The 57,671-nt window shown below is 39.6% G+C and carries 57 protein-coding genes and 1 other RNA gene (2 of these 58 cut by a window edge); 13 read left to right on the forward strand and 45 right to left on the reverse strand.

The genetic code is table 11. The annotated features are described in order from the left end of the window. Positions 1–130, forward strand: the end of a protein-coding gene (locus OC25_RS01345; protein ID WP_039470950.1) for a GIY-YIG nuclease family protein. Its footprint begins 221 nt before the window's first position; 130 of the gene's 351 nt are visible here — the last part of the coding sequence; its start codon lies off the left edge, out of view; it ends in the stop codon at positions 128–130. A gap of 74 nt (positions 131–204) precedes the next feature. Here OC25_RS01345 and OC25_RS01350 read toward each other — a convergent pair whose 3' ends face one another. Together OC25_RS01350 and OC25_RS01355 are read right to left on the reverse strand one after the other, a co-directional pair. Further along, positions 205–3,357, reverse strand: coding sequence for a peptidase MA family metallohydrolase (locus tag OC25_RS01350; RefSeq protein WP_039470954.1), 3,153 nt, complete (start codon positions 3,355–3,357; stop codon positions 205–207). A 172-nt stretch (positions 3,358–3,529) separates the two neighbouring features. After that, positions 3,530–5,983, reverse strand: a complete 2,454-nt coding sequence (locus OC25_RS01355) for a transglycosylase domain-containing protein (protein WP_039470956.1) — start codon at positions 5,981–5,983, stop codon at positions 3,530–3,532. A gap of 143 nt (positions 5,984–6,126) precedes the next feature. Here OC25_RS01355 and OC25_RS01360 point away from each other — a divergent pair, with 143 nt between their 5' ends. Further along, positions 6,127–7,005, forward strand: coding sequence for a polyphosphate kinase 2 family protein (locus tag OC25_RS01360; protein WP_039470958.1), 879 nt, complete (start codon positions 6,127–6,129; stop codon positions 7,003–7,005). Positions 7,006–7,009: 4 nt separating this feature from the next. On the opposite strand, the gene rnpB is transcribed toward OC25_RS01360, so the two are convergent. The 13 genes from rnpB to OC25_RS01420 all read right to left on the reverse strand — a co-directional run bounded on the left by rnpB (position 7,010) and on the right by OC25_RS01420 (position 15,954). Further along, positions 7,010–7,389, reverse strand: an RNA gene (gene rnpB, locus OC25_RS26665) — RNase P RNA component class A. 108 nt (positions 7,390–7,497) lie between these two features. After that, the gene (locus OC25_RS01365; protein ID WP_039470960.1) at positions 7,498–7,956 is read right to left on the reverse strand and encodes a PIN domain-containing protein; all 459 of its coding nucleotides are present in this window, start codon (positions 7,954–7,956) and stop codon (positions 7,498–7,500) included. Further along, positions 7,940–8,167 carry a UPF0175 family protein gene (locus tag OC25_RS01370; protein ID WP_039470962.1) on the reverse strand — a complete coding sequence of 76 codons (228 nt, stop codon included), beginning with the start codon at positions 8,165–8,167 and terminating at the stop codon, positions 7,940–7,942. The genes OC25_RS01365 and OC25_RS01370 overlap by 17 nt, the downstream gene beginning before the upstream one ends. Positions 8,168–8,190: 23 nt before the next feature. Further along, complete coding sequence (locus tag OC25_RS01375) at positions 8,191–8,613, reverse strand: c-type cytochrome (RefSeq protein ID WP_039470963.1); 423 nt, start codon at positions 8,611–8,613, stop codon at positions 8,191–8,193. A 157-nt stretch (positions 8,614–8,770) separates the two neighbouring features. Next, complete coding sequence (locus tag OC25_RS01380) at positions 8,771–9,421, reverse strand: SCO family protein (RefSeq protein WP_039470964.1); 651 nt, start codon at positions 9,419–9,421, stop codon at positions 8,771–8,773. Positions 9,422–9,550: 129 nt separating this feature from the next. Continuing rightward, positions 9,551–9,811 carry a YHS domain-containing protein gene (locus OC25_RS01385; protein WP_039470966.1) on the reverse strand — a complete coding sequence of 87 codons (261 nt, stop codon included), beginning with the start codon at positions 9,809–9,811 and terminating at the stop codon, positions 9,551–9,553. A gap of 107 nt (positions 9,812–9,918) precedes the next feature. Then, complete coding sequence (locus OC25_RS01390) at positions 9,919–10,350, reverse strand: hypothetical protein (RefSeq protein ID WP_039470968.1); 432 nt, start codon at positions 10,348–10,350, stop codon at positions 9,919–9,921. 4 nt (positions 10,351–10,354) lie between these two features. Further along, the gene (locus tag OC25_RS01395) at positions 10,355–11,332 is read right to left on the reverse strand and encodes a transporter (RefSeq protein ID WP_039470971.1); all 978 of its coding nucleotides are present in this window, start codon (positions 11,330–11,332) and stop codon (positions 10,355–10,357) included. Next, positions 11,295–12,332 (reverse strand): cytochrome-c peroxidase, encoded by a 1,038-nt coding sequence (locus OC25_RS01400; RefSeq protein ID WP_039470972.1) that lies wholly within the window; start codon positions 12,330–12,332, stop codon positions 11,295–11,297. Before OC25_RS01400 ends, OC25_RS01395 begins: the two co-directional genes overlap by 38 nt. After that, positions 12,333–13,103: an MbnP family protein gene (locus OC25_RS01405; protein WP_039470975.1), complete on the reverse strand. Its 771-nt coding sequence runs from the start codon at positions 13,101–13,103 to the stop codon at positions 12,333–12,335. A gap of 157 nt (positions 13,104–13,260) precedes the next feature. Next, positions 13,261–13,575, reverse strand: a complete 315-nt coding sequence (locus tag OC25_RS26645; RefSeq protein WP_052265871.1) for a hypothetical protein — start codon at positions 13,573–13,575, stop codon at positions 13,261–13,263. Positions 13,576–13,737: 162 nt separating this feature from the next. Then, positions 13,738–13,947 carry a hypothetical protein gene (locus OC25_RS01415; RefSeq protein WP_039470977.1) on the reverse strand — a complete coding sequence of 70 codons (210 nt, stop codon included), beginning with the start codon at positions 13,945–13,947 and terminating at the stop codon, positions 13,738–13,740. A gap of 270 nt (positions 13,948–14,217) precedes the next feature. After that, on the reverse strand, positions 14,218–15,954 hold the full coding sequence (locus OC25_RS01420; protein ID WP_039471593.1) for a phospho-sugar mutase: 1,737 nt from the start codon (positions 15,952–15,954) through the stop codon (positions 14,218–14,220). A gap of 263 nt (positions 15,955–16,217) precedes the next feature. On the opposite strand from OC25_RS01420, the gene OC25_RS01425 reads away from it, so the two are divergent. Both OC25_RS01425 and lysA read left to right on the forward strand, forming a co-directional pair. Next, positions 16,218–17,531 (forward strand): aspartate kinase, encoded by a 1,314-nt coding sequence (locus OC25_RS01425; RefSeq protein WP_039470980.1) that lies wholly within the window; start codon positions 16,218–16,220, stop codon positions 17,529–17,531. Positions 17,532–17,849: 318 nt separating this feature from the next. Continuing rightward, positions 17,850–19,016 carry a diaminopimelate decarboxylase gene (gene lysA, locus OC25_RS01430; protein WP_039470983.1) on the forward strand — a complete coding sequence of 389 codons (1,167 nt, stop codon included), beginning with the start codon at positions 17,850–17,852 and terminating at the stop codon, positions 19,014–19,016. Positions 19,017–19,110: 94 nt separating this feature from the next. Here lysA and OC25_RS01435 read toward each other — a convergent pair whose 3' ends face one another. The 10 genes from OC25_RS01435 to OC25_RS01480 all read right to left on the reverse strand — a co-directional run bounded on the left by OC25_RS01435 (position 19,111) and on the right by OC25_RS01480 (position 30,995). Then, positions 19,111–20,469 carry a DUF3526 domain-containing protein gene (locus OC25_RS01435; RefSeq protein ID WP_052265872.1) on the reverse strand — a complete coding sequence of 453 codons (1,359 nt, stop codon included), beginning with the start codon at positions 20,467–20,469 and terminating at the stop codon, positions 19,111–19,113. Positions 20,470–20,482: 13 nt separating this feature from the next. After that, the gene (locus OC25_RS01440; RefSeq protein WP_039470986.1) at positions 20,483–21,940 is read right to left on the reverse strand and encodes an ABC transporter permease; all 1,458 of its coding nucleotides are present in this window, start codon (positions 21,938–21,940) and stop codon (positions 20,483–20,485) included. Then, complete coding sequence (locus OC25_RS01445) at positions 21,940–24,360, reverse strand: TonB-dependent siderophore receptor (RefSeq protein WP_209435551.1); 2,421 nt, start codon at positions 24,358–24,360, stop codon at positions 21,940–21,942. Before OC25_RS01445 ends, OC25_RS01440 begins: the two co-directional genes overlap by 1 nt. 81 nt (positions 24,361–24,441) lie before the next feature. Continuing rightward, positions 24,442–25,137 carry an ABC transporter ATP-binding protein gene (locus OC25_RS01450; protein WP_039471597.1) on the reverse strand — a complete coding sequence of 232 codons (696 nt, stop codon included), beginning with the start codon at positions 25,135–25,137 and terminating at the stop codon, positions 24,442–24,444. An 85-nt stretch (positions 25,138–25,222) separates the two neighbouring features. Continuing rightward, complete coding sequence (locus OC25_RS27770) at positions 25,223–25,579, reverse strand: hypothetical protein (protein WP_156131361.1); 357 nt, start codon at positions 25,577–25,579, stop codon at positions 25,223–25,225. Between the two features lie 93 nt (positions 25,580–25,672). Next, positions 25,673–25,885, reverse strand: a complete 213-nt coding sequence (locus tag OC25_RS01460; protein WP_039470992.1) for a hypothetical protein — start codon at positions 25,883–25,885, stop codon at positions 25,673–25,675. A gap of 40 nt (positions 25,886–25,925) precedes the next feature. Further along, positions 25,926–26,735, reverse strand: a complete 810-nt coding sequence (locus tag OC25_RS01465; protein ID WP_156131362.1) for a hypothetical protein — start codon at positions 26,733–26,735, stop codon at positions 25,926–25,928. A gap of 14 nt (positions 26,736–26,749) precedes the next feature. Then, positions 26,750–27,130 carry an SRPBCC domain-containing protein gene (locus tag OC25_RS01470; protein WP_039470997.1) on the reverse strand — a complete coding sequence of 127 codons (381 nt, stop codon included), beginning with the start codon at positions 27,128–27,130 and terminating at the stop codon, positions 26,750–26,752. Then, positions 27,117–29,789, reverse strand: coding sequence for a DUF3857 domain-containing protein (locus tag OC25_RS01475; RefSeq protein ID WP_039471000.1), 2,673 nt, complete (start codon positions 29,787–29,789; stop codon positions 27,117–27,119). Before OC25_RS01475 ends, OC25_RS01470 begins: the two co-directional genes overlap by 14 nt. A gap of 15 nt (positions 29,790–29,804) precedes the next feature. Further along, complete coding sequence (locus OC25_RS01480) at positions 29,805–30,995, reverse strand: acyl-CoA dehydrogenase family protein (RefSeq protein ID WP_039471002.1); 1,191 nt, start codon at positions 30,993–30,995, stop codon at positions 29,805–29,807. Between the two features lie 112 nt (positions 30,996–31,107). Here OC25_RS01480 and folB point away from each other — a divergent pair, with 112 nt between their 5' ends. Then, positions 31,108–31,476: a dihydroneopterin aldolase gene (gene folB, locus OC25_RS01485; RefSeq protein WP_039471005.1), complete on the forward strand. Its 369-nt coding sequence runs from the start codon at positions 31,108–31,110 to the stop codon at positions 31,474–31,476. A 1-nt stretch (position 31,477) separates the two neighbouring features. Further along, positions 31,478–32,902, forward strand: a complete 1,425-nt coding sequence (locus OC25_RS01490; protein WP_039471007.1) for an FAD-binding oxidoreductase — start codon at positions 31,478–31,480, stop codon at positions 32,900–32,902. 29 nt (positions 32,903–32,931) lie between these two features. Here the strand turns inward: OC25_RS01490 and OC25_RS01495 are convergent, their stop codons facing one another. Next, positions 32,932–33,420 carry an acyl-CoA thioesterase gene (locus tag OC25_RS01495; protein ID WP_039471008.1) on the reverse strand — a complete coding sequence of 163 codons (489 nt, stop codon included), beginning with the start codon at positions 33,418–33,420 and terminating at the stop codon, positions 32,932–32,934. A gap of 69 nt (positions 33,421–33,489) precedes the next feature. Here OC25_RS01495 and OC25_RS01500 point away from each other — a divergent pair, with 69 nt between their 5' ends. Together OC25_RS01500 and OC25_RS01505 are read left to right on the forward strand one after the other, a co-directional pair. After that, positions 33,490–33,924 carry an Hsp20/alpha crystallin family protein gene (locus OC25_RS01500; RefSeq protein WP_039471011.1) on the forward strand — a complete coding sequence of 145 codons (435 nt, stop codon included), beginning with the start codon at positions 33,490–33,492 and terminating at the stop codon, positions 33,922–33,924. Positions 33,925–34,117: 193 nt separating this feature from the next. Continuing rightward, positions 34,118–35,434: a hypothetical protein gene (locus tag OC25_RS01505; protein ID WP_039471013.1), complete on the forward strand. Its 1,317-nt coding sequence runs from the start codon at positions 34,118–34,120 to the stop codon at positions 35,432–35,434. A gap of 169 nt (positions 35,435–35,603) precedes the next feature. Here OC25_RS01505 and OC25_RS01510 read toward each other — a convergent pair whose 3' ends face one another. From OC25_RS01510 to OC25_RS27775, 10 genes are all read right to left on the reverse strand, one after another. Next, positions 35,604–35,801 (reverse strand): type II toxin-antitoxin system YoeB family toxin, encoded by a 198-nt coding sequence (locus tag OC25_RS01510; RefSeq protein WP_245221846.1) that lies wholly within the window; start codon positions 35,799–35,801, stop codon positions 35,604–35,606. Further along, positions 35,783–35,992: a DUF2683 family protein gene (locus tag OC25_RS01515; RefSeq protein ID WP_039471015.1), complete on the reverse strand. Its 210-nt coding sequence runs from the start codon at positions 35,990–35,992 to the stop codon at positions 35,783–35,785. Before OC25_RS01515 ends, OC25_RS01510 begins: the two co-directional genes overlap by 19 nt. Before the next feature lie 119 nt (positions 35,993–36,111). Beyond that, positions 36,112–36,810 carry a LytR/AlgR family response regulator transcription factor gene (locus OC25_RS01520; RefSeq protein WP_039471017.1) on the reverse strand — a complete coding sequence of 233 codons (699 nt, stop codon included), beginning with the start codon at positions 36,808–36,810 and terminating at the stop codon, positions 36,112–36,114. Next, a complete protein-coding gene (locus tag OC25_RS01525; RefSeq protein WP_039471599.1) occupies positions 36,807–37,850 on the reverse strand; it encodes a sensor histidine kinase in 1,044 nt (347 codons plus the stop codon). Before OC25_RS01525 ends, OC25_RS01520 begins: the two co-directional genes overlap by 4 nt. A gap of 130 nt (positions 37,851–37,980) precedes the next feature. Further along, positions 37,981–39,204: an ABC transporter permease gene (locus OC25_RS01530; protein WP_039471019.1), complete on the reverse strand. Its 1,224-nt coding sequence runs from the start codon at positions 39,202–39,204 to the stop codon at positions 37,981–37,983. 11 nt (positions 39,205–39,215) lie between these two features. Beyond that, complete coding sequence (locus OC25_RS01535; RefSeq protein WP_039471021.1) at positions 39,216–39,962, reverse strand: ABC transporter ATP-binding protein; 747 nt, start codon at positions 39,960–39,962, stop codon at positions 39,216–39,218. Continuing rightward, positions 39,962–41,161, reverse strand: a complete 1,200-nt coding sequence (locus OC25_RS01540; RefSeq protein WP_039471023.1) for an efflux RND transporter periplasmic adaptor subunit — start codon at positions 41,159–41,161, stop codon at positions 39,962–39,964. The genes OC25_RS01535 and OC25_RS01540 overlap by 1 nt, the downstream gene beginning before the upstream one ends. 44 nt (positions 41,162–41,205) lie before the next feature. Beyond that, positions 41,206–42,501 (reverse strand): TolC family protein, encoded by a 1,296-nt coding sequence (locus tag OC25_RS01545; protein ID WP_039471025.1) that lies wholly within the window; start codon positions 42,499–42,501, stop codon positions 41,206–41,208. 191 nt (positions 42,502–42,692) lie between these two features. Further along, complete coding sequence (locus tag OC25_RS01550) at positions 42,693–43,715, reverse strand: S66 peptidase family protein (RefSeq protein ID WP_039471028.1); 1,023 nt, start codon at positions 43,713–43,715, stop codon at positions 42,693–42,695. Between the two features lie 581 nt (positions 43,716–44,296). After that, positions 44,297–44,458: a hypothetical protein gene (locus OC25_RS27775; RefSeq protein ID WP_156131363.1), complete on the reverse strand. Its 162-nt coding sequence runs from the start codon at positions 44,456–44,458 to the stop codon at positions 44,297–44,299. 327 nt (positions 44,459–44,785) lie between these two features. On the opposite strand from OC25_RS27775, the gene OC25_RS01555 reads away from it, so the two are divergent. Further along, positions 44,786–46,084: a DEAD/DEAH box helicase gene (locus OC25_RS01555; RefSeq protein ID WP_039471030.1), complete on the forward strand. Its 1,299-nt coding sequence runs from the start codon at positions 44,786–44,788 to the stop codon at positions 46,082–46,084. A gap of 161 nt (positions 46,085–46,245) precedes the next feature. On the opposite strand, the gene OC25_RS01560 is transcribed toward OC25_RS01555, so the two are convergent. From OC25_RS01560 to OC25_RS01575, 4 genes are all read right to left on the reverse strand, one after another. Then, positions 46,246–47,562 carry an OmpA family protein gene (locus OC25_RS01560; protein WP_039471032.1) on the reverse strand — a complete coding sequence of 439 codons (1,317 nt, stop codon included), beginning with the start codon at positions 47,560–47,562 and terminating at the stop codon, positions 46,246–46,248. Positions 47,563–47,799: 237 nt separating this feature from the next. Continuing rightward, positions 47,800–48,462, reverse strand: coding sequence for a YdeI/OmpD-associated family protein (locus OC25_RS01565; protein WP_039471034.1), 663 nt, complete (start codon positions 48,460–48,462; stop codon positions 47,800–47,802). A 108-nt stretch (positions 48,463–48,570) separates the two neighbouring features. Continuing rightward, entirely contained in the window at positions 48,571–49,101 is a 531-nt protein-coding gene (locus tag OC25_RS01570) for an RNA methyltransferase (RefSeq protein ID WP_039471036.1), read from the reverse strand. A gap of 60 nt (positions 49,102–49,161) precedes the next feature. Then, positions 49,162–50,310 carry a galactokinase gene (locus OC25_RS01575; protein WP_039471038.1) on the reverse strand — a complete coding sequence of 383 codons (1,149 nt, stop codon included), beginning with the start codon at positions 50,308–50,310 and terminating at the stop codon, positions 49,162–49,164. 76 nt (positions 50,311–50,386) lie between these two features. Here OC25_RS01575 and OC25_RS01580 point away from each other — a divergent pair, with 76 nt between their 5' ends. Continuing rightward, complete coding sequence (locus tag OC25_RS01580) at positions 50,387–51,436, forward strand: aldose epimerase family protein (protein WP_039471040.1); 1,050 nt, start codon at positions 50,387–50,389, stop codon at positions 51,434–51,436. A 3-nt stretch (positions 51,437–51,439) separates the two neighbouring features. Continuing rightward, positions 51,440–51,835: a DUF1398 domain-containing protein gene (locus OC25_RS01585; RefSeq protein WP_039471042.1), complete on the forward strand. Its 396-nt coding sequence runs from the start codon at positions 51,440–51,442 to the stop codon at positions 51,833–51,835. 67 nt (positions 51,836–51,902) lie between these two features. Here OC25_RS01585 and OC25_RS01590 read toward each other — a convergent pair whose 3' ends face one another. The 4 genes from OC25_RS01590 to ribD all read right to left on the reverse strand — a co-directional run bounded on the left by OC25_RS01590 (position 51,903) and on the right by ribD (position 55,447). After that, positions 51,903–52,763 carry a nucleoside phosphorylase gene (locus OC25_RS01590; RefSeq protein ID WP_039471045.1) on the reverse strand — a complete coding sequence of 287 codons (861 nt, stop codon included), beginning with the start codon at positions 52,761–52,763 and terminating at the stop codon, positions 51,903–51,905. Between the two features lie 164 nt (positions 52,764–52,927). Further along, positions 52,928–53,542 (reverse strand): IMPACT family protein, encoded by a 615-nt coding sequence (locus tag OC25_RS01600; protein ID WP_039471049.1) that lies wholly within the window; start codon positions 53,540–53,542, stop codon positions 52,928–52,930. After that, positions 53,529–54,395 carry a DMT family transporter gene (locus tag OC25_RS01605; RefSeq protein WP_039471050.1) on the reverse strand — a complete coding sequence of 289 codons (867 nt, stop codon included), beginning with the start codon at positions 54,393–54,395 and terminating at the stop codon, positions 53,529–53,531. Before OC25_RS01605 ends, OC25_RS01600 begins: the two co-directional genes overlap by 14 nt. Next, complete coding sequence (gene ribD, locus OC25_RS01610) at positions 54,392–55,447, reverse strand: bifunctional diaminohydroxyphosphoribosylaminopyrimidine deaminase/5-amino-6-(5-phosphoribosylamino)uracil reductase RibD (protein ID WP_039471051.1); 1,056 nt, start codon at positions 55,445–55,447, stop codon at positions 54,392–54,394. Before ribD ends, OC25_RS01605 begins: the two co-directional genes overlap by 4 nt. A 148-nt stretch (positions 55,448–55,595) precedes the next feature. On the opposite strand from ribD, the gene prmC reads away from it, so the two are divergent. Next, positions 55,596–56,453: a peptide chain release factor N(5)-glutamine methyltransferase gene (gene prmC / locus OC25_RS01615; protein ID WP_039471052.1), complete on the forward strand. Its 858-nt coding sequence runs from the start codon at positions 55,596–55,598 to the stop codon at positions 56,451–56,453. On the opposite strand, the gene xerD is transcribed toward prmC, so the two are convergent. Continuing rightward, positions 56,450–57,349, reverse strand: coding sequence for a site-specific tyrosine recombinase XerD (gene xerD, locus OC25_RS01620; protein ID WP_039471053.1), 900 nt, complete (start codon positions 57,347–57,349; stop codon positions 56,450–56,452). The genes prmC and xerD overlap by 4 nt on opposite strands. 61 nt (positions 57,350–57,410) lie before the next feature. On the opposite strand from xerD, the gene aroQ reads away from it, so the two are divergent. Next, positions 57,411–57,671, forward strand: partial view of a type II 3-dehydroquinate dehydratase gene (gene aroQ / locus OC25_RS01625; RefSeq protein ID WP_039471601.1) — the 5' portion only. 156 nt of this gene lie beyond the right edge of the window; 261 of the gene's 417 nt are visible here — the first part of the coding sequence; it begins with the start codon at positions 57,411–57,413; its stop codon lies off the right edge, out of view.

Genomic DNA, 57,671 nt, shown 5'->3' on the forward strand with positions numbered 1-57,671 from the left:
AAAGGAACGTTTGGTGCGCTCATGTAATCCTGATTGGATTGATTTAACCATCGGGCTTGATTTTGAAAACATCCTTTTACACCGCAACATCACCAACCAGGTGAAGTTATCATTCAATAGCTTATCTTAACAAAAACATACCCTACAAAAAAAAGCGATCAGTTACCCGATCGCTTTTTTTATGCCAATGATTTTTGACTATGATTACCAGCCTGGTGCAAAGGTTAAACCAAATACACCAGCTTTAACATCTTTACGCTGAAAAGGAATGGCGTAATAAGGTTCTAATACAAAATAACCAAAAACGTTTACCCGTAACGATACACCAACACTTAATGCAGGCACACGCTCATTGGTGGTTTGGTATGAACCAATAACAGCTCCGCTATCATCTTTTACAGGAACATCGGTATAAGTGGGCTCACTTTTAAAAACCACTTTAGTATCGTTTGTCCAGGCTACGCCGGCATCAAAGAAAAGGTTTAAATCAGAGAATAAAAATTTAGAAGGAACCGCTGCCAGTTTTTTAGGTCCGGTAAAAGGTAAACGTACTTCGAAGTTAACTACAGCGATTTTACTTCCGCTTAGCTGGTTAATATCAAAAGATTCTGAAGCTCTTGCTGATGTTGTTTTGTAAATCGAGTTAGATTCGTAACCCCTGATGAGGTATGGATAACCCAGGTACATTGGGTAAAGTTTATCAGCATCTTTACCGATTCTTAACGTATTATAACTTCTTACGGCAAAGGTAACCGGTTTAGCTCTCCAATATTTGCGTAAATCGGCAGTTACACCAGCAAAATTGTAAGTACCTAAAAACTTCTCTCCACTTACGCGATACCTGAAACCATCAAGCGGGGCTGTTAATCCAAAAATGGAATTGTCGCCTACAAAACCTGCGTTTAACTGGAACAGGGTAAAGGCATTAAACGGAATACCATAATCTAAGGATGCCTGTTCGTTTGATATTTTTGTACGGTCAGATCCTACAAAAAATCCGTTAGGGTTGTAGTAATTGCTGTAGCGGTCTACACGATAGCTGTAATGCGAAAAGGCACCTCCGAGCTCAAAACGATGAATTTTGCTAAAAGGATAGGCACCAAAAACCTGTATCTGATCTTCGAATGTTCTGATGATATCGGTACGGTAATTAATGGCATCAGTTGTTTGATTGGTACCGGTAGGCACTTTTTCAAAGCCGTAAGAACTAAAACCAGAAACGTAAGGGATGTGCGAAACAGCAACTCCCCAGTTAATTCTGCTTTTTTGATTAATATAACCTACTAAACCTCCAAAATCATAAATTTCTCCGTTTACCGAAAGGTTGGCAATAATCTGGTTGGTACCCAATATATCGCTAAACATACCTACTATACCTCCCGAAACACCAGTTCCGAAACGGCTGGTAGATACGCCAACTCCGCTGTTTGCCAGATAATCTAACCTGAATTTCGGTCTGTAAGGAACTACTTTCATTGAATCGGCCACCGTTTTTTCGAAACGATCGAAATTGTTCAGGTTTGAATTAATGATGTTTACACCAATGTTTTCCATCGGCGGTAAAATCGCTGCATCGAAATTTTCTTCCTGATTGCCAATGCGTTTGGCTTTAAAGCTGCTCAACTTCGCATTATAAAGCGTGTAGCGTTGATAACGGTAATAACTGTAAACAATATCATCGGTTGCCGATACCGAAATGGCCGGCGAAAATTCGGTGATGCCACTGATTCCGGTAAAGTAATCAGTTAACTGGTCTACAGTATTATCGGCAAAGTTGTATTTGTATAAATTCCTGAAACCATCTCTGTTTGATAAGAAATAGATGTTCTGGCTGTTTGAAGAGAATTGTGCATTCAGGTTATTAGCGCCCGGAAATACATTCAGATTGGTAACCGTTTTGGCTGCAATATCGTAAACAGCCAGATTGATTGGAAGCACTGCATTTACTGTATTGGCCTGAATGGCGGCGCGATCTGATGAAAATACCAATTTTTTACCGTCAGGAGAGTAGCTCGGTGCGTAATCAGAATAAACATCATCGGTAATTTGGGTAACTGTTTTGGTATCCAGATTATAAGAGAAGATGTCGCTCTGGCCTTCAACCATACCAGAGAATGCCACATCCTTTCCGTTAGGTGCCCAGGTTAAATTACCAAATTGCTGTACTTTGCCCATGGCTGTTTGCGATACGGTAGAGCCGGTTGCTACATCTACAACCATCATCTGGTTTTTACCATGACTGAAAATACTAAAGGCAAACTGTTTACTGTCTGGCGACCATGCTCCGGCCGATTCTATAAAGTTGAAATCATCAATGTGGCCATTAGAAATCTGACTGGTTAATTTTCTGATAATCCTGCCGGTTTTGGCATCTGCAAGGAACAAATCGATACCGAAGAGATCTTTTTCCGACATAAAAGCCAGGTATTTACCATCGGGGCTCAAGGCAGGGGCAACGTTCATGTTCCCGGCATTTTTATTGTCGATAATTTTGGTTCCGGTAATTTTAATCTGCGAGCTGTCAGCCTTTAACATTGGCTTGTAGTGTGCATCAATTGAGTTTTTCCACAAACCTGATAAGGTTTTGTCATCGTAACCAAAAGTATATTTAATGGCATTCTCGTAACCATATTTTGCTGTGTTCTTAAATAGCGGAACAATTGTGGTATCGCCATACTGTGAACCAATGTAGGTCCAGAAAGCCTGGCCATAACGGTACGGAAAGTATTTATTGGAGTTGGTTAAGTCTTTTAATGAAGGAATATCGCGGTTTAACATGGCATCGCGCATCCACATCGAAGTAAAGGCATCTTTTTTACCGATTGAAAGGTACTCGGCCATCCCTTCAACCATCCAAAGTGGCGTTTGACCCACATTTTCGAGACTGATTGAATCTTTTTCCAGTAAAATATGATATTGAAAAGCGTGTACCAACTCGTGACCTAGAACGTGTCTGGTTTGACTGTTCAGCTCCATAACCGGCATAATTACACGGTTTTTTAAAGCTTCGGTAACCCCGCCGGTACCAATTCCAATTTCTCCATTTAATGCGGTAGTTTGTTGAAAATCAGGATGGTTGTTGTATAAAATAATTGGGTTTTTCTTTAAGAAAGTATCTCTGAAAACCTCCTGATGCATTTTATACCAGGTTTCTGCATCTTGCGAGAAACGTTTCAGGAGCTTTGGGTTTTTAATGTAGTAGTAAATTTCGAAGTGCGGGGTTTGCAAAACCTCAAAATCCAGTTTTTTATATCTGACCTTATTTTGGCCAAAATACTGGGCTTTAACAGAAAGTGAAAGAATAAGCAGGAGCGATAGTACAGCATATCGCTTTAATAAAGTAGAGCCTATTTTCATACGTGTAGTTTTAGTATCGATGTTCAGTAATTTACGAAAATGGAATGGTATGAGATTCGAAAAATAAAAATAGCAATTGTTTAAAAGACTATTTAAATTTTAACATTTTTTTAAAGTTTTTCGGCTAACCAATTGCTTTTGGTTAGCCGAAAATTTATATGGGGAAATTCCCTTAGTTGTTGTTATTATTCTCGTTCTTTTTCTTTTCACGCTCTTCCTGGCGTTGCTTTCTTCTCAGTTCGCGTTCTTCCTTTTTGGTTAAAGGTACGGTTGCGGCAGGTGGGGTTTGAACTGGTTCTTGTTTCTTTTCCTCTTTTTTCACCTCAGGTTCAACTACCACAGGGGTTGCCGTTTCAGGTGTTTCGGGAACTGCAAAATCAGTCGAATCAACCACTACGCTGTCGGTTGAAGTAGTGTCTCTAACAATTTGCGGGCTAGGGCAGTTGTAGGTGCGGGTAATATCAACTGTGGCTTTAGGGAAAGCACCGTAAGTATATCCAGTGGATGGATCGAGGTAAACTTTTTCCATAAATTTGGCAAAAATAGGTAAGGCCGTTCTCGAGCCTTCTCCCTGTTCGCCATTTTTAAAGTGTGCAGTACGTTCATCACAACCTACCCAAACACCAGTTACCAAATCTTTGGTTAAGCCCATGTACCAGGCATCAACATAATCAGATGAAGTTCCGGTTTTACCACCAATCTGGTTGTTTTTCTTAAACAGGTTTGGCCATTCCCAAAGGGCCTGAGAAGTTCCTCCGGGTTCTTCCATTCCCCCACGGAACATGTAGGTCATTAACCAGGCTATTTCTTCGCTTAAAACCCTTTTGGTTTTTGGCTTAAATTCGTCAATTAAGTTGTTATCCTGATCGGTAATTTTTTCAACTAAAATTGGCTCGGTTCTCACGCCTTTATTCATGAAAGTAGCATAAGCCTTTACCATTTCGTAAACCGTAACATCATTTGAGCCTAAGCTTACCGAAGGCACTGATTCTAAATGACTATCGATACCACATTCGTGCGCATATTTTACCACGTTATCCCAGCCAACCTTTTCGGTAACCTGTGCGGTAATGGTATTTACCGATCTGGCCATGGCCCATCTTAAACTCATTTCGCGGTAAGTAACGCTGTAATCGGCATTTTTAGGTTCCCAGTATTTGGTTTGTCCTTTGTCCTGGTAGGCAATTTTAACTGGTTTATCGGTAAACTTGTCGCAAGGGCTCATACCTTGTTCTAAAGCTGTAAGGTAGGCGAAAGGTTTAAAAGTTGATCCGGCCTGACGTTTGGCCTGGTTTACGTGATCGTATTTGAAAAATTTATGATCGATGCCGCCTACCCAAACTTTAATTTTTCCGCTGGCAGGTTCCATGGTCATCATACCGGTATTCATGATTTTTCCATAATAGCGGATCGAATCTAAGGTAGAAAACAAGGTATCACGGTCGCCTTTGTAGGTGAAAATCTGCATCCTTTTCTTTTTATTGAAATAGGCCAGTACAGAATCAGGATTATTTGGAAATTTCTTTTGTAAAAGTGCATAGACAGGCAGATTTTTCATTGCCCTATCCGGATAATCTACTTTTTGCTTTTCAGAATCGTACCACGGATCTTCGTTACCCCACACACTGTAAAACCTGCGCTGTAAAATCCGCATTTGGTCTGCAACGGCTTCTTCAGCGTACTTTTGAAGTTTAGAATCGATGGTCGTATAGATTTTTAAACCATCTTCGTATAAATCGTAACCGTTATCGGTACACCATTTTTCGAGATATTTGGCCACGGCAGCCCTTAAATAAGAATCGCCATCGCTGCCATCCTGCATTTTACCTTCTTTGAGTTTAATGGGTTCTTTAGCTAGCTGGATTAAACTGTCTTTGCTCAGGTAATTGTATTTGTTCATCTGGGCGAGTACCACATTTCTTCTCTCCAGTGCTTTTGCCGGGTTTTTAGTTGGATTGTATAGCGTAGTTCCTTTTAGCATACCAACCAGCATCGCCGCATCAGTTGTGCTTAGGTCTTTAGCTTCTTTATCGAAATAAATCCTGCTGGCTGTTTTTATGCCATAAGTATTGTTACCGAAAGAAACGGTATTGAGGTACATTGTAATGATGTCGTTCTTCGAATAATTAGATTCGAGCTTTACAGCTGTCATCCATTCCTTTAATTTTACAATCAAAGTACGCACCAGCGGTATTTTTACCAATAAACCCTGCGATTTGTTGTAACGCGTACGGTACAGGTTTTTGGCCAGCTGTTGTGTAATGGTACTGGCTCCGCCATCTTTACCTAAGCCAACAACTGCACGCCCCACGGCCTGCACATCAATTCCCCAATGTTTGTAAAAACGTACATCTTCTGTTGCCACGAGTGCATGTATTACACCTGGTGCAATTTCTTCGTAATTTACCGGGGTTCTGTTCTCTTTAAAGTATCTGCCAATTAATTTTCCGTCGGCAGTATAAAGCTCTGAACCCACACGTAGGGTGGGCGCTTTGATGTCGCGTACACTGGGAGAATAGCCAAACAGCCACAAAAAATTAAGTTGGAGCGCAGAAAAGAAAATTATTACAAAAAATAAAACTATGGAAGAATAACGTAAGTACTTGTTTTTTATCTCTTTAAACATATTGGTTAAGATGATCTTATAGTAAATGCTAAGGCGCTAAATATAAAAAAACTCTGTATGCAAATTAACGTATTTAATTTACTTATTTTTTAGTTCTATATTTAAATTATTGATGCACCTGTTTATTTAAAATACGTATAGGTATGAAAAACGAATTTAAGGGATTAATTGTACAAGGAGACAAGAAATTTTCATTAAAAAATCATAAAACCGACTTCACCGGAGGCTACAATAAGGAAAAAGCGAAGGATGCTTTGGTAAATTCGAAAATAGAATTAAGCCATTTACAGGAAAAATTATATGCTGCAGGAAAACATTCGGTTCTGATTATTTTTCAGGCCATGGATGCAGCCGGAAAAGACAGCGCGATAGAACACGTAATGAGTGGATTAAACCCACAGGGTTGCCAGGTGTACAGTTTTAAAGTGCCTACTACAGAAGAATACCAGCACGATTTTTTGTGGCGGCATTATAAGGCTTTACCAGAACGTGGCCGTATCGGAATCCACAACCGTTCGCATTACGAAAATGTACTGGTGTGTAAAGTACACCCAGAATATGTTTTAAGCGAGGATATTCCGGGGATTACCGATGTGAAAAAGATCAATAAAGATTTTTGGAAACAACGCTATCAAAGCATTAGAAATTTTGAACAACATTTAACGGCCAACGGTACCGTGATTCTGAAATTCTTTTTAAATGTAAGCAAGGATGAGCAGAAGCAGCGCTTTTTGGATCGGATAGAAGACCCTACCAAAAACTGGAAATTCTCTTCGGGCGATATTAAAGAAAGGGCATTGTGGGATAAATACATGGAAGCTTACGAGGACGCCATAAATGAGACCAGTACTGCTGAATCGCCATGGCATGTTATTCCGGCCGATAAAAAATGGTTTGCACGTTTGGCCATCAGCGAAATTATTGAAGACAGATTGAAAAACCTGGACTTAAAATTTCCGGTATTGGGAGAGGAAGAAAACTTAAAACTTACTGAAACGAAAAATGCTTTATTAGCGGAATAAAATAAAAAAATGCAGGTCTATAAGCCGGGTTCTGTGTCTCGGTTGCCCAAGATTTCTATCATTTATCCACTATAAACGTTGCCGTTTATCTCTAACGACCTACCCACTAACATCGGACGGGCAGCCCTACGTGCGTTAGCCTATTTGGTCTTTCAACTCCCGGGGTTTACAATCCGCTGCAGTCGCCTGCAGCGCTCGTGCGCTCTTACCACACGTTTTCACCCTTACCCCGACCTAAGCCAGGGCGGTATATTTTCTGTTGCACTAATCCGTAATTCAGGTTTTCATTCCTGAACCCCTTTCCGTTAGAAAGCGAGATGCCCTGCGTTGCCCGGACTTTCCTCTCTCCCGGTAAACCGGGACAGCGATAGAACAACCTGCATTTTGCGCAAAGATGTGGTTTTTTAGGCAGAAAGGAGCAATGAAGTAGAAGTTTTTGTATTTACAGCTGATCTTTCCAGATTTCGGTTTCCCACCTCGCCATACGAACACTTATTCATTCGCATTCGCATATATTTCTTTCAATACTTTATCCGAGAACCTAAAATTTGTTTGCTGTATCTTCTCAAAAATTGGCTTTATGGAAATGATAAGTCCGACGTTTTTTGCCTTTAAAATGATTCCTAATGTTCCCGTAAATAATAGGTTTAGCCTTTTTGCCATTTTTCTGCCTTTGTTATCGTCGAGGATAAGAAGCGATGGTGCTGATTCAATTGCTAAAGTAATGGCACTTGCTTCTCCGGCATCAATATCTAAAGAATTTTGAAAGGTGGTATTTTTAGGTGATTTGATTTCAACCCAATCGGGTAAAGGAGAACCAAATTCTGCAGCAATAGTAGCTGTAGTGGTGATTTTAGTGAAAAGTAACTTTAAAAGATTTAGTTCTCCGATTTTTTCAAGCAAAATGAAGCAGCTCGTATCAGCAATGACTATTTCATATTTTTTCTGCATCACTTAACATTTCAGAAGCAGGATAGTTCAATAGGGAAACGCCATAATCAGTAAGTAATTCTGAGAAGGTACGCTTTGATAAACCAGCCATGGCAGCTGCTTGCCCAAGTGATAATTTCCCAGATTCAAATAGCTTTGCAGCAATGAAACGCACGGTATCGTGTTCATGCTCACCTAGACTATCCGGAACTTGCAGTGTTATCGTTGTCATGATTTAAATATACGAAATATTATTTACTTGCAATTCTGCAATTGCTTCGAAACCTCGGTATAAGGTACAAATCCTTGCTTATTACCGAAAGAATTGGTGATGTAGACCATTACCTGAGCCACATCAATATCGGCCAGTTCGGGGAAGGCAGGCATTTTTTCTTTGTATTCCTTACCATGAATAACCAGAGTTTCGTTGGCACCGTTTTTAATGAAACAAGCTAAACGGTTTTTGTTGGTTTTTAAGAAAACCGAATCGGTTAAAGGAGGGGCAAGTTCACCTAATCCTTCGCCGTTCTCTCCATGACAGTTCTGGCACCTGCTTTTGTAAATGTCTTTTCCGTTCGACATGTAATTTTGCAGATCGATGGTTTCCTGGTTTTGACAGGATACGATGATGGCGATAACAGCAAATAAAAAAATGGAGTTAATGATGTACTTGCGCATGTATTTTAGTTATTAACCACAGATAAGAACAGATGAACACCGATTTAAATATTTATCTGTGTTTATTCTGTATATCTGTGGTTGAAAATAAGGTTTGTATTTACAACTGTAGCCAAAAAAAACATTTTCGTGCTAATCCGTGCTTAAAGTCAATGTTCTACTTTTTGTATTCTGCCAGTAAAACCGGGATGTCTTTCTTTAATTGCTCAACCTGGTCTTCTTTGGTGCCATCGTAAGCGCCACGAATCCGACGGTCTTTGTCGATTAAAACCAGATACCCCTGGTGAATGTAGCCATCTTTAGCCGTGCTGTCTTCACCAACCGCCACCAGGTAATTTTTTTCGGCCAAAGTATAAACACTGTCTTTGGTACCATAGAGAAACTGCCATTTCGGACCATCAACGCCTAGTTTTTTTGCGTATTTTTTTAAGGCTGAAGGTTTGTCGTATTTAAAATCAATAGTGTGCGAAACAAACATCACATCGGGGTTGCTTTTAAAATCGTTGTAAACCGTCATTAAGTTGCGGTGCATGGTAGGGCAGATGGTGGTGCAGGAAGTGAAAAAGAAATCGGCCACATATATTTTTCCGTCTGTTGCTTTATTGGTTGTTAAAACACTATCCTGGTTTAAGAAAGCCCAGTTGGGAATGGTTTGATAAACTGTATCAATTTTTTCTACCCCGGCGGCATCTTTAACTACTTCTGCATGGCGTTCGCCATAAAAAGGTAGTTTTTTTTCTTGCTTACAGGCGGTAAATATAGAAACGAACAACAGGCTGGCTGCTGCATAAGAAATGATTTTATTCATGTTTTGAATTTAAAAATGTAAATATACGATCTTAGTTTGCTTGAGATATCGTCATGCTGAATTTAATTCAGCATCTCTTTAAGGTGAGGCCCTGAACCGATAGCTATCGGTTCAGGGTGACGAAGAGGTTTATTTCTTTACAAACTTGGCCGGTTCTGCAATAAACTTCTGCTTACAGCTTTCTGAACAGAAATAGTAAGCTTCTTTATTGTAAACGGTAGTTTTTGCTGTGGCTGATTTTATCTTCATTTTACAAACAGGATCGATCACTACTTTTTTAGCCGAATCAATCACGTTTGCTTTTTGTTTGGTGATGATTGGATTCGCATTTATTTTCAAGACAAATGTGCTTAATCCCATCAGGATAATTGCTATACTTAATTTTTTCATATCTATTGTTTTATGGAAAGTCCGAAGTCGGAAGTCAGAAGTAAATGTGCATATTCTTGCTTACCAGCTTACACCATATCTTCTGTCTCCGGTCTCCCGACCTCTGACTATTTAATATTGTAAACTTTTAAAACTGAATCTGATTCGCGGGTAACCTTAATGTAACCATCTTCTACATCACGGATTTTAATCATCTGCGATTTGTAATAATCCAGGTCTTCCTGTTCGGTTTTGCCTTTAAAATCATCTTTAAAAAAATGCATCCAATCCATCATTTTTTCATCTGCAGCATTTAAACGGGCAATTACATCACTTACTTGCTGTTTGGCAGCAGTAGAATCAGGTGATTTTTTTAGTTTATCGGAAAGCAGCAGGGTATCGAGCTTCATTTTGTTTTTTACCACTTTTTCTCCGTCAACCATCAGCTTATCGTGGATATTTAAAACTTCTTTACGTACTGCTTCGGCATTGGGTTCCGTTTTGCAGGAACTGAAAAGGATAGCTAAAACGCCGATTGCGGTTGTGATTTGTCTTTTCATATTTTTAAAAATTATAAGTAATGCCAACATAAGCCTTGCCGGCGCTCATCGGGTGATCGGTTTCAGCTTCCCAGATATTTTTCTGTACACCTATATTTAAGGCAATGTTTTTGTAGAAAATATCGGCACCTACACCACCCATTAAATTATTCATTACATGTTCGCCGGTTTTTTGCCCTTTGTATTTTTCGCCCGCCGAATATTCGTAAAAGAACTGTGCCGAAGGCATGAATTGCCAATCTTTGCCGATACTTTGTTTGTAAAAAATATTCAGGAAACTGGTTGTACTATTGGCAATTCCCTCATCTCGGCTGTTGGTGCCATTCACTTTATATGAGGTGTTTAAACTTGCACCAAATTTACCTAATCCAACCAGGTAGTTCAGGTAAATAAAACCATCGGTACTACCGGTTCCGGCTTGCATAAGCGAAGAATAACGGATACCAGCCGTGTTTTTGAAATCGTTTTTTCCGGTAGGTAATTTAATTCCAGCACCTGCAATAAGCTGCTGTTTAAAATCAGCATCCAGTTTTTGCATTAGATGATAACCTGCATAGACATTGATATCGCCCACACCACCAATGGTTGAGGTGTAGCCGTTATAACGTTCGCTGTTAGAAACATAAGGCAAAATGGCATTCACTTCTAATCGGTTGCCGATAAAATATTTGCCTCTTATTTCAAGTGAACGATATAATTCATAATCACCAGGGTTACCCGCATGCCCGGTAATTGGCGCGTCCTGACTTCTGGCTGGAATAAAGAATTTTCCGCCGTTCGGAAACAAGGAATGTGATTGCCCTTCGTAACCGTTAAATGAGCGGTAGCGGTACAAGAGGCTGATGCTGTTTCGGTTATAGTAGGGGGTAATGCCCATAAAACAACCGCAAATATCGCAGGCAAAAGCCTTACTGCTGAGCAGTATGAAAGCCAAAATGAATAATTTACGATTCGCTAAATAATGTATTTTTGATAAACTCATGATCGGTTAATGTTTTTAAAAATGCTTTAATCTGCTCTTTCTGAGCACTATTTAAAGGAATGCCGCTTTTTAAGGAAGCATCCAGATTTTCAGCTGCTTTTACCCCCGAATCGTAGTGGTTTAACACTTCATCCAGACTGTAAAAACGACCATCGTGCATGTACGGACTAGTATATTCGATATTGCGTAAAGTGGGCACGCGGAATTTGCCAAAATCAGCTTGTAGGCTAGTAATGTGCGACCGGCCTTCATCGGCACTCAATAAATCTAAACCGTTGCTGCGATAAGAAAAATCGGTAAAAAAAGGCTCGGCATGGCAAGAACTGCACTTTTCTTTAAAAAGCGTATAACCAGCCTGCTCAGAAGCTGTAAAAACAGCCCCATTTTCTTTGCGCATTACCTGGTCATATTTCGAATTGGCCGAAACCAGTATAGCAGTAAACTGCGTAATCGATTTTAAAATCAGTTGCGAATTGATTTCGGTTGAACCAAAAGCCTGTTTAAACATATCGGGGTATGGCGCTGTAGCTTTTAAAAAAGCAACGATGGTTTGAATATCGGTACCCATTTCGCAGGCATCGGTAATGGCATTTAAGGGCGAAGTTTCGATGTTTTTTACGCCACCATCCCAAAAGAAGGCTTTTTGCCAGGCCAAATTAACCAAAGGAGGGGTATTGCGTTTACCCTGGCAGTTGTTTACACCATGACTCACCTTATGATCTAGTTGGGTAAAAGCAGCAAATTGCTGATGGCAACTTCCACACGAAACGCTTTTGTCGGCCGATAAGCGGGCATCGTAAAACAGCTTTTTACCCAGCGCAAAACCAGCATTACTTAGTTTATTATCTTCGAAATTATATGCTGGTGCAGGAAAATTTGATGGAACTGTAAAGGCAATTTTTGTTTCTTGCTGGCTTACCTCATCCTCATTTTTACTGCAGGCATACATCAACGCAATGCTTAAGGCAAGCATTGCGAAGACTGCTATTTTCCTCAGCATTTAATTGTGGATATGGTCTAAACGAAACAACCCGTTAGCATAATTATTGGCCACAATTACCGAATTTGGTCCACCCATGGTAAAATTCAGCGTAGCGAAACTTACATCGGTTTTACCGGTAAATAGCGCAGCGGCATTTACGATAAAGTGCATATTGGGTTTGCCGTCAGTCCTGATGCGCAAAGGGTTAGCTGCATTAATTTCTGTCGCAAAGGTTCTGATGGTATTGTTGGGGTCAACCACACCTCCAATGTGGAAAGTTAGTGCATTGTTAGCCGCTGTAGATTGTGGCGAAGTACCTTCGAGTTTTACAAAAATATAACCACTGTTCCAGGTCCAGAACATGCCATTTGCCGGATCTAAAGCACCTGTTTGGGCACCGGCAAAGTTACGGGCGTAATCTACACCAATAGTATATTCGATTTTGGTATAATCGCCGGTTGGTACATCTTTTAAAGTAATATTGGTCGATTCGGCTTTTGAAGCATCGATTAAAAAGTAGCTTTCCCGAATCAGGTAGCTGCTGCCATCGGCTTTGCTTAATTTGATGTTGCTAACATAGTATTTAAATACGTTGATTTTGAAATCTTCGCCTTTAGCGTTTTTATATGTGGTTGTATTTAAGGTTAAAGGGCTTCCGTTTACCTGGTTATCGAACTCGATTGTGAAAGTAGATTTGGTTTCGGCAGTGATTTCGTTGTTGTCTTTTTTGCAGGAAGTTAAAAGCAGGGCAGGACACAATAATGCCAATAAGTATGTTGTGATTTTCATTTTAAGAAAATGGAATAAGTAAAAAAAATGGGAATTATGAACGTAATCGTCATGCTGATCCGATAACTATCGGACTTATTCTGCGTCTCAAAAAATTAAATTAATTGAGAGACACTGAAATAAATTCAGGGTGACGTACGTACTTGAATTAAATTACTTAAACCGTTTTCGGCGGATGAAAAATGGAGATAGAAAGATCTTTAGCTGGTTTTTCCAGATAACCACTTTCTGCTTTAATAACAAAGAAAGGAATAGTATGGTTAAGTACTACAATTTTAAACTGAGGTTCAGCTTCAACAACACGTTTCAGGTTTTCCTGCGCCTGTTTATTCTTACCATCTAAATCTTTAAGCTTTTTAGCAAGGAAACATTGCCCATCGCAATGTAGCTCAGGATGAGCCTTGTTGATACAAAATACACTGGTAATGTATTCTTTGTTCATCTGATAACCCGAGTACACAATTAGCTGCATGTAACAATTGGAAATTGTACAGATCACTAAAAGATATATCAGAATTCTTTTGAACATGCGTATTGAGCTGCAAATGTACAAACGAAATTGAAAGCCACAAAGAAAAAATATGAAACTATAGCAAGGGCTAAGATTTAATGTTTGTTTTAAACTACATAACCATTATCTATTCCAGGCTTTCTGACGAAGTTCTTCTGAATTAATATCGTAATCACTCCATATTCCTTTAGAAAGCGTGAACTCAGCTGTCCGGACTGATTTTTCAGGGTCAGTTATCCTTAACTCAGCATCAATATCCCACGACTTTAAAAAGTTTAATAACGCATCAATTTTGCGTTGTTCTACATTATCTTTTAAAATTATCGCTGTCATGATGATCCTTTTTGTAATTGTAAATATAAGCAATCTATTTTTATTGGTGTGTTGACTTCTTGTAATTCTATAGTTTACGTATCAGTTAAGGTGCAATTATTTTCTGCCACGGATTCACTGAGACCACCGAAAATCCTCCAGTCATTTTCTAAGTGGTTTTCTGTGTTAATCCGTGCTTGCGTGGCTGAAATAAAATTATTGGATTAGGCATAAAAAAACACAGATGAATCACCTTCATCTGTGTTTATCTCTATTTATTAAAGGATAAAATTATGCCTGTAAATCAGTCATTACTGCCTTAATTTTGTCACCTAATTCAGTATTTACTTTTTCGAAATCTTTTCTATCTGCTAAAGGTGCATTAACACTGCAATAGAACTTAATTTTGGGTTCGGTACCACTCGGACGGGCAGAAACAATGCTTCCATCGGCAGTAATAAATTGTAAAACATCAGAAGTCGGATAATCCAGTTTGGTTACCTTTCCGGTGGCCAAATCCGTTTCCTGACTTAATTCGTAATCTTTCAATACTGAAACCGGTGAACCACCCAAGCTTGCCGGAGGATTCTCTCTGAACTTCACCATCATGGCTTTAATTTCTTCAGCACCGGTTTTACCTTTTTTGGTTAACGATACCAGGTCTTCTTTATACAAGCCGTATTCTACATACATATCCAGTAAAGCATTGTATAAGCTGGCACCTTTATCTTTGTAATAAGCGGTCATTTCGGCAATAAATGCAGCAGAAACCACCGCATCTTTATCACGTACCAGATCTCCAATCAGGTAACCGTAGCTTTCTTCGCCACCACCAATAAAGTATTTTTTGCCTTCCAGTTCGGTCATTAACTGGCCGATGTATTTAAAGCCGGTTAAAGTATTGTAGTAGGTTACGTTTTTCTTTTTTGCAATTTCTTCAATCAGGTTAGAAGTAACAATTGTTTTTACAATAAACTGATTGCCGTCCAGTTTTCCGCTTTCCTGCCAGGCCGATAATAAATAGTTGATTAACAGGCATCCGGTTTGGTTACCGTTTAACAACACCCACTCACCGTTATTGTCCTTTACTGCAATACCCACACGGTCAGCATCAGGATCTGTTGCCAGAACTAAATCAGCATCAATCTCTTTTGCCTTGTTCATGGCTAAAGTAAGCGCTTCTTTTTCTTCAGGGTTTGGATAAACTACCGTAGGGAAATTACCGTCCGGTTTGCTTTGTTCTTCAACAATGGTAACATTGGTGAAACCGAATTGCTCAAGTGCTTTAGGCACCAGGGTAATACCTGTACCGTGAATAGGAGAGAACACAATTTTTAAATCGTGCTGTCTTTTAATCGCCTCTGGCGAAATAGATAAAGCAGTAATGCCATCGAGGTAAAGTTTATCTACATCTTCCCCAATTAACTGGATATTGGCATCTACACGGTCAAATTTAACCTCGTCGATATTTTTGATTTTGTTTACTTCATCAATAACCAGTTTATCATCAGGAGAGGTAAACTGACCTCCATCTGCACCATAAGCTTTATAACCATTATATTCTTTAGGATTGTGTGATGCCGTTAGCATTACACCGCTTTTGCAACCAAAATGGCGCACTGCGAAAGATAACTCGGGCGTTGGTCTTAATGCCGAAAAGAAATAAACGTGGATGCCGTTTGCCGAGAAAACATCGGCTGTAATTTTGGCAAAATAATCAGAATTATTGCGGCTATCGTGCGCAATGGCAACTTTAATCTTCTCGTTAGGATATTTATTGTTTAGGTAATTGGCTAATCCTTGTGTGGCGGTACCAATCGTATATTTATTAATGCGGTTTGAGCCTGCACCCATAATACCGCGTAAACCACCTGTACCAAACTCTAAACTTTTATAAAAGGCATCGGTTAATTCTGTTGTGGCATTGTTATCAACAAGCGCCTGAATTTCGGCCTTGGTATTCTCATCATAATTTCCGCTTAACCATTGATTAATTGTGGCTTGCGTTGCTTGATCAATTGCTTGCATTGAGCTGTTTTTTAAATTTAATATCTGGTGTTGAACAAATTTTAATGCATGAAGTTTGGTTAAAAACCAATTAATTTTCATCCATCCAAATTTTATTTTGTTGAGGGTGTTGCTTTTAAGCTGCTTTTGCTTATTTTCACGCCCCGATACAATAATAAAGAAATTCCGGTATTAAAGTGGGCCGACTGTAACTTTTTTAAAATAGTTTTAAAACTTGTAAAGTTATCGCCCTTTTTTCGCTGGAAAAAACAACAAAGAACTAGATGAAAATATTAAAATTTGGGGGTACTTCTGTAGGTAGTCCCGAGCGCATGACGAAATTATTGGATATCATTAATCCAAATGAAGAGCAGATTGTGGTTTTATCAGCAGTGTCTGGTACCACAAACAGTTTAGTAGAAATTGCAAATCATTTTTTAGCTGGCGATAAGAAGAAGGGTAGCGAGTGCGTCGAAAACCTTTACCAAAAATATAAAACCTTTGTAATAGAACTTTTGCCTGCTGCCGAATTTCAGGAGCAGGGAAATGAGGTGATTGATTATCACTTTGGCTTTTTAGCTGGCCTGGCTAACGACCTCTTTACTTCGATTGAAGAAAAGGTTGTTCTGGCACAAGGTGAATTGTTATCTACTACTTTATATCACATCTATTTAAAATCTATCGGTGTACCATCGGTATTATTGCCTGCTTTAGATTTTATGAAAACGGATGAGGATAATGAACCTGATATTCCTTTTACTACCAAACACTTAATGCCACTTTTAGAGCAGCATAAAGATAATAAGCTGTTTATTACACAAGGTTACATTTGCCGCAACAGTTTTGGCGAGGTAGATAACCTGCGTCGTGGCGGAAGTGATTATACAGCATCATTATTAGGTGCAGCAATTCTGGCTGAAGAAGTTCAAATCTGGACGGATATTGATGGTATGCACAACAACGATCCGCGTATTGTTAAAGGTACCAAACCAATTGCGCAGTTATCGTTTGATGAGGCTGCTGAGTTAGCTTACTTCGGCGCTAAAATTTTACACCCGCAGTCGGTTTTCCCGGCTCAGAAATATAAAATTCCGGTTCGTTTGTTAAATACCATGGAGCCAGCAGCTGCAGGTACTTTAATTACGCACGATAGCGAAAAAGGCAAAATCAAGTCAATTGCAGCCAAAGATGGTATTACGGCAATCCGTATCCAATCCAGTCGCATGTTATTGGCCTATGGTTTCCTGCGCAGGGTTTTCGAAGTATTTGAAAGATATAAAACGCCAATTGATATGATTACCACTTCGGAGGTTGCCGTATCGTTAACCATTGATGAAACGGCTCATTTACCACAAATTATCGAAGAACTGGAAAGTTTCGGAACGGTAGAAGTAGATAGGGACCATAGCATCGTTTGTGTTGTAGGCGACTTCGGCTCTGAAAAGCATGGCTTTGCCAGCAGGGTTTTAGAAGGTTTAAAACACATTCCAATCCGCATGATTTCTTACGGTGGTAGCAATTACAACGTTTCGCTTTTAATTTTAAGCGAATATAAAACCGAAGCTTTAAGAAGCTTGCACAACCGTTTATTCGAATAACAGAAAAAACGCGCCGGTTATTACCAGCAGTCCGATGAGGCAGTGAACCGCTAAGAAAGCTGCTGGTAATAATCCGTTTTTATACTTTTTGTAGGAGTTAAATAAACCCAGCGAAAGGATAAGGACAATAAAAAGGGCTGCTGCTATTTTCATTTTCTGATAAATAAAAGGAAAAGTACAATCAGCAGTAATACGATAAAAAACCGGATTTTGCCGTTGTATTGTTTATGGGTAATTCTTCCGTGCTTTAAATCGAGGTAGTTACCAATATATACCAGCCCAAAGAATAGAATTAAAATTATAATAAGGAATTTGAACATGTTCGCCGATAAAGATATATCAAAGTTTAACAATATAGAAACACCTTTTTACTATTATGATACTGAGTTGTTGCAGAAAACTTTGCGCACCTGCGCAGATGCTGCTGCTCCATACGGGTTTCATATCCATTACGCGCTAAAGGCCAACTTCAATGCTGTTTTGTTAGAACAGATTAAGGGAATTGGTTTCGGTGCCGACTGTGTAAGTGCAGGCGAGGTGAGAAGGGCAGTAGAAGTAGGCTTTGAGGCCGGTAAAATTGTATTTGCCGGTGTGGGTAAATCAGATAAAGAGATAAATGAAGCACTTGATCTGGATATTTTCTGCTTTAACGTAGAATCGATACAGGAATTAGAAGTGTTGAATGAATTGGCGGCCAAAAAAGGCAAGACGGCTCAGGTTGCTATCCGCATTAACCCTAATGTAGATGCGCATACACACCATAACATTACCACAGGTTTAGATGAAAATAAATTCGGGATCAACTCATGGGATTTACCTGAGTGTGCCGAAACTTTAAAAGCTTCTGCAAATCTGAAATTTATTGGTATTCACTTTCATATCGGTTCGCAGATTACTAACCTGGATGTTTACAAAAATCTTTGCGTGCGCGTTAACGAATTTGCAACCTGGTTTGAAGATAAGGGCTTTAATTTAAAGGTTTTAAATGTTGGCGGTGGTCTAGGTATTGATTATCATAATCCTGATAACCAGATTCCTGATTTTGAAGCTTATTTTAAAATTTTTAACGAATTTTTGGAAGTAAAAGCCGGTCAGGAAGTACATTTTGAATTGGGCAGGGCATTGGTTGGGCAATCAGCTTCGTTAATCACCCGTGCTTTGTACATCAAAAAAGGTAAGAAAAAGAACTTTGTGGTATTAGATGCAGGTATGACTGAGTTAATGCGTCCGGCATTGTATCAGGCGTATCATAAGATTGAAAATTTGTCTCAAATCTCAAATCTCAAATCTCAAATCTCAATTAGGTATGATATAGTAGGCCCAATTTGCGAAAGTACCGATTGTTTTGGTAAGGAAGTTGAACAACCAGAATCATTCAGAGGCGATATTTTTGCTATTCGCAGCGCAGGTGCGTATGGAGAGGTTATGGCTTCGAAGTACAATTTGCGCGATGCCATTAGATCAGTTTACAGCACTGAGATATAAAAAATAAGTTTATCATACTGAGCTTGTCGAAGTGCTTTTAGCATTTGTTTATGCTAGTCCTTCGACAGGCTCAGGATGACAATTCAGGGTTAGATTAAATCCGCTTTCTAAGTAAAAAATAGCCAACCCAGGCTAAAATCACTGTTAGGGTGGTTATGGATAGCAAGTTAATCCAGATAACAGGCACATCTTTAGGAACATACTTTTCCAGTTTATAATTTTCAATATCTGTATTTTTAAGCTCGTCATCAGTAAAAATGGCCGGGTAAAAATGCAACCGGATTGTTTCATGATATTTCCTAACGGCCTGCTGAAAATTAAGATGACTATCCAGATCGGTACCTGCAAGCTCATTAACGCCCAATTGTAATTGGATGCTAGGGATAAAGAGCGCAACTGTTTCTGTAAAGTTTTGTCGCGAAGCCAGCTTTTTTTCAATTAATACACGACTTCCCAAAGCAGCATCGTCGCCCATTTGCTGCATGCCATAATACCAGTACCAGCTAAAAGTTTTCTCTTCCGGAAAAGGATATTTTTTCAGTTGCGGATAATGCTTAAAAAAGGGCGCCATGGTTACCGACTTAGCCATATCCCACTTTTCATGGTAGCCTTCGCGCTGGTTAATTACATTTTGCAAGGCCTCAGGTATCGGATATTTTTTGGTTAACAGAAGATTTAAACTTGCCGGTACGACAATGCACAGCAACACCCAAATGGCGATCAGTGCCGATGCATTAAAATTTGATGATTTATGGAGTGAAATAACGACGAAAGCAACCGCAAACCAGAATGCCAGGTAAAGCAGTATCAAAACCATTAAAGCTGCAAAGGTACCGTCAAAGGGAAGCTTCAGGTAAATAGCAGCTACAAACATGAGTAAGAATGCTAGTGCAAAAATCACCATAAGCCTCACTAAAATCTTGCGCCAGATAATTGTGAAAGTTTTATCGGTTTGCGCTTTTAGCAAGGGCCAGATACCACTTTCTTTTTGTTCGGACAGCAGGTTATAACTGAAGGCTATAATGACCAGCGGAAACAGAAAAATAAAAACAAAACTGAGATCCATTTTACCCAGCAGCAGGCTTAGCGGATTACTTAAATCGGTATCATACAGCTGACCTTCCAGACCGAGCATAGTTACCGATATGAGGTAAGGATTAACATCTCGCTGTCCGTTGGCAAAAGCTGCCCATGCGTCTGGTGTATTGGCCAAAGAAAACTTGTTGTGATAGAAAAACAAGCCAATATCATTACCAAAATGTGCTATGTTTTGCCTGGTTTGTTGCTTTTGTAAACTTGCAGCTTTTGTAATTACCTGTTCCTGTTTTTCGATAAATGTTTTGCCGAAATACAAGCCTGCAAAACCCATTAAAATTAACAGGATGATGCCCATCCAGGTAGCACTGTTTCTGAAAAACAGCTTGAACTCTAGTATATAAATGCTTTTATTCATTTGTAGGAGGTGTTTAATTTTGGTTTGGGATTGTTTTAACCCAGCGGGCTGTGCATTGGATCATGATGATTACTAATGTTAACCAGCATAATAGCGAAGCAAGCGCCAGTAGTTCACTTTTAAGTACGGTACCTAAGTGGCTAAACCGGTAATTGAAATCGGGCTGTTGTGCCCAGTTAGACCGGCTTATGGCCAGTGGTTTAGCGGTTTCGCCCGGTGCGATGTTGCTGATTTTATCGATCTGCAACTTGTTCATTTTTTGTGCCAACCCGTAACGATAGGTTTCTGCCTGATTTTGAAAATCGACAAAGGTTTTAAAATCCGAAGCGGTAAGCGCCATGGATACGTTTTTGAGCGATAAATAAGGATTTAGAAAGCCAGAGAGCACAGTGAGGCGGTTCTGCTTTTCGAAAGTCGCGTTCAGCTGTCGCTGGTGGTTACTGTATATTTTCGAACTGATCTTTTCACCTTCTGCCATAATATAGCCTCCGTAATTGAAAGGCAGTTTTTTTACATCATTTACTTTGTAGGCTTTAAGTAACGAATCTTTAATGGAGGCGTAGTGCACATCGTCGGGGTTGTGACTATCGCCTTGCCTGCTGATATCGGCTGCAATGGCATCAGCAAATTCTATTTTAGAAGGCGAGGGGTGGATTTTATCGCCAATGGCTTGTGTAATCCGCGGCATAATTACCATAAAGAAAATCCAGCAGGCCAATAAAGTGGTTAATGCAGCTTTCGAACTTTGGTGGTAAGCTGATACCAAAACCGTAATGGCCGAAACGATGAAAAAATATACCGAGTAACATAAAATCAGCATCAGCAGCCGCAAGCTCGAATCGGGATTAATTTCCCAATTGCTTAAAGAAGCCCACAATAAAATGGTGAGCAATATGAGCGGTAAAAAAATAGAAAGGCAAACACTGATAATACCCAGTGTTTTGCCCCAAAGCAGCTGTTTCCAGCTCACATTCTGGCAAAGTAAAATCTTCAAAGTGCCCGATTCGCGCTCGGCAGAAATACTGTTATAGCCTAAAAAGAAAATGAGCAGCGGAACCAATAGCTGCAGTACCATGGCTACGCTGATTTCGCCGAAACGTAACATGCCGTTTGCAAAACTGGCTTCGCTAAAATTAACGGTATTTTGTTTATGGGCTTCTAAAAAGATACTTACCCCTGCAAAGCTTTCAATACCGAAATCAAAAAAGCTGAGCTCATGTTTTTCGCGGAAGGCCAGGTATCCATAATGTGCCATCCGGTGCGGATGTTTATCGGGTTTGGCAAGCCATTGTGCCCTAACCAGTGCTTTATAATGCAGTCTTTGGTTTTGCTGCGATTTGTAATTTTGCCAACCTACATAAGTGGCCAGACAAAGTGATACGCCCAATAAAATCAGGAGCGCCAGGGTGGCTTTGTTGCTAAATGCAGTTTTAAAGGTTTGTTTGGCAATAGTGGTAATAATATTCGACATTATATGCGGTAGGTTACATTAAACATGATATTTCTGGGGGTGCCCGGGAAAAGGCGCAAATAGTTTTGGGCGCCAACCCAATAGGTTTTATTCAAGATATTATTCAGATTTGCAGCCAACTGGACTCTGCTGCCTACTGGCGAATAATAAAGAGCTGCATCCAACAGGGTATAGGCCGGCAATTCAAAATCTCTGATGTACAGCGGAAGTTTAGTGCCACTGTACTGTACGCCTGCGCCAAAACCAAGACCTTTTAATTTTATGGTTTCGAGATTGTAACGCGTCCATAAGCTGGCACTGTGTTTTGGGGTATTTTGTACCCTTTGACCAATTAATGCCGGATTAAAATCATCTTGAATAATGGCATCGATATAGCTGTAGCCTGCATTAAATTGCCAGTTGGCACTAATAAAACCAGAAGCTTCAAATTCGAAACCCCTGCTTCGCTGCGCACCACGTTCAATTAAACGGTTTACATCTAAGGGATCGTTGGCATTCATCAACAGGTTTTTCTGATTGATTTCAAAAAACGCCACATTTATCATTAAACGCTTGTTAAGCCATTCTGATTTGGCACCAATTTCTTTAAGATCGCTTTCTAAAGGTTTGAAATTACTGCCTGCAGGTGGCGGTACTATCACCAGGCTCGAAGTGTTGCCTTGTGGCTGGTAGCCCTGTAGATAGGTGCCGTAAATATTAATGTTCGGATTAACCGCATAGGTAATTCCAGCTCTTGGTAAAAGTTTGTGTTGGGCTATTTTCTTTTCAGTAGCCAGTTTGTAATTGCTGTAATCTTCGTACCACTCTTGTCTTAAGCCTAGCGTAAGTGTTACTTTGCCATAGGTAAGCTGATCTTGCAGATACACGCCATTAACCAGATAGTAAGATGGGGGTATCTCTGTTTTAGTGAAAGTATAATCGCTTAAGTTCTTGAGGGTATAAGCCGGATTGGCCAGGTTAAAATGCTCTACGTTAGGTACTGGTGCATTAATCCCATTTACGGTTTTAAAAAGGTACAGGTCTTTTTTCGCCGGATCGTAGCGCGTTGCAATGGTGCCATCTTTTAACCGGTAACCCTGAGCCGAATTTTCTCCACCACCTCTCAGCTTTTGGGTGTTTATTCGGTCGTAGCCAATTACCAGTTTATGACCGATATGGAATGTATTGGCATTAATACTAAAATAAGTACTCAAATTATCAGTGCCCCATTTTTGCTGCCGCTGTACTGCGCGCATAGCGGCTAAAGTTGGGATAGCCTGATTATTTTCATCTACCCCAAAGGCATTGGTTGTTCTGTGCTCCAGCAGATCTTCATTCCAATTCTGCTTCATGTAGGCGGCATTGAAAACAATATTTTCGGTCAGTTTATGCGAAAAACTCGTCATCAACATCAAATCTTGCGTGTTAAAGCGATCGTTGCTGGCGCCCATGTTAAAAGTAATTGGCGTACTGTTTAAGTCTGTTTGGCCAGCAATAGCACCAAAAATAGCCTGGCCACGATCTAAGCGCGAGTTGCTGTTGTTCATCACCACCTCAACATTTAAACTGGTACGATCTGATGGCCGGTAGGAGAATGAAGGTGCAATCATATATCCTTTCCGGTATTGCAAATCTCTAAAGCTTTTACTGTCTTCGTAACCAATATTTAAGCGGTAAAGCAAAGTTTTAGCTGCGTTTAATGGCCCGGTAAAATCGAACGCGCCGCGGATGGTACTAAAACTTCCGGCTGAAATGCTCACTTCTTTGCGGTCTTCGGTCAGCGGTTTTTTGGTTACCAGGTTAATACTGCCACCGGGATCTACACTTGAAAATGTAGCACTGGCCGGACCTTTTATCACTTCAATCCGTTCGAGGTTATTGGTTAAGGGCTGATTAAAATAATACTGGCGTGTACGCATGCCATTAATAATTGCCCCTTCCTCGTTTTGGTTAATACCCCTGATGGCGAATTGGTTGTAATAACTGCTTTGCGATACACCGGTTACATTTTTAACCGCATCAGCCAGCACAGCAGCCTGCCTGTCGGCCATTAATTCTTTCGAAACGGATGAAATGGCTTGTGGTATATCTTTATTGACTGTGGCAGTTTTAGTGGCCGAAAAGGAATAATCTCCATAATACTTTCGGGCATTGGTTCCTACAATTTCAACAGTCTGGAGTTCTTCATTGGAGGGGGCCAAAATAACAGGATCCAGAACTAAATCACTGCTAATAAGGTAAGTTTTAGTAAAACCGGCGTAACCTACAGCGCTCGCATTAAAGGTATAACTACCTGCTTTAGGTAAAATTATAGCAAAGTTACCGAGCGAATCGGTACTGGTATGTAGAAGGTCTTTGCCGCTTTTTAATTTAATATTGGCCTTATAAATGGCCTGGTTGCTGGCATCGCTTACTTTTCCGCTTACTTTAATCTGTGCCATAACCTGTAGGCTGGTCAGTAATATGCAAACGAAAATAAAGCTGATCCGAAAAATATGATATATCAATTTCATGATTCTTAGTTAAATGGTTTGGAGGTACAATTTTTGAAGATCGGCAGCGCTGATATCGCTGGCCTGTAGGGTATGGATTAATTCACCCTGTTTCATAATGCCGATGTGCGAGCCCACACTTACGGCGTTAAAAATGTCGTGTGTAGCCATTAGGATGGATTTGCCTTCTGCGGCCAGCTGTTTTACCAGTTGCGTAAAATCTTCAGTTGCTTTAGGATCGAGGCCACTGGTAGGTTCATCCATGAAAATGATCTTTGCATTTTTTGCCAGGGCGATGGCAATCCCCACTTTCTGACGCATGCCCTTACTAAAGCCAGATAACTGTTTCTGGTGTGCGCTGGTTGCTAAGCCGCATTGGCTCAGGAAATGAGTTAGCAATTCTTTTTCATAACTGAAACCTGCGAGTTTCGAAAAATAATCGAGATTTTCTAAAGCAGACAGATGACCATAAAGCATCACCACTTCGGGTATATAGGCCAGTTGTTTGCGGCGATCGTTGTCGTAGGGCGAAACTTCTATATTATCGATCAGGATTTTCCCTTCAGTTGGCGTAATAAAACCTAAAAACAGGTTAATTGTGGTGGTTTTTCCGGCGCCGTTCTGGCCAAGTAAGCAGTACACTTCGCCTGGATTAACGGTTAAATTCAATTGGTTAAGGGCACGAAAAGATTGATAATTCTTGGATAAAGAAATAGCTTGAAGCATAAAAATAGGGGTATAGGTGCAGGCCATGTGGCAGCACATTAAAAGAAATGAATAATTAAGTAAGGGATTGCCTTTCTACGGGGTTTTAGGCCATCGAAGCTGGTGGACCTTTATTGCTACAGGATAATATAAAGCCGGCAGGATGCTTCAATATATAGTTGTCGGTCGTAACTATGGGTTTAACCAAAGGCAACGCCAATACAATAGGAGCGGGGAGATTAAAGAAATGCGATTGATGTTTGAGCACTTCGCAAAGATTACATTTTACCTTTGCAGTACTCAATTGTTTAGACTGACTGGTGTACTGGCTTTTGGTAATGCTTTTTTCAACTCCGTGGTGGTGCAGGGCTTCAATCAGAATGGCGTTCAAAAATATAACCAAAAGCAATAATGCCCTTAAACGGGAAAATAAATGATTATGGTATGGGGTATATGGCGACATGAACGCAACAAAGTTACATTTAAAAAGAGTATAAATGCAGCTTTGTTGCGAAAATATTTTAATAAAAGCCGGTATTTGCCACTTTTAATGAGTTTATTTCTTTTTTGAAGCAATAAATACGAAAACACCCGCTACTAAAATAATACCACCTGCATAAGGCGGCCAGTTAACCGATTTTTCTTTATCGGCCGATACCTGAATAGGGCCGGCATCGATTATTTTTTCTTTTTTGGTATAGGTAAAGCCTGTCCATATCAGCATGGCAGCGCCTAACACAATTAAAATAAATCCTACAGTTTTGTTCATGATATTTTTTATTTCAGAACAGCTGCAGATCAATTATGTTTTACCTGAATGAATAACCGAGACTTATTTTTTGTGCGTAATTTGCATTATCGGCCATTTCATAAGAAAGAGAAAAGCGATGTATGTAAAGGAAATAATTAAAAACCCAGCCCATTGAATTTTTTCCGCGGAGTTCATCATAAGCTTTAACCCCCGATCTGAAACTGTCGGCAAAATTAGGTGTACCGCCAATAAAAAGCCTGAAGGCATGTCTGATATCGTGGTTTTGTCTTGCCCGCCACATTACTTCTGTAGACAATCCTGTTGTCCAGAGCACTTTTCGGTTTGTAACCGCAACATAATCGGGAAGGGGAGCGTTGTAAACCTCTTGCCTGAAGCGGGCATAATCCCCACCTTCGAAACTAATCGCATTTTCGAAGTTAAGATATCTGAAATCGGTATTTTGATTGGCAGAAGTATGCTGAAGTCCGGTAGAAAATCTGAGGCCTAATCCAGCTGCTGATTTTTTAAAACCCTGTAGATAATTCTTTAAATCATCTGTACTGTTATTTTCTCTATAAGAAGCATTTCCTGCATATCCGTAGATTCCGTAAGAAATGTTCCATTCTTTGAAGGTATTTGATCTGCTGATATTGGCCATCCCAAATTCAAAACTGGGACCTGAAATTCGAGAGGCGGCTCCGGCATAACTTGCTGAAACAGTGGTTAAAGTTTTAACCGAATCGGCACCCATTGCTTTTGGGATATAGCCCATGTTATTACCCATAATCGCTGGGGTAAAAAGAGATGTACAGGAACTTAGGGCAGCAAGGAAAATTAAAGAAGTTAGAGCGGTAATTTTAGACTTCATGTTTTTATCAGGGTTTATTCGTCAAAGAAATCAATCAATCCACCCAAAAAATATTCTTGTATTCCTTCGGTAAAGTCGGTGTAGTCTTCATCAGGGATGTTGGTTTGCTTAAACTCTAATGAGGTTCCCTTTTTATCTTCGTGCAGTTTAATGGTTACAATTGAAGCTTCATTTTCTTCGCCAAAATACCATTGCTGCACAATTTGTTTTCCATATACAAATTCGATGTTTTTGCCGGTAATATCACCATCCCAGAAAGAAAATTCGGTGCCCGGTACTTCTTCAAACTCTACTTCAGCGCCAGTCCATAATTTTATACTGGTTTCTTTGGTAAGGGCTAAATAAACTTCTTCTGGTGGGGCAGGGATGTAGGTGTATTTTTTAAAGTCTTTCATTTTCTACTGTATCTAGTGTTTCTTGCTGTTCAATCATTTCTTGCTTTTTTAAATTCTCGAGCCTAAAATTTTCATTTAAATCCTGAATTACTGCCGTTCTCCATGCGGATGCCGGATAAGCAAACACAAAGGTACTTTTTACCCGACTAGATTTTATAAAATAGGCGACCCAAATGCCAGAAATAATTATTTTTCTGATCAACGTGGTAACATCCGAATTGGTAAAGAGTTGATTACCTATGTGGTTGCCCATTGAAAACAGAAAAATGAAATCTAATATCGCTACGGTAATACCGGCAATTTTAAATCCGATGTAATATTTTGGAAATTCTTTCCGGCGTTCAAAAAATAAAATTATAAGCAGCAAGCTAAATGTAATCAGGCACATGTTTAATGCCGTTTCAATAAGCAGGCAAAGCTGGTATACAAAGGTAGTAAAGCGACTATAACGTTCAAGATTATCCCAGGTACTTTGACTAAACGTATCCATGTTAATCATCGTAAATAAGGAGAAAAATGGTAAGCCAACTAAACCAATACCCGCTAAAATAAGCCACCCGTTAATTTTCGGCGCTTCCTTTATTTCCTCAAGATCAAATGATTTTTTACGTGTATAAAGAAATACACACGCAACCATTGTAATCATAAAAACCAGTACACATAAAGTTACCATCCAGTAATTTAAATCTGAATCATCTCCAGCTTCATCTGCGCCCGTCCAAAATAAACTGTAACTCAGTTTATCCATGATGTTGGCTCGATCCTTAATGTATTGCTTAATATCTGTAGCGGATAGCTCATCAGTTAAGTTCTGATAGACATAGGTAATTGTTAGGGTATCTGATTCTGATTTTACAGAATAATTGAATTTATAACCAGGCCTGTCAATATTAAATGCTTTGTCTTTGAGGTCCCAGGTATCAGCGGAAACAATTTTTAACTTTTGGTTGATATTGAAGGGGTAAGCCAGTTCCATGGGTACATTACGCCACTGTTTTAGCTTTCGTAAGTCGTTACTAACCAGGTCTCCGTAAAAATAAACATCAAATCTATGTGGAATGGAGTCGTCTTTTACCCACATGTTTTCAATTTCATAACTTTCAGTTAAGTATATGATATTTTTAACTTCATCATCTTTAACTGTAAGGCTTTTTACTGTTTTTACGCCCGGATATAATTTGCCGTAATAACTTAAATAATCTTTTTCCAGTTTATCAGTTCCATCGCTGTTTAAAGTTGTTCTGATTTGATCGGCACAATTGTGTGTATAAATCGTTTTGATTTCCAGGGTTGCTTTTTTGCCTTGGGCAGTGTCTGGCAAATTGATCAGCGATGTTGCATCAATCTTGCCTTTAGGATTACTTTTAACCCATTCAAGTTTATCGTTGCCGGGTTTTAAAACCAAAACATTGGCCGAGTAAGGAAAATAGTTGTCGGTTATTGGCCCACGCTGATCAGACATCGTCGCATCGATCCAGATTTTCTTTTGGTTAAACTCTACCATTACCACAACATGGTCAAAAGCACCCGTGGAGGGAAGTCTTTCTATTGTTTTATCGCGGAGGTATGTGTTGATTAAAACCGGATAAGCTGGTATCCCCATGTTTTTGAGTAAGTAAACCAGTAAAAGTGATTTATCTTTACAATCGCCATAACGTTGCTTTAAAACTTTTTCCGGAGAGTTTGGACGATGGGAATATTGGCCCATTTCTATCCCCATATATCTGATTTGGTCTTGTACAAATCGGGTAGCGAGCTGTAAATATTGCTCGGGATCGTTTTTGGCTCTGGCTTTTAATTCTTTAATCTTAGCGTTAAGTATGGCAGAATTTTTCAGGTCGTAAGTGTTTAAACGAATAGACCAGTCTACAATATCTTTCCAGCTTTGGTATTCGCTAATTTGAACACGGCCATAAGGGTTATACCACTCAGGTTCGTAATCGTATGTAGTGAAGGTTTTAGAAACCTGACTTTGCCATTGGTATACTTTTAGGTCTCCTTTTTCAAGCATTTTCAATGGAGGAACATAATTGAAGTTCTTGAGCTGGATATTGCGTTTTTTATTAAAAAGTACGCTTACATAAACATTGGAGATCTGACTTCCACCCTCAAAATAAATCAGATTGCTGTAGCGCGAATCAAAAACCGGATTTTTGCCTTTTACCGTGTAAGAAAACTCAATTCTGTCACCTTTGCGTACATCATCTAAAATGAGAAAAGCATTAAATGTACCGCTGTAAATAAACTTGCTGAGTTCCTTCTCATTCTGGATGATTTTAAAATTATGGGCATTAAGTTTATCAATAGGCTTATTGTCTCTCCAGATGATAATCTTATGAAAAAGAAGTTGTTGATAGGAGGGATCGTAGGTAACCGATATTTCTGAGCCATTTTGAACACCTGTGTCTGAAATAATTTCACGGATATCGTGTTCATACTCCTCCGAGGTTTCTATATTGGTTTGTTGCTCATAAAGAAATAAGTACCAGCCATCCTGAACGTCTTTTGCAGCTGGTCGTTTATCAACAGTTTTAACTTTTTGCAGCCATTGCGGTTCCGTTCTGGAAACGAAAAAGTTATTTTGCTGAGCAAATGCTGTACTGATCCAAAAAGTTAAAACAAATAAAATAAGTTTTTTGAGGGCGTTTTTGTTGAGCATATTTTTTTAATCGTTTTACTTAAAAGCATTTATGCCGGTAACATCCATACCGGTAATCAGCAGGTGAATATCGTGGGTACCTTCATAGGTAACCACCGATTCGAGGTTCATCATGTGTCGCATGATCGAATATTCGCCGGTAATACCCATTCCGCCCAGCATTTGGCGTGCATTGCGGGCAATATCGAGGGCAATTTCTACACTGTTTCTTTTAGCCATCGAGATTTGTTCGGCTGTAGCACGGTTTTCGCTTTTTAATGTACCTAAACGCCAAACCAGAAGCTGTCCTTTGGTAATTTCGGTTACCATTTCGGCCAGCTTTTTTTGTTGTAGCTGGAAACCGCCAATCGGTTTGCCAAACTGTACGCGTTCTTTCGAATAGCGTAAAGCGGTATCGTAACAATCCATAGCAGCACCTAATGCACCCCAGGCAATGCCATAGCGGGCTTGGTTTAAACAGCCTAATGGACCTTTTAATCCGCTTATTTCCGGAAAAACATTTTCTTTGGGGATTTGGATATTATCAAAAACCAGTTCACCCGTAGCAGATGCCCTTAAGCTCCATTTATTATGCGTTTCGGGAGTTGAAAAGCCTTCCATGCCACGTTCTACTACCATTCCTCTGATTTTACCCGCTTCATCTTTGGCCCATACCACTGCAATATCAGCAAAAGGTGCATTACTGATCCACATTTTGGCTCCGTTTAAAATGTAATGGCTGCCAGCATCCTTAATATTGGTTACCATACCACCAGGGTTCGATCCATGATCGGGCTCAGTTAAACCAAAGCAGCCCATTATTTCGCCACTGGCCAGTTTAGGTAAATATTTTTTACGCTGTTCTTCGGTACCATAGGCATAAATCGGGTACATCACCAGCGAGCCTTGTACCGATGCCGTTGAGCGGATGCCCGAATCGCCACGCTCAATTTCCTGCATTAAAATCCCATAAGCAGTGTAATCTAAACCTGCACCACCATATTCAACTGGTATAGTCGGGCCAAAAGCACCAATTTCGGCCAGCCCTTTTATCAAATGTTTGGGGAACTCGGCTCTTTGTGCATAATCTTCAATAATGGGACTTACCTCTTTTTTTACCCATTCGCGTGCAGTTGCACGAATCAGTTTATGTTCATCGGTTAACAATTCATCCAATAAATAATAGTCTGGTGCTTCGTATAAGTCTTTTTTTGCTGATTTGCTCATGGTTGTATACTAATCTGGTTAAGCAATAGGGTTCATTTCAAAGGTAACAATTTACGGCAATGGGCATTATATTCGTGAATAAAAATTTAATTTTGCAACATACAAAACATAGATGGGCCATATCAAACAAACCGTAGCTTTAAAAGATGTAAAATGCTTTGCCTTGCACGGATACTATCCGGAAGAGCAATTGACTGGAAATCATTTTATTATAGATTTAACAACCAAATTTACACCTTTGGGCTTTGATGATGAACTGACACAGACCGTTAATTACGAAGATCTGAACAGCATCATCAGAACGGAGATGAAAAATACCCAAAAGCTATTGGAAACTGTTTTGAATAACATCATCGCTAAGGTGATTGAAATCTATCCTTTTGTAGAGAAGATCGATGTGAGCATGAAAAAACTCAATCCGCCAATGCCCGGCCAAATAGGCCATTCTTTTGTTCAACTTAGTTACTCAGCCACCAATTAAAATGAATTTTACCAAAATAAATACCGAAATTTTAGCAGAAATCACCTCAGCAATTGGTGCCGATAAGGTTTTTACTGATGCAGAGAGTTTAGCGAACTACAGTCATGATGAAACCGAAGATTTGCGTTACCAGCCCGAGGTTGTAGTAAAACCCACTACACCAGAGGAAATTTCGGCCTTGTTAAAGATCTGTAATGCACATCACGTGCCGGTAACACCCCGCGGTGGGGGTACAGGGTTAAGTGGCGCTGCTTTACCCATCTATGGAGGGGTTTCTTTATCGATGGAGAAGTTTAAAGCCATTTTAGAAATTGATACCGAAAATCTGCAGGCGACTGTTGAACCAGGTGTAATTACCGAAGAATTTATTAACGCCGTTGCCGAAAAAGGTTTGCTGTATCCGGTTGATCCGAGCAGTAAAGGATCTTGTTTTATTGGTGGTAACGTAGCGCATGGCTCAGGCGGACCACGTGTAGTGAAATATGGCACCATCCGCGAGTATATTTTAAACCTGGAAGTGGTTTTGCCTAACGGCGATATTATCTGGACGGGTGCCAACACCCTTAAATATGCTTCAGGCTATAATTTAACCCAGCTAATGATTGGCTCAGAAGGCACTTTAGGTGTGGTAACTAAAATCGTAACCAAGTTATTGCCTAAACCTTCGCAATCGGTATTGATGATGGGCTCTTTTAGTACCAATGAAGATGCCTGTGCGGCCGTTTCGGCTATTTTCAGGGCTGGAGTAACCCCATCTGCTTTGGAGTTTATGGAGCGAAAAGGAGTGGAGTGGGTAATTAAATTCGACGATATTAAGTTTGATTTAAAAGATGATGTTGCAGCTTTGCTGATGATTGAATTTGATGGCGATGATTTAGATGATATTTTTAAGAATTGCGAAAAAACCAACATCGTTTTAGAAGAACACAAATGTACGGAGGTTTTATTTGCAGATACGGCTGGTCAGAAAGAAGAACTTTGGCGCATGCGCAGAACCATGGCCGAATCGGTAAAATCGAATTCGGTTTATAAAGAAGAAGATACAGTTGTGCCGCGTGCTGCTTTGCCTAAACTGGTAAACGGCATTAAAGAAATTGGCAGCAAATACGGTTTCGAAAGCGTTTGTTACGGGCATGCCGGTGATGGAAACCTACATGTAAACATTATTAAAGCCGGAATGAGTGATGAGGACTGGAAAAACAAACTCAAATTTGGTATCGCCGAAATTTTTGAACTCACCACAGCTTTAGGTGGTACATTATCTGGCGAGCACGGAATTGGTTTGGTACAAAAGGAATTTATGCCAATCAAGTACTCCGAAATCCATTTAAATTTAATGCGTGGAATTAAGCAGGTTTTTGATCCTAAGGGGATTTTAAATCCTGGGAAGATTATGCCCGAACCCCCAACCCCTAAAGGGGAGTAGCATGTTTATGCTATGCCCCCTTCAGGGGGTTAGGGGGCTAATTGCTCAAAATCCAGCATTTTCTGTTTTTCTGCTTCAGGGATTGTTGTTGGCCGTTGGGTTGCATAATCAATGGCAATGCAAACGGTTTTTCCTTTGCTGCAAATAATTTCTTCATTTCCTTTTACTTTAACGATCTGGTATTCCAGGTCGAAACTTGTATCGCCAATTCTGGATGTTTTAACATGGATGGCAACCTGATCGTGCATCACAATAGGTAAAATATAATTCAGCTCGGCATGGGCAATTACAATTCCGGTTTGTTTCCAATCCCATTTAATAATTTCTTCCCAATATTGACTACGGGCCATTTCCAGGTAGGTAAAGTATACCGCATTATTAACGTGACCCATCATATCGAAGTCGATAAAGCGCAATGGAATCTTAGTTCTGTAGTTAAATTTGTCGGAAAAACTGTTTAAAACTGACGTTTTGTCTTTTGTTTTGCTTTGTCTTTGCCAAAATGTCTTAAAAATCATAAAAAATCGCTTTGGTATGTAAGTTGAATAAGGTGTATTATCAAATTAAAAAAATAAAAAATTAGAGATATGACACTTGTAAATTTTAACAACAGAACCCGTAACACAGCTCCTTACTTTAACAATGTTTTCGATTCATTGTTTAGCGATGCGATCACTAAAAATAAAGCAGTTGATAAATCGCCTAATGTAAATATTCATGAAAATGAAACCGCTTATGTGATTGAGTTGGCTGCACCTGGATTGAAAAAAGAAGATTTTCAGATCAATTTAAAAAAAGATACCCTTTCTGTTTGGGCAGAAGTTAAAAAAGACGAAACCCAGGTAGCTAAAGATTTTACCCGTAAAGAGTTTGATTACAGCTCATTTGCAAGATCATTCAATTTACCAGATACTGCCGATGGCGATAAAATTACTGCCGAATATAAAGACGGTATTTTAAATATCAACATCAGCAAAAAAGACGATGCTAAATTACAACACAAAGAAATTGTAGTATCGTAATCAAAAATATTCTCGAAAGAGGGTTTTTCATAATAGTTTAAGTTTAGGTTTTATAAGGTTAATGCTGGATGGCATTAACCTTATTTTTTTCAAAACTGCTATCGTACACCAATAAGTTAAATCCAGTATTTAGATTGATTTTAAGTTACAGACTTAAAATTAGCTTAATCTCAATTTTTTGTACTTTTGCGGCATGGAGAGAGAAATTCTGGATACGAAGCGTAAAGCACTTAAAATAAACCTTGACCCCCGAATTTATGGCACTTTTGCCGAAATTGGTGCAGGTCAGGAAGTTTCGCGAAACTTTTTTAATGCCGGTGCTGCATCCGGAACAGTTGCCAAAACCATGTCGGCTTACGATATGACTTTTAGTGATGCCATTTACGGTGCCGAAGCCAATGGCCGTTACGTAAGTCAGAACCGGCTTTTACAAATGCTCGATCACGAGTTTGGTTTATTAAACGAACGTTTATCGGGCGAAAAATATGAAAGCCGTACTTTTTTTGCTTTTGCCGATACCGTAACCACCTTAAATTATAAACGTACCAACGAACCGCATGGCTGGGTAGGTATCTGTTTTCAGAGTGAACCGGGAGGTTTACCAAACGAAATCTTTTTTCACGTACGTTTGCTTGATACCGATGTAAACATGCAGCAACGTGTTTTGGGCATTATTGGGGTAAACCTGGTTTATGCCGCGTTTTACCATTATCAGGATCCTAAATTAATGGTCGAATCGCTGGCCGATAACTTAACCATCGATTCGGTAGAAATTGATTTGATTTCGGTTAAAGGTCCTGCTTTTGAAGGGGTTGACAATATCTTGCTTAATCTGTACATGATTATGAAAGATTTCTCTGCTGCAGCAATTTTTGACGCCGATGCGCATCCGCGTCAGGCGAAAGATTTGTTGTATAAAAAAGATATCATGATTTTGCGGACCAAATACGGTCAGAAATCATTACCTAACTTTAGCTTATTCAATAAAGCTACCGATCAGTTTAAGCGCACCAATAAAGTAGAAGAAGGCAACCTGGCGGTAATGATAGAGGTTTTACTCACCAACGTACTTACAGAGGCACACGAAACTCCTGATGATATCGACCTGGCTGCGGTAGCTAAACGTACCCAGGAAATGTGCGATACCGGAAACATCGTTATTGTATCGAACTTTACCCGTCATAACCGTTTAGCTAAATATCTGGCCCGTTGTAAACCGAAAAGCGTGGGTTTAGCTACCAACATCAACAACTTAAAATTTGTGTTTAACTCGTCGAATTTTAAAGGCGATAACTATTCGGGGCAGTTGTTGAGCTACGTAAACGATATGTTTAACACCAATGTGCGTTTGTTTGCTTATCCTTTCTTAGATAAAAAGACCAATCAGGTAATTAATACTACCAATATGCCGGTTACGCCTGAGGCCAAGCCATTGTTCGATTTCTTATTGATAAACGGCTATATTACGGATATTGAAGATTACGCCGAGAACGAAGTGAAAACCGTTTAACATGGTTTGATAGAACTAATTTAAATGCTGGGTTTATCCCGGCATTTTTTGTAAGGGTTTTATCGGGATGTTACGTTTTTAACGTTATTTGTCACCATAATGACCTAAAGCAGAGATGATGGTAACGGTTATAATCTCGTCTTTCTATTTTATAAATTAAACGATCTTTTTAATTGATTCTCCGAGACCAAAGTCCTGATAGTTCAAACTTTAACTTTTCAGGATTTCCTACGCCCGTTTCAGGATGAACATAGAGCTCGGCAATAATTTTTTCGATTTTTTTTATCGAAGCCTTATCTCCGGATTTTTGGATGGTTAATAAATTTTTTTGAGCCCTCTCGGAAATGATTACTTTATATTGTCCCATATAGATTTATTAGGGTCAAGTGTAATGTAGTTTCCTTTCTTTACTTCTGCGATGCTTTGTTTTACCTTAGCTACAAACTCAGGGTTATACGGACTTTCATCTTCCTTTACAAAAGAAACATTTAAAGCTTTAAGAACGGCTTCTATGGCTGCTTCCTGCTTTTTGTTTTTTGGATGTGCGATTATAGTCATAACAGATTTTTATACTCAAAAATACGAAATTATTCGATCAAATTTAATGATAACCGTATCTGAGAAATGGGATATTCATGTCGTACACTAAACACTTACTTTATACACTATAAATGCTTTCATTTTAATAATTTTTCAATTACCGTTTTATAGCTATCGCTTACGGGCAGCTCTTTTTCTCCAATAAATACAGCGTTTTTGCGGATAGCGGTTATCTTATTGGTGTTGATTATAAAAGATTTATGGATCCGTTCAAAATAGGCAGGCAGTTGCTCTTCTATGTTTTTCATGGGCATGCGTACTATAGCAGCTTTCGTGCTGGCAGAAAGATGGATCTGAATGTAATCTTTTAAACCTTCTATATAGATAATCTCTTCAAAAGTAACTTTCATCAGGCTATAGCCCACATTAACAAACATATAATCCTGTTTTGGTGCAGATGTGTGTGCAACTGCATGTTTAAGCTCGTATAAATCCTTTGCTTTGTTGCAGGCTTTCATAAAACGCTCAAGCGAAACCGGTTTCATTAAATAATCTATCACATCAAGGGCAAAACCATCAAGTGCATATTGTTTGTAAGCGGTTACGATAATCACCATCGGTTTTTTAACCAGGCTTTGCAAAAACTGTAATCCGGTAATTCCGGGCATCTGGATGTCGATAAAAATCAGGTCGATGGCTTGTTCCTGCATAATTTTATTCGCCGCAAAGGCATCATCACAACTGGCTACAAGCTCCAGAAAGGGAATGCGGCTGATATTGTCTGCAAGTAATTGCAAAGCCAGTGGTTCATCATCTATAGCCAGGCACTTAATCATACCGTTAATTTTAAAGTTAAATTTACATCAAACCAGCCATCTTTTTTCTCAATTTTAAGCTCATGTGCTTTGCCGTATAACAGGTTCAGTCGCCTGCATACATTGGCCAGTCCAATACCCGATGCACTGTCTTTCACTTCATTTCCATATTCATTAAATTTATTTTTTACAGAGAAGGTGAGTACCTCATTTTCGGTTTTTAAATCAACGATCAACTCTGGTTTATCAATCATGCCAACGCCATGTTTAAAGGCATTTTCTATAAACGGGATCAATAACATAGGCTCTATTTCATCAAACTCACTTTCTATCACAATGTTTGTTTCAATGGCTACTTTTTTTCCAAAACGTTGTTTCTGAAGATCGATATAGGCCTGCAGGTACTCGGTTTCAGTTTTGATCGATACTTTTTCTTCGTCGGTTTCGTAAAGCATATATTGCATCAGGCCTGATAATTTCATTACTGTAGGCTCCAGTTCGTTACTTTTTAACCTTACCAGCGCTACAATATTGTTAAGCACATTAAAAATAAAATGCGGACTGATTTGAGAACGCAGAAATGAAAGCTCGGTTTTCATGTTTTCCTGTTCGCGCTGTAAAGATCGCTTTTCTTCGCTGATGCGATCAGAGATCATGGTATAAGCCGTGCTTGCGGCAATGGTTAACAGAAAGGTGGGCGTGTTAAACCATAAGGTACGCCCCAGATTAAAGTTAAAATCGGGTAGCAGTAGCCTGAAAAAAATGGAATGCAAGGTAATGGCCAGCAGTAAACAGCCCAAAAATGATAAGCCGTAAAGCAAATATTTTTTCGGGTAAAAGAATTGGGGAATCAAAAAAGCACTGTTCAGGTAAAATATGGCAATCCAGTAAAAATAACTGATAAAATTAAGTTTGATGAACTGCATTTCCTCGTAACTGCTTAAAGGGCGGGGCGGACGGCTGCGGTTTACGTTGATGATGTAAGGCAAGGTGATTAAAACCATCCATACCAGCACATGCAGGGTGATTTTGATCCACTTTTTGGAGAAATTAATCGTCATTATTTTTTGTTTTGTGCTTTGCATCACTAAGATATTATTTATTATGTTTTTTAAGGCGCTTTCAGTACTTTGAATATAATCAAGGTGATATTTTTAAATTTTTAAGCACCCGGATCACTACGAAATATTGTTATTCATACCTTAATGCATCGATAGGATCGAGGTTAGATGCTTTTTTTGCAGGATAATAACCAAAAAAGACTCCTGTAACTGCACATACCACGAAAGAAATAACGATTGAAGATTCAGCTATTAAAATGGGCCAGTTTAGAAAGTAAGAAATAAGAAATGCTGACGTTACACCCAGCAATACCCCGATAACACCACCGGTAACACTGATTAAAATGGCTTCTATCAAAAATTGCATCAGCACATCCTGTCCACGTGCCCCGATCGACATGCGCAAACCGATCTCCCTGGTACGTTCGGTAACTGAAACGTACATGATGTTCATGATGCCGATACCACCAATAAACAATGAAATACCGGCAATTGCCGTTAAAAGAACAGTGAGCATGCTGCTGGTAGAACTGATGGTATTAATCAACTCAGCCTGGGTACGTACCTGAAAATCGTCACCTTCGGCAGGGGTTAAACGGTGACTTTCCCTCACAGCGTCAGAAATTTCGGTTGTGGCTGCCGCACTGGCTGCTTCTGAAGTGGCCGAGGCATAGATGCTCTGCAGGTAAGTGGTTGCCGTAATCCTTTTTTGTACGGTGGTGTAAGGCGCCAGGATAATGTCGTCCTGATCCTGCCCAAAATTACTCTGACCTTTAGGTTCCAGCACACCGATTACCTGAAAGGGAATGTTCTTAAAACGGATAATCTGACCTATAGGATTACTACCGTCAGGGAACAAATTGTCTATTACCGTTTTACCCAATAAACATACTTTGGCAAACCTTTTTACGTCGGTATCCGAAAAAAGAATCCCATCCTGAAGTTTTAACTGACGGATGTTAAGGTAATCGGGACTTACACCGGTAATGGTTGTAGGCCAGTTATAGCCACCTTTAATGGCTTGTCCGCTGGTAGAAACCACAGGCGATAAGCCATTGATGTTTTTCGATTGGAGCTTTTGGATAGCGGTAATATCTTCCATCTTAAGGGTTTGGATACTGCTTCCCTGTAACCTTACGCCACCAGGCTCGTTACTTTGTGGCATAATGGTAATCATATTGGAACCCATTCCGGATAATGATGACCGGATACTTTGTTTAGACCCTTCGCCAATGGCCATCATGGCAATTACCGCTGCCACACCAATGATAATGCCGAGCATGGTAAGAAAAGCGCGGAGCTTATTTCTTTTTAAAGCCCTGAAGGCTATTTTTAATAAATTGATAATGCTCATGTCCTTTAATTTTAATAATCGTCCGTTTCAGGCAAACCGGCCAGTGCCTCTTTAGCCGAACGCTGATTTAGATTGATGCTGTCTTTCTGGATTTTACCGTCACGAAGCATAATGGTTCTGGTGCTAAAGGCCGCTATGTCGGGTTCGTGGGTAACAAAAACAATGGTTTTTCCTTCTGCATTGAGTTCCTGCATCAGCGCCATAATTTCATAAGAGGTACGGGTATCCAGGTTTCCCGTGGCTTCGTCGGCCAGGATCATCACGGGCTGGTTAACCAATGCCCTTGCGATGGCTACGCGCTGTTGTTGCCCGCCAGAAAGCTGACTAGGGGTGTGATCAAAGCGCTCGGCCAGTTTTACCGATTCAAGTGATTTGATTGCCCTTTCTTTCCTTTCTTCGGCAGATATCGTTTTATTATAAAAAAGTGGCAATTCTACATTTTCAAGCGCCGAAGTTCTTGGCAGCAGGTTATAGGCCTGAAATACAAAGCCAATTTTTGTATTCCGAAGGCCTGCCAGTTCATCACGGTTTAAGCTTTTCACATCAACACCATCAAGCTGATAACTGCCATCACTTGGCTTATCCAGACAGCCCAGTATATTGAGAAGGGTTGTTTTTCCCGATCCGCTGCTGCCCATTATGGTTACAAACTCGCCTGCTTTAATGTCGAATGTAATTCCTTTTAAGGCTTTTACCGTCTGATCGCCCATTACGAATTCGCGTTTGAGATCCTGAATATTTAATATTTTCTTTTCCATTATTTCCTCCTGTTTCCGCCCGGACGTTTAGGCATAAAAGGACTTGACTGGGCCTGGCTTACCGTGCCAGCTTGCCCTTTGCCTGCGTGTTCTGCATTTGTAACCACTAAATCTGCTGTTGATAAACCTGATAGCACTTCTACGTGGGTATTATCGTTAATGCCGGTTTTAATTTTCTTTTGTACCAGCTCATGCGCTCCTTTTTGCACCCAAACATAGGCTTCATCAGCACCAGCCGGTTTCTTTTCGGGATTAATCCAGCTGAGGTGGTATTTGCCGGCCAACGTACTATCTGGCGCAAATTTGATGGCCTTTGTTGGGATAAGCAGGGCATTGTTTACCTCTTTAGCATAGATGGTAATGTTTGCCGTCATACCCGGTTTTAATTTATTGGCATCGTTTGAAGTATTAATAATGGTTTTATAGGTAACCACATTGGATGAAATGGAAGGACTTAACCTGATTTCCTGTATGGTTCCTTTAAAGGTATCATTAAGGAAGGCATCTACCGTAAAAGTAGCCCTTTCGCCTTTAGAAATATCACCAACATCAGCCTCATCAACAGAAGCTTCCACCTGCATTTTGGTCAGGTCTTTTGCAATACTGAAAATGGTTGGTGTACTGAAGCTTGCGGCAACTGTTGTACCTTCACTCACACTTCTCGAAAGCACAGTGCCATCAATAGGTGAATAAATACTGGCCAGCGAGAGGTTTTTTTGTGCTGACGCGAGTTGCGCCCTGATACTGTTTACCGAGGCTTTAGAAGCAGTATAGGTATACAATGCATTGTCGTAATCCGCTTTGCTTATAGCGCCAACTTTATAAAGGTTACTTTGGCGGCTAAAATTACCCTCCTGGTAAATTAATGCGCTTTGGGCACTTACCAGGTTGGCCTGGTATTGGTTTACTGTGGCTTCGAACAGGGTTTTATCGAGTTCGGCCAGTAGCTGCCCTTTTTTAACTTTCGAGTTGAAATTGGCATAAAGTGTTTTAATGGTGCCCGATACCTGTGTACCTACGGCTACAGTATCAACCGGCTGCACTTTGCCTGTGGCGGTAACGTTTTCGGAAATGTAACCCATTTTAGGCCTTTCTGACTCGAGCACAACAACCTGCTCTTTTTTGCGCAGCGCGAAGTACCATACCGCAAATAATGCGATGGCAATGCCGATGATGATAAATATGGTTTTCTTTTTCATGATTGAAATATTAAATAGACCAGGCAACAGCCTTGTCGTATACATTAATTGTTAATCGGGATTCCGGTGTAAAAATTATAGATCCTGGTATATAAACTTGCGGTGTATTTTGCCTGTACAAAAGACTGTAATGCCTGTACATATAAATTTTTCTGCTGAAGGTTTTCTACAATGTTGTTGGTGCCTTCTTTTAAAGCCGCGTTCGAAATCCTTAGCGCTTCACTCGTGTAGTTAAACTGTTCTTTTGCCGCGGCATATTGGCTGTTTGCGTTTTGAACATTAATGTAGGCCCGTTCTACATTCTGTGTGAGTGTGGTTTTAGTATCCTGTAAAGCTAAACGTGCCTGCTCGATGCCAATGTTGGCTTTTGCCACATTTGTTTTGGTTACTTTCCGATCGAAAATAGGAATGGAAAGCGTTAAACCAAGGTTTTGGTAAAAGCTATTGTTTAACTGGTAACCATAATTGCCGGGATTATTATTGTTGTAACCCGTATTTAACGATCCTCCTAAACTTAAGGTAGGGCGTAATGTTGATTTAGCCTTGGCCAGTTCGGTATTTTGCAGCTGTATGTTCAGTTCGCTGCTTTTTATTTCCGGACGGGTACGCAGGGCTTTATCCTGCGCTGTTGCGAGATTATCTAAAGCAGGAGCAACCGTAACGGTATCGGTTGTACTGATGTCGAATGCTGTTGCGGTTGGTAACTGAAGCAGCTGCTTTAAAGTTAAAACATTCTGTTGCAGCGTGTTTTCGGCGGTAACCAAAGTGTATTTATCGTTAGCATAGGTAGCCTGTAATTGTAAAAGATCTTTTTTGGCAATGGTTCCAACCTTAAACTGCTGTTCAGCTTGTTTTACCTGAGCTTCGCTGGTACTGAGCAAATCTTTTAAGTAAGTGATGTTTTCTCTGGCCAGTAGTATGTTCAGGTAGGCCTGGGTAATAGAAATGGTAATGTCGTTTTTGGCTGCTTCTACCGATAGATTGGCGGTCTGCAAACTCAGGGTTTTAGCCTTGATATCGTTCTTTAAATAACTGCCATTGTATAGCGTAATATCTGAACTTAAACCAAAACCACTGGTGTTTTGTAAGCCAGATTTATAGTTGGTAATGGCCTGCGATACATTTCCATTTAGGTTGGGTAATACAGCAGCTTTTGAGGCAATTAAATTCTGTCCGGCTGTTTGTGCATCAAGTTTTAAGGTATTGATGTTGATGTTTTTTTCTTTCGCATAATCTATACAGGCTTTAAGATCCCACACCTGGGGTAAATCCTGGGCGCGGGCAGTGCAGGCCGCGATCAGCAAAGCGAGTATGACCGTATATTGGAGGTATCTGCTCATGGCGAATAAATTTTATGTTCTGATAACTGAACACAAAAATATATCCGTTTAAGGCCTTAATCTGGTAATTGCGACGAATGGAAAAGATGTTGAGACGAATAATCTATACTTTGAGATCACTGCTTTTTGGCAGCTTAATACAGGTTGTACCTTTTTAAACACAGCCTAAACTACATGCGGTAAAACCAGCGTTAAACTGTCCTTAATACTGTACCTGTTTCGTTCACGGTCAGATTATGTTTTGCTCCGCATTTCAGCGCAAAATTATTCCGTTGGTGCCCTACGGGAAAATCGAAAGCGACAGGGTAGGCGTATTCTTTTACTTTTTCGAGCACAGTATCATAAACGCTTTTGCCAAACTCTTCGCCGGCATCATCGGGCTTAACTTTAAATCCACCTATTATTAAGCCTTTCAGATTTTTAAGTTTACCACTGCGTTTTAAATTCCACAACATTCTATCGATACTATAAAGGTACTCGCCTGTATCTTCTATGAAAAGGATTTTGTCTTTGGTATCTAAATCCGAGCCGCTGCCGGCAAGGGTTTCTATAATACTCAGGTTACCTCCAACCAATATACCATCGGTTTTTCCGAACCGGTTGTTGCTGTTTGCAGCCGCGGTATAACCCATCTCTTGGCCAATTAAGGCGTTTTTGATGGAGAGGATGGTTTCAATCTGTATTGGTTCTGCTTTGGCCCAGTCGTCCGGGAAACTGTTGCACATTTTGGAATGGATAGAAGCAATACCAAAATTTTTGGCCAGGTGGCAGTGAAGTACGGTGATATCGCTGAAACCAATTATCCACTTGGGGTTTCTTTTAAAGGCCGAAAAATCAAGCTGATCGATAATGCGGACAAAACCATAGCCTCCGCGGGCACACATAATGGCTTTTATGTTCGGGTCGTTTAACATTTGCTGAAAATCTGCCAGTCTTTCTTCGTCGGTACCCCCATAGGTAAAATCGCGTTTGCCAATGGTTTCGCCTACTTTGATGTTAAAACCCCAGCTTTGCATTTGTAAAACCGATGGCTGGATCTGCTCCGGTGTAATGTATCCTGCCGGACTGGTAACGCCGATTGTATCGCCGGGTTTTAGATAGGGAGGGATTTTAAAAGCTAAACTTTCACTTTCGATGCTATGAGCTAAAGTTTTAAATGCAGGGAGTACAGTTGTTGCTGCAATAAATGAAGAAAGGAAATGTTTTCTGTTCATCTAAAATGGGAAGTAGAAATTGCGATGGCTAAATATAGGATTTAAAATTCTGGCATAAAAGAAAAGGGATTTATATCCATAAATCCCTTTTTTAAACCAAACAAATTAATCTGTAAAAGATTAGTATAATGTGAATTATATAAATAACCACGAGCAGGCTAAAAGGTTTTAAGATTTTTGAAATAAAGGATTTTATGGCATTTTACAACAGGCTGCTGTACAATAGCCCTGATGGGAGCGGAAATACTTTTTGGCACGGTTGGATAATTTGTGCTTGAATGGACCTGCCAAAAAGATTGGAGTGGACAGCAGGAAGGCATGAAGCGATAAGCATTGCAGTTGCGCTTTAAAATCAGCACGAAAGAAAGGATTTACAAATTGGGGTTAAAAAGTTAAGGCTACCCCTCGCGGGTAGCCTTTGCTAACAACAAAACAAATATAAGATAACCAAATCTTAACTGACCTGAGCAGGATCAGTGTAAAGTGCTATGAAATACACTTAGCGGCCTAGTAATGGATTCGAACCATTATAAAAAGTTTATGAAACTCCAACCTTCCAATCGGTCAACTGGCCGTATTTATTAAACTGGTTTTAAGGTTAAAAAATCTTTGAGTGCCAAAACCTGTTCGGTATTAATCTCATCTTCATCGGACTGAGCGGGTGTTTCATTTTGTGTTGCTTCAAGCGGTTGCGCTAAAGCAGGGTACTCATCAATGGCCGGATATTGAAAATAGATTGACATGTTTTTGCGTTTAATTGTTTAACCTCATACATTCGTTAATGATTAATGTTGAGCAAATATATAAATAAGCATATAATATCTATAGATTTAGTAGTGTTTATTTTGAAATATGTTGTAAGCTATTGATTGTTAGTTTTTTAATTTTATAATATTTTTATTGCTGTTGGAGGAAGCCAGCTTTTTATCCTGAAATAAGCTTAAAAATAATTTCAATAAGAGCCGCACACGGCCAGATTTCGGATGCGATTTAAAAGCCTTTGCATTCAGTTTCGTTAAAAGCTAATTATTTTAAGGATATTTGCATTTTCAACCATTAAAATAGTATCCGTGTCTTTAGATAAATTAAAACTTAGCAAACCACTTGTAGCGGCCATGACTGATGCAGGATTTTTAACACCAAAGGAAATCCAGGCCAGAACAATGTCGAGAATTTTAGGTGGCCAGGATGTTATAGCGGTAGGGCCAGAGGGAGCAGGCAAAACAACAACCTATGTTTTAGCTACTTTAATGAAATTGAAATATGCCTTTGAAGAAGCACCAAGGGCATTGATTTTGGTTCCGGATATTGAACACGTAGATCATGTGCTGGAGCAATTTAAATTATTGAACCGCAACAGTACTTTCAGGATTTTGGGGATTGATAGCCGTGGTGTTATTGAAACGCAAATGAACGAGATTACAGATGGCTGTGATATTATTGTTGCAGTACCTGATCGTGCCCGTGCCTTGTATTTAAAACTGGCACTAAATACCAATAAAATACAATTATTTATTGTAGATAATGCCGAACTTATTGTTAAAAAAGGTTTGCAGCTACCGGTTGTCGAATTAGCCAACAGCGCTTACAAATCTCAGCATGTAGTGTTTACAGAAGTGTTGCACGATAAACTAAACCACATGATTGCCCCTTTCATGAAAGATTCGGCAGCTACCATTGAAGTGGAAGAGATTGGCGAGAAACAGGCAGAAGTTTACCAGCAGATGTTGTATCAGGTACCTAATTTCAGAACCAAGCTTAACCTGTTAACGCTCTTGTTGAATGATGCTGAAGTTTTTGATAAGGTGGTAGTTTTCGTTAATACCCGTTTAACTGCTCAAACGGTTTACAAAAACTTTAACCACAAAAAAGAAGGCGAAATTTCTATTTACCGCTCGTTATTTTTTGATGATAAGGGTTACGATGATATTGAAGATTTTAAAGCGAATGCCGAAGCCAGGGTTCTAATTGTAGCAAACGAAAATCTGGGCGAACTGGATATTCAAGGCATTCCGTTTATTTTACACTTCGAATTGCCTGAGCAAAAGGAAACTTTAATTCAGCGTATTGTAAAGCATGGCGATGATGATGTAGTGGCGATTACTTTTTCAACCGATATCGAACTGATTGAAGTAAGAAAGATAGAACAGGCGATTGGACAAAAATTAGAAGTAATGGAGTTGCCTGAAGGTTTAAAAGTAGTGGATGCAGCCAGTAAACCCAAGAAAAAGAAAGGCGAGGAAGATGAAGATACAAGTGAGCGTGGTGCCGCTTTTCACGAAAAGAAAGCCAGTAACCAGAAAAATTACAATTATAGCGCTGGTGCCAAAGCTAAAATGACTTATAAAAACAAAAAAGGATTATCTTAAAAATCGTTTCGTCATGCAGATCCGATAGCTATCGGATTTGTTTCAGTAACTCTTAATTGCAAATTATTAAACTAATAGATCCTGAGACGTATTTCTATAAAAACAAAAAAGCTCCTCAGAACTAAATCTGAGGAGCTTTTTTGTTAACCGTTATTTACGGCTTAGTATAAAGTAAACTCTACACGACGGTTTTGTTGACGGCCAGTTGCAGTTTTGTTGCTTGCAATCGGTTGGTCAGGTCCGTAACCTGTAGCTTCGATTCTTGATGCATTTGCTCCTTGAGAAACTAAGTAAGCTTTTACCGATTCTGCTCTATCTTTAGATAAACGTAAGTTTAATTCTCTACCACCAGTGTTATCGGTATGGCCCGCAAGTTTTAAGCTGAAGTTTTTCTCTACCAATAGTGCGGCAACGCGGTTTAAGGTAGCAAATGATTTAGAACGGATGGTTGATTTACCTAAATCGAATTCTAAGTTAGAAATGGCATCTTTAACTACTTTACGGTCAGCATCAGTAACCACAACCTTAGTTTCTTTAATTACTTCACGTTGTACTTTAATCGGACAACCTGAACCATCAACTACAGTACCTGAAGCTGTTCCAGGGCACTTGTCGAATTTGTTTGCTACACCATCGTTATCATCATCGCCCATATCCTTAGCATATTGCTCTCTATCTCTTGCTGCATTTTGCTCAGCTGTTGATAATGCTCTTCTTAATTCAGCACTTTCTTCTGCCGTTTGCTTGTTTAAGTTTGCCAATGAGCTATAGTTTTGCAACTGAGGTTTTGATTTATCGCCGATGGCAAATTCCAGACCTGCATGTGCATAAGCAAAACGATCGTTTGTAGCACCATTAAAACCATCAAATTTAGCTGATTTTACGAAGTTAACATCGTAGCCTAAATCTACATTGATCCCTTTAGCTACGCCTAATTTTAAACCTGCTCCAACTGGTACAAACCAACCTTCTCTGTAAGAACCGGCATCAACCGTATTTGGAGAGGTTGTAGCACCCGACGACATATAACCTGCACCAGCTTTTAAGTAAGGTGTTAAAATACCATTTTCCTGGTTAATGCTGATGTTGGCTACATTCCACACCGCAGATAAAGCACCTGACCACTGAATGTTTGTTTTATAACCAGTATTTGCTATAAAACCACCTGCACCATTCGATGCTCTAAGCTCTTCTACTTTTCCTGCTAAGAAATCAGCCTGGATACCCAATTGCGGTAAAATTTGTTTTTTAACATAACCACCATAACCGATATGCTCAACAGGCGTTTCGAACTGGTGATTCGAATTGCCAAAAATAGTTCTTGGGGTTAACAAACCTCCGTGTACACCTACCGACCAGGTACGGAACTGGGTAGGAGAGAAACGGCCGGTAGCCGCAGGGGTTTCTTGTGCAAATAATTGTGATGATAATCCTAGTAAGGCAATCAACATTGTTGATTTTGTAATTCTCGTATTCATATTTTTCAATTTTGTAAATATTAGTCCTTAACAGTTTTTATTTCGTACTGTTTTGTTGTGACTAAGAAAAAATCTTGCCAAAAGACCAGTTTTTTACACAAATACCCTATTTATCAGAAGATTAGGGGGTGAAAATTATTTCACGAAAAAGTTACGCAACAATAGCTATTATGCGCTTTTTTGTATAGTATTGTATACAACATCGTTGTTTTGCCCGGGAATATTATTGCAGGAATTTTATTTATCTGAAGGATTTTTCTTCTTGTTTAACAACATTTCTATTGTTTTTTCAAGCCTGCTGGTACGTGTTTTTTCCTGTTTTGCAGTTAAAATCCAAAGTACATATTCCTTTTTATGAGAATAAGCAAGCGTATTGAAATAAGCATAAGCTTCAGTATGGGCGGCCAAAAGTATTTGTAAATCTTCAGGCAGTTTCACCGTTTTGCTTACTGGATCGATGTACTCACCAAATTCGTTCGTTTTGATATGATCGTTCCGCATACCGGAAGGTTTTACTTCAGAAATAAACTTTAACCGGAGTGCCGTCCAGGTTTCATTTACAGCTGCCGAAGCACATGGCGTTAAGCCAAAACTGCTCAGTTCTTCCCAGCTTTTCATTAGTTCGAGATCTGATGGTATTTTTGAAGTTTTTTTGGGGTAAAATACCCAGCAGATCGTTTTGGTATCCATTTGCCCTATATTATCTTTAATTTGGGCGTTGAGCTGTGCTTTACTGGTCGAAAAAGTAATCAGTGCACTAAAATCAGCTTTATCCTGGTATTGCATCAGCACATCTGCCGGGATATCTCCAAATATAGCTGCTGCATTTTCGGGCGCATCAACTATTTTAACTTTAAAGCCGGGCTTAACCTGAAGTTTTTTTAAGAATGAATTTTCCATTTTGGTTTATTAAACAGTCCGATTCCCAATATTGAAGACAATAAGATCCTTAGGCAAACTTAGCGCGCTTCTCGTCCTTTTCTTCGTGTACTTTGCGGTTAAAAGAAACTACAATCTCAATTTAGCAAAGAAATCCCAGAATACAATCCCTGCCGAAATCACAATATTAAACGAATGTTTGGTGCCAAACTGAGGAATTTCAATGCATTCATCAATCCTGGCCATTACCTCATCGCTAACGCCGTCCACTTCATTGCCGAATATTAAAGCATATTTTTTATTGGGATCGGGATGGAAAGTGTTCAGCATGGTGCTGTTTTCGGCCTGCTCAATAGCCACTATTTCGTAACCCAGTTCGCGCAGGGCATCAACGGCTTGTACCGTATCAGCGTAATGAATCCAATCTACCGACTGTGTGGCACCCAAAGCTGTTTTTTCGATTTCGCGATGGGGTGGTTGAGCTGTAATGCCACAAAGTATTACTTTTTCGAGAGCAAAACCATCTGCTGTGCGGAATATCGAACCCACATTGTGCATACTGCGCACATTATCTAAAACCACTACCACAGGTAACTTTTCCTGTGCTTTAAACTCCTCAATATCCGGACGGTTTAACTCGTCTAATTTTAATTTTCTCATTTTTGAATTGATTACACAGATTTATGAATTGCACCGATGACGGGAACTCAAAATCTATGTTTATAATTTAGTTGGTCCGCTGCCAATTTCGCTGATATAAATGGCCGCCGGGTAACCAACCTGGTCTACATAATAATCGGTTAAATGTTTCGCAAAATCTTCTTCAAAACCTTTCTCCAGCAAGGCAATGGCACAGCCACCGAAACCGGCACCGGTCATGCGGGCACCAATTACGTGCGGATAGCCAGTACAAAAATCTACTACTGCATCAAGCTCTTTTCCGCTTACTTCGTACAGGGTTCTTAGTGATTGGTGTGACGCGTACATCAGGCGGCCAAATTCTTCGAGATTGCCGCCATTTAATGCTTTTGCAGCTAAATGCACCCGGTCGTTTTCTTTAACCACGTGCGTAGCACGGTTTAAAACTACCTCATCTTTAATCAGGTGACTGTGTAAGGCCAGTTTTTCTGCAGTGAGCTCACAAAGGTTGTGCAGCGTAATTTCGGTATTTAAAAGTCTTAAAGCTTCCTGGCACTCGGCTACGCGCTCATTATATTTCGAGTCGGCAAGCTCACGTGGTTTATTGGTGTTGATGATGGCCAGTACATAATTGCCCAGGTTAACATCAACCAGCTTATATTTTAAGGTTTCGCAATCTAAAACTATGGCTTTATCTTTTTCGCCAAAAGCTACGGCAAACTGGTCCATAATGCCCGAATTCAAACCAATGAAATCATTTTCAACTCTTTTAGCCATTTTTACCAGTTCGAGTTGCTGGTAACCCAGATTAAAGAAGTTATTGAGTGCGTAAGCCGTGGCAATTTCTATAGATGCTGAAGAGGAGAGACCTGAGCCAATTGGAATGTTACCATAAAAGAGGAAGTCGAGCCCGCTAATTTCTTTACCATCCTGAATCATTTCGTTAAGGATACCAATTGGATAATTTGCCCATACGCCGCCATTTTTAGCATTAGGCTGGTTGTCAACTTCTGTTTCAATATCGAAGTTCAGGCTTTTAAACCTGAATTTATTATCGTTATTTCTGGCAATGGCTACCCAGGTGCCTAAGGTAATGGCGCAAGGCATAACCAGGCCACCATTGTAATCGATATGCTCGCCAATCAGATTAACCCGGCCAGGCGTAAAATAAAGTGCATCGGCTTTTTTATGGTAATGCCCGGCAAATTTTTCCTCAAGATTAATGTTCATTTGACTAAAAATATTTATAAAAAGCGAGTAATAATAGTATGTTTGTTTACAAAACAAAAGCCCTAAGTTACAATTTATGAGCGTTCAGCAAATACCAACCGGAAAAATTATTGATGGCGAAGAAGTTATCGCAATCGAACTAACCAATAGTAAAGGCACTTACGTTAAAATATTTAATTACGGTGCAATCATCAGCAAGTTTGTAGTTAAAAATGCAAATGGCGAAATGCAGGATATTGTATTGGGTTTCGATGATATTGAAGGATACCTTGACCCGGCCTACCTGGCTAATTACCCTTATTTTGGAGCAGTAGTTGGCCGTTATGCTAACCGCATTAAAAACGGCCGTTTTACCATTGATGGGGAAACGTACCAATTGGCTCAAAATGCAGGTACCGATACGCTACATGGAGGTATTACCGGCTTCGATAAAAAAGTTTGGGATGTGATTGATATTGTAGACGGACCACAATCGGCTGTTACTTTGCAATACGAAAGTCCGGGTGGTGAAGAAAACTTTCCGGGAAACCTGATTGTAGATTTAACCTTCGAACTGACCGAAAATGATGAACTGATTCTGAGTTTCGAAGCAGAGACCGATCAGGCTACAGCCATTAACTTAACTCACCATGGTTACTTTAATTTAGCACCAAAGGGCGGAAATATTAAAAACCATAAATTACAAATCTTCTCATCTAACTATCTGGAGCAGGATGATAATTATTCGGTAACCGGTAAATTGATTCCTGTTAAAGATACTGCACATGATTTTACGCAGTTAAAAGAAATTGGCCGCGACTGGAACGAAGACGAAGGCTATGATCAGACTTTTGTGCTCGATAAAATTTATGGTGACTTATCGCTGGCTTCGAAAACAATTGAGGATGAAAGTGGTTTAACTTTAAATGTATATACTACCGAGCCAGTAGCGCATTTATATACAGCTAAATATTTAGATGTGAAAAATGGCAAAGAGGGTCGTGATTACGAAAGTTACAGTGCTTTTTGCGTAGAAACGCAGCACCATCCAAACGGAATTAATATTCCGGAATTTCCAAGTACAGTGTTAAGGCCAGAGGATTTATATACACAAACAACAGTTTACAAGGTTTCATTAAACAGATAAAATATGTTTACCATTTCAGACATCCAGACAGCAGCTGCAAAGATTAAAACCGGCGCAGATTTTCCTCAGTTTATTAAAGAAATTAAGGCTATGGGGGTTAAACGGAATGATGTATATGTAAACAATGGCTTATCTATTTATTTTGACGATGAAGATAATGCACAGCAGGAGAGTCCGGAGGATTATCCTGCTTTAATTATTAACGAAGCATCTTCTGCTGGAAAACTGGAGCATGCTTTGAAAATACATCAGCAAGGCGAAACTGATTTTATTACTTTCTGTAAGCAGGCTGCCGATGCAGGTGTAGAAAAATGGATTATTGATACAGAAGAAATGACCTGTACCTACTTAGATAGCGCCGGGAATGAACTGGTTAAAGAAGAAATACCTGAAGTGTAAGTGTCTATATGAGTGGGTTGGTATTATGTATGAACATCCATCCACTCAATCTTTCAAAATACATTAATTAAATCCGCTCTAATACCATCTTAATCGCATCTTCAACTACTTTATCGGGGTTGCTGCTGAATTCGAATTTTACCCTGCTGGCTAAAATGGCATTTACCGAAAGTGCTTTGTGGCCTAAAACCTTTGCTAAAGCATAAATTCCGGCAGTTTCCATTTCTAAATTGGTAATACGGTGCTGGTTGCTGTTAAAGCTGTTAATTAAACTGATGAAATCGGGTATTGAATTTTTGGCGCGTACCATTCTGCCTTGCGGGGCATAAAATCCGGGTGCAGTGATGGTGATGCCATGGTGCATATCTTTGCCTATCGTATTGAGTAAAACATCATTGGCGGCTGTTAAATAAGGATTTATATTTTTCAGATGACCAAAATGTGCTTTCAGGTCGTCCATTAAGCTGCGTTCATCGCCGGTAAGTTCATGGTAGTAGTAATTCATGAGTGCATCCATGCCCAGGCCATAAGATGAAGCCAGGATTGTACCCACAGGGATATCGGGCTGAACTGTTCCCGAAGTGCCGACGCGAATAATATTTAATGAAGTGAGGTGCTTTTTAACCTCGCGGCTTTCGAAATCAATATTTACGAGTGCATCGAGTTCGTTAAAAACAATATCAATATTATCGGTACCAATACCTGTTGAAAGTACCGTAACGCGTTTTTTGCCCACATAGCCTGTATGCGTTATAAATTCGCGCTTACCTTTTTTTAACTCAATTTTATCGAAATATTTACTTACTTCGCCAACCCGGTCAGGGTCGCCAACAGTAATTACGTGGTCGGCAACATCACCTGGCAATAAATTTAAGTGGTAAATACTGCCATCCGGATTGATAATTAAGTCGCTTTCAGCTATTTTCATGGTATCATCGGTTAGTTTAAACTATACAATTCAGCAAAAAATTGTTGATTTGAACAAATTCCTATTTCAGCGGATACAGATTCACAGATTGGATCTAATCTGTGAATCTGTGGCTTATAATAAATTTCAATCCTATGGATTTTCAATTCATAATGATTTAATGGCTAAACAGTTTGCAGGTATTTTAATTTAACACCTGCTATTTTATCAAATTTACCTAAAATCTGGTTTAACTGGTTTTTCCTGATTTCGAATTTCAATACGCATTGCGTGTCGAATTGTTGTGCCAAAACATCAATATGCTCTTCTTTCACCAGTTTCATTACATCGTTCATTTGAAGATAATCAAAATTAGCTTCATAAACATCATTTACGGTTTTGTTTATGATTTTTGATGCTTTAAGTGCTTCAATACTAGCAGTTTTATATGCGTTAATTAAACCCGGAACACCCAATAATGTTCCGCCGAAATAGCGCACTACAACCATTAAAATATTGGTTACATCTTCTGAAAGCAGGTAGTTAAGTATAGGTCTGCCAGCAGTACCTGATGGTTCACCATCATCATTTATGCGGAATACTGAGCGATCGGGCGTGAGCCGGTAAGCATAGCAAAAGTGCCTGGCCTTGGCATGCTCAGCTCTTAATGCAGTGATAATGGGTTTTACTTCCTCTTCCGAACGGATAGGATAAGCATAGGCAATAAATTTACTGCCTTTATCCCGAAATATGCCTTCTGAAGCACTTTCGATTGTTTTATAAGTATCATCGAACAGCATTTTGTGATAGTGTTATGCAAACAACCGCGGCAATAGCCATGATTATTCCGATGTAATTTACCTTTGTTAATTTTTCTTTAAATACCAGAACGCCGATCAAGGTGCCAACAATAATAACCCCCAGGTTCATTGCTGCGAATACAGTAGAAGGGGTTTGCGCCAGTGCCTGATGTGCTTTCAGGTAAAAGAGGATGTTGCCGAAATTAAAGAAGCCTAAAATCAGTCCGCAGGCCAGGTTAACCAGTTGCAGCTTTATTTTTCCTGAAATCGTCATTACAGTAACAATGATTAACGAAACCACAAAAGCCATACAGAAAACAGTAAACAGCGAGGTGGTATAAGGTAATGCTTTGTATAAGGCAATTTGCTTAAAGAGTACATCAATTGCTCCGAAACCAATAAATACCATTACCGGGAAGATCAGATTTCCTGTTTTTTGATCAGGATTGCTTTTCCGTAAAAACGTAAGGAAGATGGCTACAAAACCGATGGCGAGGCCAATTATTTTTAAATCGTTAAAATCTTCTTTAAAAATAAAATATGCTGCCAGTATGGGTATAAATAGCGACAAACGCTGAGCAATATCGGTTTTAACAATGCCCAGGCTTTTAACCGAAGCTGCAAGAAACAAGAATATAGTCGGTAAGAGTATAGCCAGTGCCGTGTAGATGGACCATGGAGCCGTACTGTTTAGTAAATTAATATCAGGTTTGAAAAAGAAAAAACAAAGCGTTAAGGCGGCAAAATAGTTTACTGTAACGGCTTGTATGATGCTGATTTGATACCTTTTAGCCAGTTTTAATAATATGGCTACGGTAACACTACAGCAAATGCTTAAAATAATGTAGATCATTTATTTAGGTCGTTTATATAGATAGAAAGTTTATCGTTTCCAACTTGAACCTGCTCTTGCAGATTGCCATTAATTACAGGTGAAGCAATGCCTTCAGTCCAGCTGGTTGAGGAAGTAAAAACACGGGCTTCATCCCAGAGACCGGCATCTAAAAATTGTTTTAAAATTTGTGCACCACCTTCTATAATTACCGACTGTATATCCATTAAATAAAGTTGAAAAGCAATCTTCTGCGGGAGATAGAAATGCATGTCTTCCATTTGAATATAGTGGATATTGCCAACTACATCGGTTTTAACTTCGTTAAAAATAATGGTTTTGGCTTCGTCGTTATAAAGGTGATTGCTTTGCGGAACCTGCAGGTTTTTATCAATAAGCAAACGTATTGGGTTTTTCCCCGGCCATTCTCTTGAGGTTAACCGTGGATTATCGATAATAGCCGTTTGTTTGCCGATCAGGATAGCATCTTCTTCAGTACGCCATTGGTGCGCCAAACGTTTGGCTAAAGCACCGCTAATCCATTTCTGATGGCCATCGTTTGTGGCGAAATAACCATTGGCTGTTTCTGCCCATTTTAAAATAACGTAAGGTCGTTGTTGTTGTATGCGGGTGAAAAATCTGCGGTTGAAATAACGGCATTCAGCATCTAAAACACCACTTACTACTGCTATACCCGCGTTTTTAAGTTTTGCTATTCCTTTGCCATCTACGCCCGAAAAAGGATCGCGGTTACCGATTACAACCTTTTTAAGCTGATGTTTTACCAATAAATCGGCACAAGGCGGAGTTTTGCCAAAGTGCGCACAAGGTTCTAAATTTACATAAGCAGTGGCTTGTTTCAACAGACTTTCTGCCTGTTCGCCATATTTATCGAACACTGCTTTTACTGCATTGGGTTCGGCATGTGCCTGACCATATTGCTGGTGATAGCCTTCGCCAATAATTTGGTTATTAGCCACAATTACACAACCAACCATCGGGTTTGGACTAACCTGACCACTGCCTAAAGCAGCCAATTCCAGGCAGCGTTTGATGTAAAATTCGTCGCTCATGGTGGCAAAAATAGTAAAAAAATGAGTGATGGAATGCTCAAAACAGAATTGATATCGTCCTAAATAAGTAATTTTGCTGCCATTAAAATTCAGGCGGAGGCAGCAATCTGTTTGTTGATGAACCTGTCTGCTAAAATAAATTTTGTGAATGAAAATCGAAGAATTAGAAGCAATTTATCAGTCGGAACTCGAAACTTTGTATGATGGTGAAGAAGCTAAAGCCTTGTTTAGCCTTGCTGCAGAGCATGTTTTAGCCTTGTCGCCAACCCGTTTGCGGATGGACCGTGATACTGATGTTACTTTTATCCACGAACAGCAATTGTTGAGTATCCTTAACGATTTACAGTTGGGAAAGCCCATACAGTATATTTTAGGTGAGGCGCATTTCTATGGCCTCGTATTTAAGGTTAACGAACATGTGCTCATTCCAAGGCCTGAAACTGAAGAGCTGGTTGATTGGGTTATAGCAGATAACAATTCGCAGTTTGCAGTTAGCGACATTAAAATTTTAGATATTGGAACAGGTTCGGGTTGTATTCCGGTTACGCTTAAAAAGCACCTGCCGCAAGCAAAGGTATCAACTTTAGATGTTTCGGGCGAAGCAATAGCAGTTGCCAGACAAAATGCTATGCAAAATGGTGTGGAAGTAGATTTTATAGAAGCAGATATATTAAGTTTTAAAAGTGAATTAAAATTTGATGTAATTGTTAGTAACCCGCCTTATATCAGGTTGTTAGAGCTGGCAGAAATGCACGAAAATGTTTTGGCAAATGAACCACACCTGGCGCTTTTTGTAAGTGATGAAGACCCGTTGATTTTCTACGAAGCTATAGCCAGTTTTGCGCAAACTAACCTCAATCCAGGTGGAAAGCTGTACTTCGAAATTAACGAATATTTGGGTAAAGAAACAGTTGATATGTTGGATACTAAAGGATTTAAAAATATTGAGTTACGAAAAGATATGCAGGGAAAGAATAGAATGGTACGCTGCGATTTAAGTGCCTAAGATCTGGGGTGAAATTGAGTAATAACTTCTCTTAAATAATCACGGTCAATATGGGTATAAATTTCGGTAGTGGTAATGCTCGAGTGACCCAACATTTCCTGTACAGCACGTAAATCGGCACCACCTTCAATTAAATGCGTGGCAAAAGAATGCCTTAAAGTATGTGGACTAATGGTTTTCTTCAAGCCCGTACCTACAGCCAGGCTTTTGATTAAATTAAATATCGATATCCTTGAAAGCTTTGCACCAAAGCGGTTTAAAAAGATAAAGTCTTCATGGCCTTTTTTAATGTTGGCATGTACACGGACTTCGTTAATGTAGATTTCCATCAGCTTCAATGCTTCACTTCCAATAGGAATTAAACGTTCTTTATTCCCTTTACCAATTACTTTTATAAATTCGATTTGTGGAAAAATATTGGATATTTTTAAATCTGTTAACTCGCTAACCCTAAGTCCGCAACCATATAATACTTCAATTATTGCTTTATTACGCATACCCTCAGGTTTAGAGGCATCGATAGCAGCAATTAGCGCATTGATTTCGTATATATTCAGGGTATCGGGCAGTTTCCGGCTAAGCTTAGGGGCTTCAATTAATGCGGTTGGATCGTTAGTAATTACTTCTTCGAGCATTAAATAAGTGAAAAAAGCCTTTAAGCCCGATATTACCCTGGCCTGTGTACTGGCTTGCATACCGAGCTCGTTTAACCACGAAATGAAAGATTTAATATCCGTTGCATGGATATCGCTAAGCTGTGGCGCTTCATTCAGCGATTGATAGTATTGTGCCAGTTTTTCAATATCGCCCAGATAGGCATCAACAGAATGTACTGCCAAAGATCGCTCGAGCTTTAAATACGACTTAAAACCTTTAATATATGATTGCCAAAGCATGCTTTTATTTGAGATTTTTTATAACATTGCAAGGTTACAACATTTAACGTTACAACAGAACATGAAAATACAAATTATTAACGGCCCCAACTTAAATCTTTTAGGCGTACGCGAACCTTCTATTTACGGCAATACCAGCATCGAAGATTATATTAAAGAACTGAAAACAGCGTATCCGGCTATCGAAATCGATTATTTTCAAAGCAATGTAGAAGGCGAATTGATTAATAAATTGCATGAAATTGGTTTTAGTTATGATGGTATTATCCTAAACGCGGGTGGTTATACGCACACATCTGTTGCCATTGCAGATGCTATTGCT

The sequence above is a fragment of the Pedobacter kyungheensis genome (assembly GCF_000812965.1).
Taxonomy (GTDB): Bacteria; Bacteroidota; Bacteroidia; order Sphingobacteriales; family Sphingobacteriaceae; genus Pedobacter; species Pedobacter kyungheensis.

Excerpts from the sequence above, each read along its gene's own strand:
- OC25_RS01505 (WP_039471013.1), top strand. The coding sequence starts at position 34,118 with ATGGAGAGAGAAATTCTGGATACGAAGCGTAAAGCACTTAAAATAAAC.
- prmC (WP_039471052.1), top strand. The coding sequence starts at position 55,596 with ATGAAAATCGAAGAATTAGAAGCAATTTATCAGTCGGAACTCGAAACT.
- OC25_RS01395 (WP_039470971.1), bottom strand. The coding sequence starts at position 11,332 with ATGAGTTTATCAAAAATACATTATTTAGCGAATCGTAAATTATTCATT.
- OC25_RS01385 (WP_039470966.1), bottom strand. The coding sequence starts at position 9,811 with ATGAAAAAATTAAGTATAGCAATTATCCTGATGGGATTAAGCACATTT.
- OC25_RS01375 (WP_039470963.1), bottom strand. The coding sequence starts at position 8,613 with ATGCGCAAGTACATCATTAACTCCATTTTTTTATTTGCTGTTATCGCC.
- OC25_RS01380 (WP_039470964.1), bottom strand. The coding sequence starts at position 9,421 with ATGAATAAAATCATTTCTTATGCAGCAGCCAGCCTGTTGTTCGTTTCT.
- OC25_RS01495 (WP_039471008.1), bottom strand. The coding sequence starts at position 33,420 with ATGATTTTTAAGACATTTTGGCAAAGACAAAGCAAAACAAAAGACAAA.
- OC25_RS01515 (WP_039471015.1), bottom strand. The coding sequence starts at position 35,992 with ATGACTATAATCGCACATCCAAAAAACAAAAAGCAGGAAGCAGCCATA.
- OC25_RS01370 (WP_039470962.1), bottom strand. The coding sequence starts at position 8,167 with ATGACAACGATAACACTGCAAGTTCCGGATAGTCTAGGTGAGCATGAA.
- OC25_RS01475 (WP_039471000.1), bottom strand. The coding sequence starts at position 29,789 with ATGCTCAACAAAAACGCCCTCAAAAAACTTATTTTATTTGTTTTAACT.
- OC25_RS01405 (WP_039470975.1), bottom strand. The coding sequence starts at position 13,103 with ATGAAAATCACAACATACTTATTGGCATTATTGTGTCCTGCCCTGCTT.
- OC25_RS01450 (WP_039471597.1), bottom strand. The coding sequence starts at position 25,137 with ATGCTTCAAGCTATTTCTTTATCCAAGAATTATCAATCTTTTCGTGCC.
- OC25_RS01510 (WP_245221846.1), bottom strand. The coding sequence starts at position 35,801 with ATGGGACAATATAAAGTAATCATTTCCGAGAGGGCTCAAAAAAATTTA.
- OC25_RS01535 (WP_039471021.1), bottom strand. The coding sequence starts at position 39,962 with ATGGAAAAGAAAATATTAAATATTCAGGATCTCAAACGCGAATTCGTA.
- OC25_RS01545 (WP_039471025.1), bottom strand. The coding sequence starts at position 42,501 with ATGAGCAGATACCTCCAATATACGGTCATACTCGCTTTGCTGATCGCG.
- lysA (WP_039470983.1), top strand. The coding sequence starts at position 17,850 with ATGTTCGCCGATAAAGATATATCAAAGTTTAACAATATAGAAACACCT.
- OC25_RS01365 (WP_039470960.1), bottom strand. The coding sequence starts at position 7,956 with ATGCAGAAAAAATATGAAATAGTCATTGCTGATACGAGCTGCTTCATT.
- OC25_RS01525 (WP_039471599.1), bottom strand. The coding sequence starts at position 37,850 with ATGACGATTAATTTCTCCAAAAAGTGGATCAAAATCACCCTGCATGTG.
- xerD (WP_039471053.1), bottom strand. The coding sequence starts at position 57,349 with ATGCTTTGGCAATCATATATTAAAGGTTTTAAGTCGTATTTAAAGCTC.
- OC25_RS01590 (WP_039471045.1), bottom strand. The coding sequence starts at position 52,763 with ATGAAAATAGCTGAAAGCGACTTAATTATCAATCCGGATGGCAGTATT.
- OC25_RS01355 (WP_039470956.1), bottom strand. The coding sequence starts at position 5,983 with ATGTTTAAAGAGATAAAAAACAAGTACTTACGTTATTCTTCCATAGTT.
- OC25_RS01350 (WP_039470954.1), bottom strand. The coding sequence starts at position 3,357 with ATGAAAATAGGCTCTACTTTATTAAAGCGATATGCTGTACTATCGCTC.
- OC25_RS01435 (WP_052265872.1), bottom strand. The coding sequence starts at position 20,469 with ATGAATAAAAGCATTTATATACTAGAGTTCAAGCTGTTTTTCAGAAAC.
- OC25_RS27770 (WP_156131361.1), bottom strand. The coding sequence starts at position 25,579 with ATGTCGCCATATACCCCATACCATAATCATTTATTTTCCCGTTTAAGG.
- OC25_RS01540 (WP_039471023.1), bottom strand. The coding sequence starts at position 41,161 with ATGAAAAAGAAAACCATATTTATCATCATCGGCATTGCCATCGCATTA.
- OC25_RS01465 (WP_156131362.1), bottom strand. The coding sequence starts at position 26,735 with ATGAAGTCTAAAATTACCGCTCTAACTTCTTTAATTTTCCTTGCTGCC.
- OC25_RS01565 (WP_039471034.1), bottom strand. The coding sequence starts at position 48,462 with ATGGAAAATTCATTCTTAAAAAAACTTCAGGTTAAGCCCGGCTTTAAA.
- OC25_RS01570 (WP_039471036.1), bottom strand. The coding sequence starts at position 49,101 with ATGAGAAAATTAAAATTAGACGAGTTAAACCGTCCGGATATTGAGGAG.
- OC25_RS01425 (WP_039470980.1), top strand. The coding sequence starts at position 16,218 with ATGAAAATATTAAAATTTGGGGGTACTTCTGTAGGTAGTCCCGAGCGC.
- OC25_RS01600 (WP_039471049.1), bottom strand. The coding sequence starts at position 53,542 with ATGCTGTTCGATGATACTTATAAAACAATCGAAAGTGCTTCAGAAGGC.
- ribD (WP_039471051.1), bottom strand. The coding sequence starts at position 55,447 with ATGAGCGACGAATTTTACATCAAACGCTGCCTGGAATTGGCTGCTTTA.
- OC25_RS01390 (WP_039470968.1), bottom strand. The coding sequence starts at position 10,350 with ATGAAAAGACAAATCACAACCGCAATCGGCGTTTTAGCTATCCTTTTC.
- OC25_RS01480 (WP_039471002.1), bottom strand. The coding sequence starts at position 30,995 with ATGAGCAAATCAGCAAAAAAAGACTTATACGAAGCACCAGACTATTAT.
- OC25_RS01575 (WP_039471038.1), bottom strand. The coding sequence starts at position 50,310 with ATGAACATTAATCTTGAGGAAAAATTTGCCGGGCATTACCATAAAAAA.
- OC25_RS01400 (WP_039470972.1), bottom strand. The coding sequence starts at position 12,332 with ATGCTGAGGAAAATAGCAGTCTTCGCAATGCTTGCCTTAAGCATTGCG.
- OC25_RS01520 (WP_039471017.1), bottom strand. The coding sequence starts at position 36,810 with ATGATTAAGTGCCTGGCTATAGATGATGAACCACTGGCTTTGCAATTA.
- OC25_RS01580 (WP_039471040.1), top strand. The coding sequence starts at position 50,387 with ATGAGCGTTCAGCAAATACCAACCGGAAAAATTATTGATGGCGAAGAA.
- OC25_RS01415 (WP_039470977.1), bottom strand. The coding sequence starts at position 13,947 with ATGACAGCGATAATTTTAAAAGATAATGTAGAACAACGCAAAATTGAT.
- OC25_RS01445 (WP_209435551.1), bottom strand. The coding sequence starts at position 24,360 with ATGGCACAGATTAAAGTAAGCGGAAAAGTAAGCGATGCCAGCAACCAG.
- OC25_RS01605 (WP_039471050.1), bottom strand. The coding sequence starts at position 54,395 with ATGATCTACATTATTTTAAGCATTTGCTGTAGTGTTACCGTAGCCATA.
- OC25_RS01360 (WP_039470958.1), top strand. The coding sequence starts at position 6,127 with ATGAAAAACGAATTTAAGGGATTAATTGTACAAGGAGACAAGAAATTT.
- OC25_RS01550 (WP_039471028.1), bottom strand. The coding sequence starts at position 43,715 with ATGAACAGAAAACATTTCCTTTCTTCATTTATTGCAGCAACAACTGTA.
- OC25_RS01500 (WP_039471011.1), top strand. The coding sequence starts at position 33,490 with ATGACACTTGTAAATTTTAACAACAGAACCCGTAACACAGCTCCTTAC.
- OC25_RS01560 (WP_039471032.1), bottom strand. The coding sequence starts at position 47,562 with ATGAATACGAGAATTACAAAATCAACAATGTTGATTGCCTTACTAGGA.
- OC25_RS26645 (WP_052265871.1), bottom strand. The coding sequence starts at position 13,575 with ATGCAGCTAATTGTGTACTCGGGTTATCAGATGAACAAAGAATACATT.
- OC25_RS01585 (WP_039471042.1), top strand. The coding sequence starts at position 51,440 with ATGTTTACCATTTCAGACATCCAGACAGCAGCTGCAAAGATTAAAACC.
- OC25_RS01470 (WP_039470997.1), bottom strand. The coding sequence starts at position 27,130 with ATGAAAGACTTTAAAAAATACACCTACATCCCTGCCCCACCAGAAGAA.
- OC25_RS27775 (WP_156131363.1), bottom strand. The coding sequence starts at position 44,458 with ATGTCAATCTATTTTCAATATCCGGCCATTGATGAGTACCCTGCTTTA.
- OC25_RS01420 (WP_039471593.1), bottom strand. The coding sequence starts at position 15,954 with ATGCAAGCAATTGATCAAGCAACGCAAGCCACAATTAATCAATGGTTA.
- folB (WP_039471005.1), top strand. The coding sequence starts at position 31,108 with ATGGGCCATATCAAACAAACCGTAGCTTTAAAAGATGTAAAATGCTTT.
- OC25_RS01440 (WP_039470986.1), bottom strand. The coding sequence starts at position 21,940 with ATGTCGAATATTATTACCACTATTGCCAAACAAACCTTTAAAACTGCA.
- OC25_RS01460 (WP_039470992.1), bottom strand. The coding sequence starts at position 25,885 with ATGAACAAAACTGTAGGATTTATTTTAATTGTGTTAGGCGCTGCCATG.
- OC25_RS01490 (WP_039471007.1), top strand. The coding sequence starts at position 31,478 with ATGAATTTTACCAAAATAAATACCGAAATTTTAGCAGAAATCACCTCA.
- OC25_RS01530 (WP_039471019.1), bottom strand. The coding sequence starts at position 39,204 with ATGAGCATTATCAATTTATTAAAAATAGCCTTCAGGGCTTTAAAAAGA.